Origin of the sequence: Pantoea sp. 9140 (genome assembly GCF_000745295.1) — a bacterium.
Lineage (GTDB): Bacteria > Pseudomonadota > Gammaproteobacteria > Enterobacterales > Enterobacteriaceae > Pantoea > Pantoea vagans.
In genome coordinates, this window is sequence record NZ_JQNO01000001.1 from 228,982 (window position 1) to 286,652 (window position 57,671).

Annotated in this window: 38 protein-coding genes, 1 tRNA gene and 1 pseudogene (2 of these 40 only partly in view); 18 read left to right on the forward strand and 22 right to left on the reverse strand. The window is 52.7% G+C overall.

All coding sequences use genetic code 11. From position 1 onward, the window contains the following. The 4 genes from FA92_RS01020 to FA92_RS01035 all read left to right on the forward strand — a co-directional run. A protein-coding gene (locus FA92_RS01020) for a YsnF/AvaK domain-containing protein (protein ID WP_033781732.1) crosses the window boundary here: on the forward strand, positions 1-279 show its final stretch. It extends 705 nt beyond the left edge of the window; the window shows 279 of its 984 coding nt (coding positions 706-984); its start codon lies off the left edge, out of view; the stop codon is at positions 277-279. A gap of 215 nt (positions 280-494) precedes the next feature. Then, positions 495-1,526: a DUF1176 domain-containing protein gene (locus FA92_RS01025; protein ID WP_033781733.1), complete on the forward strand. Its 1,032-nt coding sequence runs from the start codon at positions 495-497 to the stop codon at positions 1,524-1,526. Between the two features lie 211 nt (positions 1,527-1,737). Beyond that, a tRNA-Leu gene (locus FA92_RS01030) sits at positions 1,738-1,822 on the forward strand. A 373-nt stretch (positions 1,823-2,195) separates the two neighbouring features. After that, the gene (locus tag FA92_RS01035; protein WP_033781735.1) at positions 2,196-4,523 is read left to right on the forward strand and encodes a DUF262 domain-containing HNH endonuclease family protein; all 2,328 of its coding nucleotides are present in this window, start codon (positions 2,196-2,198) and stop codon (positions 4,521-4,523) included. Positions 4,524-4,552: 29 nt separating this feature from the next. Here the strand turns inward: FA92_RS01035 and FA92_RS01040 are convergent, their stop codons facing one another. The 3 genes from FA92_RS01040 to FA92_RS01050 are packed head-to-tail and all read right to left on the reverse strand — an operon-like array spanning position 4,553 to position 9,638. Beyond that, the gene (locus FA92_RS01040; RefSeq protein ID WP_033781737.1) at positions 4,553-5,389 is read right to left on the reverse strand and encodes a phosphoadenosine phosphosulfate reductase family protein; all 837 of its coding nucleotides are present in this window, start codon (positions 5,387-5,389) and stop codon (positions 4,553-4,555) included. 2 nt (positions 5,390-5,391) lie between these two features. Beyond that, positions 5,392-8,691, reverse strand: a complete 3,300-nt coding sequence (locus FA92_RS01045) for an ATP-binding protein (RefSeq protein ID WP_239780510.1) — start codon at positions 8,689-8,691, stop codon at positions 5,392-5,394. After that, positions 8,688-9,638, reverse strand: coding sequence for a DUF4007 family protein (locus FA92_RS01050; protein ID WP_051926432.1), 951 nt, complete (start codon positions 9,636-9,638; stop codon positions 8,688-8,690). The genes FA92_RS01045 and FA92_RS01050 overlap by 4 nt, the downstream gene beginning before the upstream one ends. Positions 9,639-10,683: 1,045 nt before the next feature. Between FA92_RS01050 and FA92_RS01055 the strand changes: the two are divergent. The 6 genes and pseudogenes from FA92_RS01055 (at position 10,684) to FA92_RS01080 (ending at position 13,850) form a co-directional block, all read left to right on the forward strand. After that, positions 10,684-11,384: pseudogene (locus FA92_RS01055) on the forward strand (hypothetical protein). Then, positions 11,381-11,806, forward strand: coding sequence for a hypothetical protein (locus FA92_RS01060; RefSeq protein WP_033781739.1), 426 nt, complete (start codon positions 11,381-11,383; stop codon positions 11,804-11,806). The pseudogene FA92_RS01055 and the gene FA92_RS01060 overlap by 4 nt, the downstream one beginning before the upstream one ends. 18 nt (positions 11,807-11,824) lie before the next feature. Beyond that, on the forward strand, positions 11,825-12,127 hold the full coding sequence (locus FA92_RS01065) for a contact-dependent growth inhibition system immunity protein (protein ID WP_033781741.1): 303 nt from the start codon (positions 11,825-11,827) through the stop codon (positions 12,125-12,127). A 73-nt stretch (positions 12,128-12,200) separates the two neighbouring features. Next, entirely contained in the window at positions 12,201-13,019 is an 819-nt protein-coding gene (locus FA92_RS01070; RefSeq protein ID WP_197061478.1) for a CDP-diacylglycerol diphosphatase, read from the forward strand. 303 nt (positions 13,020-13,322) lie between these two features. Next, on the forward strand, positions 13,323-13,571 hold the full coding sequence (locus tag FA92_RS01075) for a ribbon-helix-helix domain-containing protein (RefSeq protein WP_033781742.1): 249 nt from the start codon (positions 13,323-13,325) through the stop codon (positions 13,569-13,571). A gap of 3 nt (positions 13,572-13,574) precedes the next feature. Continuing rightward, the gene (locus FA92_RS01080) at positions 13,575-13,850 is read left to right on the forward strand and encodes a type II toxin-antitoxin system RelE/ParE family toxin (RefSeq protein WP_033781743.1); all 276 of its coding nucleotides are present in this window, start codon (positions 13,575-13,577) and stop codon (positions 13,848-13,850) included. A 129-nt stretch (positions 13,851-13,979) separates the two neighbouring features. On the opposite strand, the gene FA92_RS01085 is transcribed toward FA92_RS01080, so the two are convergent. The 9 genes from FA92_RS01085 to FA92_RS01125 form a co-directional block, all read right to left on the reverse strand. Further along, complete coding sequence (locus FA92_RS01085) at positions 13,980-14,840, reverse strand: ketose-bisphosphate aldolase (protein WP_033781745.1); 861 nt, start codon at positions 14,838-14,840, stop codon at positions 13,980-13,982. Positions 14,841-14,845: 5 nt separating this feature from the next. After that, the gene (locus FA92_RS01090; RefSeq protein ID WP_033781747.1) at positions 14,846-16,270 is read right to left on the reverse strand and encodes a fructose-specific PTS transporter subunit EIIC; all 1,425 of its coding nucleotides are present in this window, start codon (positions 16,268-16,270) and stop codon (positions 14,846-14,848) included. 107 nt (positions 16,271-16,377) lie between these two features. Next, positions 16,378-16,851: a PTS sugar transporter subunit IIA gene (locus FA92_RS01095; RefSeq protein ID WP_013359990.1), complete on the reverse strand. Its 474-nt coding sequence runs from the start codon at positions 16,849-16,851 to the stop codon at positions 16,378-16,380. A 15-nt stretch (positions 16,852-16,866) separates the two neighbouring features. Beyond that, on the reverse strand, positions 16,867-18,384 hold the full coding sequence (locus FA92_RS01100) for a transcription antiterminator (protein ID WP_239780511.1): 1,518 nt from the start codon (positions 18,382-18,384) through the stop codon (positions 16,867-16,869). A 254-nt stretch (positions 18,385-18,638) separates the two neighbouring features. Further along, entirely contained in the window at positions 18,639-19,820 is a 1,182-nt protein-coding gene (locus tag FA92_RS01105; protein WP_033781749.1) for an HlyD family efflux transporter periplasmic adaptor subunit, read from the reverse strand. Then, positions 19,817-22,024 (reverse strand): type I secretion system permease/ATPase, encoded by a 2,208-nt coding sequence (locus tag FA92_RS01110; RefSeq protein WP_051926433.1) that lies wholly within the window; start codon positions 22,022-22,024, stop codon positions 19,817-19,819. The genes FA92_RS01105 and FA92_RS01110 overlap by 4 nt, the downstream gene beginning before the upstream one ends. 28 nt (positions 22,025-22,052) lie before the next feature. Next, positions 22,053-23,525 (reverse strand): TolC family outer membrane protein, encoded by a 1,473-nt coding sequence (locus tag FA92_RS01115; RefSeq protein ID WP_033781753.1) that lies wholly within the window; start codon positions 23,523-23,525, stop codon positions 22,053-22,055. A 106-nt stretch (positions 23,526-23,631) separates the two neighbouring features. After that, entirely contained in the window at positions 23,632-35,682 is a 12,051-nt protein-coding gene (locus FA92_RS01120; protein ID WP_239780512.1) for a BapA/Bap/LapF family large adhesin, read from the reverse strand. A 1,347-nt stretch (positions 35,683-37,029) separates the two neighbouring features. Beyond that, the gene (locus FA92_RS01125) at positions 37,030-37,698 is read right to left on the reverse strand and encodes a YecA family protein (protein ID WP_033781757.1); all 669 of its coding nucleotides are present in this window, start codon (positions 37,696-37,698) and stop codon (positions 37,030-37,032) included. A gap of 235 nt (positions 37,699-37,933) precedes the next feature. Between FA92_RS01125 and FA92_RS01130 the strand changes: the two genes are divergently transcribed. Both FA92_RS01130 and FA92_RS01135 read left to right on the forward strand, forming a co-directional pair. After that, a complete protein-coding gene (locus tag FA92_RS01130; RefSeq protein WP_033781759.1) occupies positions 37,934-39,181 on the forward strand; it encodes a serine hydrolase domain-containing protein in 1,248 nt (415 codons plus the stop codon). Positions 39,182-39,306: 125 nt separating this feature from the next. Then, positions 39,307-39,822: an RcnB family protein gene (locus FA92_RS01135; protein WP_013356658.1), complete on the forward strand. Its 516-nt coding sequence runs from the start codon at positions 39,307-39,309 to the stop codon at positions 39,820-39,822. Positions 39,823-39,869: 47 nt separating this feature from the next. On the opposite strand, the gene FA92_RS01140 is transcribed toward FA92_RS01135, so the two are convergent. The 4 genes from FA92_RS01140 to FA92_RS01155 form a co-directional block, all read right to left on the reverse strand. Further along, complete coding sequence (locus FA92_RS01140) at positions 39,870-40,982, reverse strand: FAD-binding oxidoreductase (protein ID WP_033781760.1); 1,113 nt, start codon at positions 40,980-40,982, stop codon at positions 39,870-39,872. A gap of 19 nt (positions 40,983-41,001) precedes the next feature. Then, positions 41,002-41,754, reverse strand: a complete 753-nt coding sequence (locus FA92_RS01145) for an amino acid ABC transporter ATP-binding protein (RefSeq protein WP_033781761.1) — start codon at positions 41,752-41,754, stop codon at positions 41,002-41,004. Further along, positions 41,747-42,553 carry an amino acid ABC transporter permease gene (locus FA92_RS01150; RefSeq protein ID WP_033781763.1) on the reverse strand — a complete coding sequence of 269 codons (807 nt, stop codon included), beginning with the start codon at positions 42,551-42,553 and terminating at the stop codon, positions 41,747-41,749. The genes FA92_RS01145 and FA92_RS01150 overlap by 8 nt, the downstream gene beginning before the upstream one ends. Before the next feature lie 61 nt (positions 42,554-42,614). After that, a complete protein-coding gene (locus FA92_RS01155) occupies positions 42,615-43,427 on the reverse strand; it encodes an ABC transporter substrate-binding protein (RefSeq protein WP_051926435.1) in 813 nt (270 codons plus the stop codon). A gap of 193 nt (positions 43,428-43,620) precedes the next feature. Between FA92_RS01155 and FA92_RS01160 the strand changes: the two genes are divergently transcribed. Beyond that, entirely contained in the window at positions 43,621-44,706 is a 1,086-nt protein-coding gene (locus FA92_RS01160) for a LacI family DNA-binding transcriptional regulator (RefSeq protein WP_033781765.1), read from the forward strand. 5 nt (positions 44,707-44,711) lie between these two features. Here FA92_RS01160 and FA92_RS01165 read toward each other — a convergent pair whose 3' ends face one another. Then, the gene (locus tag FA92_RS01165; protein WP_033781767.1) at positions 44,712-46,160 is read right to left on the reverse strand and encodes a PLP-dependent aminotransferase family protein; all 1,449 of its coding nucleotides are present in this window, start codon (positions 46,158-46,160) and stop codon (positions 44,712-44,714) included. Between the two features lie 100 nt (positions 46,161-46,260). Here FA92_RS01165 and FA92_RS01170 point away from each other — a divergent pair, with 100 nt between their 5' ends. Then, a complete protein-coding gene (locus FA92_RS01170) occupies positions 46,261-46,974 on the forward strand; it encodes a GNAT family protein (RefSeq protein WP_013356665.1) in 714 nt (237 codons plus the stop codon). 13 nt (positions 46,975-46,987) lie between these two features. Here FA92_RS01170 and FA92_RS01175 read toward each other — a convergent pair whose 3' ends face one another. From FA92_RS01175 to FA92_RS01185, 3 genes are all read right to left on the reverse strand, one after another. Continuing rightward, positions 46,988-47,704 carry a hypothetical protein gene (locus FA92_RS01175; protein WP_033781769.1) on the reverse strand — a complete coding sequence of 239 codons (717 nt, stop codon included), beginning with the start codon at positions 47,702-47,704 and terminating at the stop codon, positions 46,988-46,990. A gap of 217 nt (positions 47,705-47,921) precedes the next feature. Continuing rightward, positions 47,922-50,213: a phosphatidylglycerol--membrane-oligosaccharide glycerophosphotransferase gene (opgB, locus tag FA92_RS01180; protein WP_033781771.1), complete on the reverse strand. Its 2,292-nt coding sequence runs from the start codon at positions 50,211-50,213 to the stop codon at positions 47,922-47,924. 210 nt (positions 50,214-50,423) lie between these two features. Continuing rightward, the gene (locus FA92_RS01185; RefSeq protein ID WP_013356669.1) at positions 50,424-50,813 is read right to left on the reverse strand and encodes a tautomerase family protein; all 390 of its coding nucleotides are present in this window, start codon (positions 50,811-50,813) and stop codon (positions 50,424-50,426) included. Between the two features lie 102 nt (positions 50,814-50,915). Between FA92_RS01185 and FA92_RS01190 the strand changes: the two genes are divergently transcribed. Beyond that, positions 50,916-51,833 carry a LysR family transcriptional regulator gene (locus FA92_RS01190; RefSeq protein WP_013356670.1) on the forward strand — a complete coding sequence of 306 codons (918 nt, stop codon included), beginning with the start codon at positions 50,916-50,918 and terminating at the stop codon, positions 51,831-51,833. Here the strand turns inward: FA92_RS01190 and FA92_RS01195 are convergent. Beyond that, positions 51,810-52,823, reverse strand: a complete 1,014-nt coding sequence (locus FA92_RS01195) for a capsular polysaccharide synthesis protein (protein WP_013356671.1) — start codon at positions 52,821-52,823, stop codon at positions 51,810-51,812. The two genes, FA92_RS01190 and FA92_RS01195, sit on opposite strands and share 24 nt — an antisense overlap. Positions 52,824-53,327: 504 nt before the next feature. Between FA92_RS01195 and FA92_RS01200 the strand changes: the two genes are divergently transcribed. Next, positions 53,328-54,293: a hypothetical protein gene (locus tag FA92_RS01200; RefSeq protein ID WP_013356672.1), complete on the forward strand. Its 966-nt coding sequence runs from the start codon at positions 53,328-53,330 to the stop codon at positions 54,291-54,293. Here FA92_RS01200 and FA92_RS01205 read toward each other — a convergent pair. Continuing rightward, the gene (locus tag FA92_RS01205; protein WP_033781772.1) at positions 54,275-54,829 is read right to left on the reverse strand and encodes a histidine phosphatase family protein; all 555 of its coding nucleotides are present in this window, start codon (positions 54,827-54,829) and stop codon (positions 54,275-54,277) included. The two genes, FA92_RS01200 and FA92_RS01205, sit on opposite strands and share 19 nt — an antisense overlap. 580 nt (positions 54,830-55,409) lie before the next feature. Here FA92_RS01205 and FA92_RS01210 point away from each other — a divergent pair. Both FA92_RS01210 and FA92_RS01215 read left to right on the forward strand, forming a co-directional pair. Continuing rightward, positions 55,410-56,798, forward strand: coding sequence for an MFS transporter (locus FA92_RS01210; RefSeq protein WP_013356675.1), 1,389 nt, complete (start codon positions 55,410-55,412; stop codon positions 56,796-56,798). A gap of 87 nt (positions 56,799-56,885) precedes the next feature. After that, positions 56,886-57,671 carry the 5' portion of a LacI family DNA-binding transcriptional regulator gene (locus FA92_RS01215; RefSeq protein ID WP_033784490.1) on the forward strand. The gene runs 237 nt beyond the window's last position, so 786 of the gene's 1,023 nt are visible here — the first part of the coding sequence; its start codon is at positions 56,886-56,888; its stop codon lies beyond the right edge, outside the window.

Below are 57,671 nucleotides of genomic sequence, written 5' to 3' on the forward strand. Positions count from 1 at the left end.
CACGTGAAAGAAGAAGTGGTGGTGCGTAGAGACGGCAGCGATCGTACTGAGACCATTAATGACACGGTGCGTCGTCAGGAAGTGGACATCGACCATGCACGAGGTGGTCTGGAGAGCGAACTGCCGGGTACAACTGCAGGGGTGAAACCTGCCGCCGCTTCGCAGTCACCAGCAGCGCATAACCGCGACCACAAAGAGAGCCTGACTGAGAAAGTGAAGGACAAAGCTGGCGAAGTGAAAGATAAGGTAGAGCATAAGCTGCATGATCATTCGCATTGAGGCGCTTATCCTGACAACAACAGGCGCTGATGGGTATCGCTGATACCCGATGCTGAAGATGCAAGAAAGAGCCAACCGCGAGGTTGGCTCTTTTGCGTTGTGTGGAAGGGAGAAAAAACGGATAACGACGTCAAATTCTCTTCGATATAATCAGGCGCTACCTGTGCAGGCCGGACAGAAATAAAACCTGAGGGATTAAAGTGAACTGTAAACCGATGCTTTTCGTGCTGGCGGCGCTTTCCCTGCCGGCTCAGGCCGCCCAGAGCGGAAAAACGCTTGAGCATAAAGACTGGGAAGTTGTCTGTGATAACACTCGGACCTGCCGCATTGCGGGTTATGCCAAAGAAGAGGATCCCTCCGGCTCCATCCTGCTCACCCGTGCCGCTGGACCGGGAATGGAGACAGTGGGCGAAGTGACGCTGGGCGACACCGAAGATGACAGTGAACCGGCGGAAAAGCTGACGCTGTGGATCGATGGGAAATCCGCTGGCGATCTGGTGGCGGCTGATGACAACTGGCGAATGTCGGCCAGTCAGACCTCTGCGGTAATCAGCGCCGTGAAAGGCAGCGGTAAAGTCGAGTTCAAAGGCGGTACCAAGCCATTCCAGCTTTCCGGCGAAGGCGCGTATGCCGTGCTGCTGAAAGCGGACGACGTGCAGGGCCGTATCGGCACGCCAGGTGCGCTCACCAAAAAGGGCAATAAGCCGGAAAGCAGCGTGGTTAAAGCTGTGCCCGCACCGGTTATTCAGGCGGCTAAAACCCTCGGCGGCGAACCCCGTTTGCTGACCGCTTCGGAAAGCGACGCACTGAAAACCCGCCTGCTTGCAACAGTCAATCATAATGACGATGACACGTGCGATAGCCTGTATTCACCTGCAGAAAACAGCGATCCGGAAACCGACGGACTCACGCTTACACCACTGGATGACACACACGCATTGCTTTCGGCGCTCTGCTGGCGAGCCGCTTATAACGAAGGATATGGCTACTGGGTCATCGATAACCAGCTCAAAGGCAAGCCTGAGCTGGTGACCATTTCCGGGTCAGATTACGACAAGGGCGAGATCACCAGTGTGCAGAAAGGCCGCGGCATCGGTGACTGCATGAGCCAGGAAAGCTGGGTATGGGACGGCAAGGCCTTCCGCAAAAGCTATGACGGTGGGACTGGCATGTGCCGTTATATCCATGCGGGCGGCACCTGGGATCTGCCGACGCTGGTAACGGATGTGAAGGCTGTATCGGGTTAGAGCTTTTGTTATGCCAGTGAAACTTGATGGGTGACGTGAGTGCTTTGCAGCGGTCGATGGTGAGTGAAGAATTTCTGACAATGGTGTCATACAGTGTCCCTGAGAACCCAAAAGACGCTTTTTTCAGCAGTTGCACCTTCACCTGCGGATAAGGGTTGCGGAAACAGGGGGTAACGGTATAATCCTCAACGTTTTCCGCATACCCTTCAGTGCCGAAGTGGCGAAATCGGTAGACGCAGTTGATTCAAAATCAACCGCCGCGAGGCGTGCCGGTTCGATTCCGGCCTTCGGCACCAGATATGCAAATTAAAGTCGCTTAAGGGCGGCTTTTTTTGTGCCTTTTGTTTAAGGAGCACAAAGAACTTCATTTTTATCATTCAATCTGTTTTAACCCATTAATTTATCATATATAAGTGATTTAAAGGCTTTTATGTGATATTTCAATGTCAGAATTATTACTGGAGCGTAGTGGCAGAATTTAAAATTATTAAACATAATACTTTATGGTAAAAATTAGTCTAGTAATCATAAAAGCGCTATAAATCATATTGTAATTAATAAGATTTCATTTTAAGTCTGTTAATGTGTTGATTTGATTTACAACTAGTATGTATATTGTGCTATTATATTGATCTGCTAATAATAAACATATAAATTTCAAGGTGTTAAATGGAAATTAAAGACGTCTTTGGAGCCCAACCGAAAAGTGTTTGGGAGTATCTATGTGAGAATGGTCAAGGGTTGTATGTTCCTGCATATCAACGACAATACTCTTGGGATAAATCTAAGATCACTCGTCTTATAGAAGACATATGTCATGGATTTACGATGCTAACAAACAGAGAAGATGCAATAACTTTTTTAGGGACTATTATTGCAATACACGATACAAATCTCGTAACAGTTGATCCTATTGTTAAAGGTGATGTTCCATCTAGAGTGATGACAATTATTGATGGTCAGCAAAGATTAACTACGTTATTATTAGTTAATACAGTTCTACATGAAGAAATAAAAATCAGATCAATAAAACAAAGCACTAAAAATAGCGATGCCGATATATGGCTTTTTGAAGAATGCATGAAAGTAACGGGTAGGTTAGCAAAGACGTTTGAAGAAAATAAAGATTATGGAGATGGTGATTTTCAATTTTATCCACGAATGATAAGAGCATATGATGATTCTTGGTCTCGAAAAAAAGATAAGGCAAGCTATAAATCTGCTATTGGCCATTATTTACACATGTATGGAAAGTATGGAAGGGACGAAACTAAGAAAAATTTTAGATATGAAATTCCAGAAAGTGAATCAGATAATGGCAGTAAATATAAACCTTTATCAGAAGGTCGTAAAGTAGTTTATTCCCTAGTGAAAAATATTTGTCAATATGATAAAAAAGATAATTCTGAGTTAGAATTACCAGATATTGATACGATATTAGAAGAATTAAAGTTCCAGAATATTCTTCTCAAATCTGAGCTTCCTGAATTTGTCAAAGATAAACTTTCTTCTAAAGTTGATTCACAATTTGAAGAACTTACTCGCCTCATTTTATTCGCAAACTTTGTTCTCGATCGTGTAGCTATCACTATCGTTACTGCCAGAAATGAGGACTATGCTTTTGATATGTTTGAATCATTAAATACTACGGGGGAACCTTTAACTGCATTCGAAACATTCAAACCAAAAATAATTAATGTTGAAAAGCTTTGCGGTTATGAACGCTCAAAGTCTCATCAATATGTTCAAGTAATAGAAGATTATTTAGAAAGCACTGGTAAGTCTAATGAAAAACAAGAAGCAACCAGTAGATTAATAGTATCATTTGCTTTGGCAGAAAAAGGAGAAAAACTTTCTAAACGTCTAAGTGAACAAAGAAGATTTTTAAAGGATAATTTCGAAAAATTATCCGGCCTAGAACAACAACAAGAGTTTGTCAGACACCTTTCCCACGCAGCTTTATTTGTAAAATATTCTTGGCCTGACAATAAGTCGACCACAACAACCATCAATTCCGCCGAAGAAGCTGAAACAGATGAAGTAATATTATGTATAGATCTGCTGCGTAAATTCAATCACACAATAACTATAGGGCTATTAGTTCGATTCTATTCTGAAATTAGAAGAGCATCGGCAGAAAACAGGCTTCACGCTATCAATAGCTTCATTGAATCCGTAAAAGCTATCACTGCATTTTCAGTTCTATGGCGTTCATCACGTCGTACAACTGAAAACTTAGATGCTCATTACAGAAAGTTAATGGTTACTGGGTATCCTGAAGTTGGCTTAAAAGCTTTGGCAAGAGCAATTGATGAGCCAGACCCTGGATCTATATTAGATGTCAATCTATTGAAGAAGGCTTTTTTACAAATACTTGATGGAGAGGGCGATGTAGGAAATAAAGAAAAGTGGGTTAAAGCTGTATCAAAAATTCCTGCTTATTCAAATCAAAAGGAAATAACTCGTTTTATATTACTTGCTGCTGCTCATGATAGCGTTGAGGATAAAACTATACCGGGCCTAACTACAGCAGGAAGGGCGGGGGTCCTTCCAATGTTAGATATTAAGAATTGGAAAGGTGATCAGTCTCAAACTATTGAACATATTGCACCGCAGGAGAGGTCATCAGAAGGATGGTCTGAAAAAATCTATGAAGACCAAGAATTAATAGACCGTTTAGGGAATCTTACTCTATTACCTTCTCGAGAAAATTCGTCCCTAAAAAATGGTTCATGGGCACGAAAAAAATTATTTTATAAAATTCTTTCTGCAGATACAGCAGATGAACTTGAACCTTTAATCGCTCAAGCTGGGCAACAGGGTCTTTCACTCTCTCAATCTACTAGCGATCTACTAGCTGAATCAAGATATCTGCCGCTCGTTAAAGCTGTAGCTACAGTTGAAGGCGACTGGACGAATGACTTGATTGAAAAAAGAACTGTAAGAATAGCTGAATTAGCATGGGACCGCATTCACTCTTGGCTTGAAGTAAAATGAATTAGCCCCCTGTATCAGGGGGCTCACTTCTACTTATGACAAATATTACATGAGCCATTACCTTCATCATCCCCATATATATCGTCAATATCTTCAATTTCAATAGGGCGTAGTGGGTTTATTGGCTTTTTAGCCAATATACGAGCCTTTCTTTGCTCATAGTCATTAAAGATTTGAATGATCCTTTCAGGCATTTCAAGCTGGGAAAGTGATTCACCTTGGGTCCATGTAAAAGGAGAACCGTGTTCCATTGCATTTTTTTCATAGGCTTTCGCCTCCTCGAATGCATCAGGATGATATTGCTTCAATCGAGCCCATTCTATTTTTTGCTGAAAAAAACAAAATGTACAACCTGACCTACTTCTCCATTTATAATATTTAGGCCAACCAACACCTGAAGCTTCTAATATCTCCCCTACTGCAGCTTTATCAATGCCATTTTCTCTGAACGGAAGTGTGATTTTTAAATTTTTGTTTTTAGAAGAATATCCTTCACGATATTCTTCATCTGCTCGAATAGCTACATAGCTGTTAACTGTATCACCAGCTGCAAGCATTGGTTTAACCCAAAGCTCGAACGGTCTCAATTTTAACTGCCTTGTACACCATCTTGTCTGCGGTGAAGGCAGAAAGTTATTGTATTCTTTCAACCAAAAATCAAAATCTCTATCCGGGTTTAAATACTCAATTTTTTTACCAAGAAAACCTTCTAGTTTCCCTAGAAACTCATAGACTTCAGGGAGTTCTTTACCTGTATCAGTAAAGAAGTACTCAATATTCAGTTGAGGGTAATGCTGCCGCATATATATTGCTAATGCAGCACTATCCTTTCCTCCTGAAATACCTAAAACATGACGTTCAGCCATAATTAGTCATCCTCACTATTTATGATCGACAAACTTGCTTTAGCCAGTGCAGCAAGTAAAACACCTTTTTCTACACTATTAATTTTAAGTTGCTCAAGAAGCTTACTAGTAATGGCTTGTATTTTTTTCTCATCAGAAGATTTAATGTTATAAGAAGCTTGGACTGTTTGCTCTCCTTTTTTATCATAAATAAATGCGAAAGCCTCTCTTGTAGGTGTACGATTTTTTATAGCAGACAAAACCTCCATTTGTTTGAATTTTTGTGCCCACGTTGCAATTTCAAGAAGAGCTGTATCTATATCATTGTCAGACCATAATCTAGGTGGTTTATTAGCCGCAAGACTCAATATGCTTTCTACACTTTCATTATTATTATTAAGGTCTTTGAGTCGTGCAGAAAATGCATCGAATCTGAAATCACCCGATATACCAGAGACAACATTAGCTCGCAGCGTTAATTCGTCAAGATTGCCATTGGAAGCATCTAAAACTGTAAGTAGTTTACTGCGAATACTATGCAGCAACATGGAGTATGAATTTAAGAGCTCTTTTATAGGTGACTCTATTTTTGATAAAAGTTCATCTTCATTTTCAGAAGGAAATGTAAAAGGCAAATCAATAAATAGTAGTTTATTAGGATCTGATGCACGAAGGAGTAAATCTCTTAATTTCTTTGCATCATCGGATAATGTAGATGTACGTTTAGACCACTCAGAAAGGCTGTAAACCATTCCGACAAGAGCTCGGGCTATTTCAAGAGGTTCTGCTCCTGTTGAAGCTAAACCTAATCTATCGAACATTTCACTAAAGCCTATTAACATTTTGTTTTTATTTTTATCTATAAAAACCTTCTTAACGTGAAAACGCGAAGGATCTTGTAATAACTCATCAAGATCACTATCTGTTATTTTAGAAAGAAAATATTTATCTTTATATAGAGCCATTGTGTCTTTATTTGCCAAAATATGGACTAAAAATAAGACTGGATGGATACCTTTTTTTACACCAAATGGCGGCTTTTCCCATAACGAGAATAATTCGTCAACTGATATAAGCTTACTTTCCTCAGATAATATTTTGTCAGTAAATTTAAACAAAGGGGAAAGAATTGCTTTGTCAGCTTTAGCAGGGATATGCATCCCGTATTCGTTGTTGAAACTTACATGAATGCCGGGGATCGCAAGTAATGTCTCATGGAGCCCTCTTTCTGCTGGCCATCCCACTAAGCCTAAATTCTGCTCCTTTTCAGCATATAGCATTCTATGAAGCAAATCTTTTCTAGCTTTTACTGCATTGGGGGATAGGTTATTCCTATTGACAAGTTCGCTTTTTAAACAAGGCGTATTATAAAAAATCTCATCCGCAATTGTGGATGCAAGTGATGAATAATTATCAATGTTTTTCCATGAATCATCAATTAACCAAGAAGAGAAACGCAGTATCTCTTTAAGGTGTTCCTCAAGAGAGTTTTTTAAAATATTTGTTCTAGCAGTTAGTTCTCTTCTGGCAACGGAGTCTCCAACAATTTCATGATTATTATCTGCTATGTTGTAAAGTGCCATAAGCTCTAAACCGCATTCAATTATTTTCTCTGCCTGTAATGGCACGCCAGGGATTATGTTTTCAGGTATTTTACCTTTTAATTTTTTTAGTTCCTTTTTTAATAAATCACAGCTCAAACCTCTTTCAGGCATAAGAATACACAACTCACCGAATCTATCTGAAGAAACATTAAATTTATTTTTTATTTTTTTATTAAATTCTTCTAATGTACATATGGATATATCCATCCAGCGTAATGAGCCTGTATGGTGATAATGTTTTTTCGCAACTATCGGACGTATACCAGTTAAATTAGATAGCATATTAAAATCTAATGATGAAATATTTTTAATTTCATTCTTTAATGCTTCATCAATGTCAAAATCACTGCCCTCGAAAATTGACCAAGATTCAATATATTTTCGATAGATTATTATGCGTGATTTTTTTAATTCATTAACCGCTTTATCTATTTTTTCATGAAGGTCAACATTATAAAGACTGGTAAGAACATAGTTAGATGCAGGAAGTCCCGTATTATTTCTAAAGAAATCCAAGATAGCTATATTTTTGATGAGACTAATCTTGATTCTATCTGAGCTTGCTTCCACACGCTCAACTGCTTCAACGCATTGAGCCCACCGGTGTCCATCTGGTGAAGCAAGAATTGCTGGCTCTAAATTGGCACGTAAAAAATCCCAGTATTTCTCAGGAGTGTAGCTTTTAGCATCTTCTATGCTCGTTGATTTTAAAAAGTCTTGGAATGCATTAGGCTCCGATGAACTGATAAAACCAAATATACTTCTTTCATTTTGACCAAAATGTCGCCTTGAAGCTGGGCCTAAAATAACTGCCATCGCAGGATGTAATGGCCAGCAATTTTTCAGGGAGCATTCAATTTGTGAACTTATTGATGGGCGCTTTTTTTTAATTACTTCTGATATTATTTTTGCACTGCCATCATCTTTTAGCATTTCATAAGAATCATCAACTTTGATAGCTTTAGACAATAACTCTACAGTTTCATCACTTGATGAAATTAAGGGAATGTCAACATATCTTCCCTGAACTTTAGCCCAGTCGTTTTGAGCCTCACTTCCCAGCTTTGAAGAGTATTGCCTAAACGCTTGATGAAGAATACCAAAGACAATTATCTTACCGTTACTCCTCGATGCTGTTTCAGCCAGATCTTGGAGGAAATGAATGTCTTCACCATTTTGTGCTGAATGTTCCAGATACTTTCCCATTTCATCAATCATGATAATAAGACCATCATGATCGGCTGAAGTGCTATATTCCTTCAATTGTTCAATGAGTTTGTGACCTAATACTTCATTTTTTTCAAAAATTTCAAGTTGGGTTGTTTTTTTTAAACAATCATATAGTTCTTTTACAATGTTCGCACGTTTGCCTGTAATGGCTAAAATGCTCCATCCTTTGTCAATAGGAAAAGCCTTGTTGAATAGTGGGGTTATTTTTTTATCCAATCTTGAATAGGCTTTATCTCTAATTTTTTTGTCTTGCATTAATGCTGAAAGAAAAGTTATAGCCAGAGATGACTTTCCACTTCCATAAGGACCGGTTAATGTGAAAGCTCTTTGCTCTGTATTGATGACTTGATTTGCTATATTCTCGAATACAGTTTGCGCTGACTTATTGCAAATATAACCATCGAGTGAGTCATAACGTCCCAAGTCTGTATCAACTCGAACGGAGCGAAGATATTGTTGAGTAACCTTAACTTTTTCCAATAACATCATAAGTCACCATATGCCATAATAATCAAATCTTTCTTAAGTTTCTCAAGAATTTGCTCACTAACACGTGATACCACAACTTGCCTAACTCCAGATGAGTCTGACCATTTCAAAACTCCTCCGGTTCTTTCTTCAAGATTAATTAGTCTTTCTGCTACGGAATCTTCATCAAGTTTGAATGCTCTTCCAGGGGAAGATGGGCCATAAGCTATGGTTTCAAATGATAGTGTATTAGCTTCTGAATATAAGAATCTCCAAAACTCAATTAAAGTAAAGTCAAAAAAATAGTCACTAAGTGAGAATTTAGGTCCTCTTCTAAAGGAAAAAAGCCCTTTATTTTCTTCTTGTATTAAACCCAGCTCTGCCAATAATGGTTCTGCATTTTCTTCAACATTACTATCAGATTTAGGGCAATATGAACGGATACATGCTTCAATATCACGTTTTAATGTAGAATCTGATATTTTTATATTTTTTTCTGCTGCAAAGATCTTTAAACGTTCGGCCAGATTTTCTCTTGAAAAAGTTGGCGAAGTAATATTATTAAAAAGATACCACCATGTTGTAGAGCGGTGTTTTGTTTGATAAGCAGGCAGGCCTGCTAGACGCCAGTGTGCCAGCCAGATGGTAGTAGCATTTTCGCAATAAGGATCTAGCCCCTTGTCATCTAATATCAAGTCCCAAATTTTTGCTATTTCAAACGTTGCTTTATTAACATTAGATTCTTCTAAAAGGCCGCAAGCAAGTGCCCAATGTTTTATGGAAGAAACCATATTTTTACCTACACCAAAAATGCCTATTGATTCGTCTTCGGTAAAGACTCGCTTGTCAATAGAATTGTCATTTTTTTTCTGATCATAAGCTTTTTTTAACCACATTTGCTTCAGGGGGAAGGTTTCGTGTCCTGAAAAGTGAGCCACATAGTCTGGTTTTTCTAAAAGGTTTTCCATTTTCTTTCTTCAACTGGATGTTTTTACCAGTGAGCATAGCATGCCACTGGAGCTTATATCCAGTGACAAGCTGTAAATGGCTGTTCAAAAAAACAGTGTTTTGATTATGCTTATGATTTTAATGTGTTTTTTTAGATTTTGTGTGTCATTATTCTAAGGCTTTGGACAAAACTTCTGATGCGATATAAAGTTGAGGTAAGCTATGACATCAAATTCTAATATTTTTTTGATGAAAGTTATAAAATCAGTTGACTTTTACTTTGGCATATCCCTTGCCAAGAAGGCGTTCCTGATAGCCATCAACGTGTACTGATAATTTTTCTGAATTGGTTTTTTATTATGGTTTTCGATGGAATTGTTTTAAGTTAATTTAAATTTAAATTTTTGAGGTCATCTACCTTTTGATGTGCTTATATTATTTATTTAAGAAGCTTTTCACCTGTTTTAATATCCCATGATTTTCATATAATATCGCATTGAACAGGAGCAAAATGAAGTGGTATTATACACTAATGAATCATCGCGTTTAACTTGTCTTGTAACGTTTTATACTTGGAAAATAAGAGCCAGTAAATGGACATTTACTATGTGATTTTAGTTTTATATGAGGTGGGGAGCAGTAGCTAAATTTTCAACTAAAAAAGATACAAAAATCAGCAATTTTACTCAGCTTCCCCACCACCAACCCCTTTACCGATACAGCCCCGCTTTCCCCACCGAACTAAACAGCGCTATCTTCGCCATGACCACTCTACTGGCTGCCTCAATCGGTCGAACAAACAGAGCATTAGGCTCGAGTCTCCTGGCTTGATCTTCTGCTCCAGCACCACGAAAAAGGCTTTCTTCTAGTCGCTGGAGATAATGACTTTCCTTACGCCATAACGGATTGACTCCACGGCCCAGTATCTTTGTTGCCTGAACCGCCCTGCAGCAAATGTGGAGTATGAATCAATGGGAAGCAGGCTAATGAAATCAGCTTCTTGTCTGGACTGCCTGAAAAATCAGCTATACCATTCTCGGGCGAACTACATAAGGAGATGTAAGTATGAGCACAAGAAGAGAAATTAAGGATGGAGCATCATTTGACGTACTCGACAGAGGCATTGTCTATACCGAGGTGTTGGGCTGGATTGACATGGGCCATGCTCGTGGCAATGATGTTGCTGCCCTGAGGCGTCAATTCGTTGAGGGCGAGCGTAGCGGCAAGCCATCTTATTCAGTCATGTATCGGCAGGATAAGGCGTTTTTAAGTTCAAATCGCGGTTTGGCGTCGGGAAATTTTCTCACTGGGAAATCAAGCGAGGCCGGAGCACCGATGAGATAAACAGAATCATGCTGGCTATGATGATGAACACCGCATCCAGATTTGAAGGCCTGCAAAGTCTGCGGTCATTCTCATGGTATACAGATAGTGGCTTCAGTGGTGAGGATTTGGTGTCTGATCTGTTCGGGTTTTATCGGGCTATCATACCGGGTCGATATAGCTATCGTCTCAAGCCAGTCAGCTATGATTCAGCTGTTCGGCGCTGGGACTACTACGGGGCTATCGGCTCCCATAAAAATCATGGATTCCGCCCGATTCTTTTTCCTGACCCGGATGACAAATGCGTCCGACATCAGCCATATAAGCTAAATCTTCCGCATTTTATGACCTGGCTCAGGCCATGGAACGATTTCACTTCTGGAATCGTTAAGGTCGTTACCAATGATGGGACATCACTCTCATTCATAAGGACGAAGCAATGAAAAACCTGTTTAAGTGGCCCGCACTTGTGGCTGCCACCCTCCTTATTCTCATTGGCTTGTTTGTCTGGTTTGTTGCATCGGGCTCTGATGAGGCGACTGTTTATAAAGAAAATGATTTCTTTAACTACCACATGCTGACAGATCCGGATATTGAAAATGCCCCGCGTATAACGGACAACTACTACTTTGAATCGCATCCTGGTGACGGTTATTCCCCTTCAAATAGCATCGTATTTAAAGGAGCTTCCGATACTGCATCGCTGCGCACTTATCTCGAAAAGCTGGGATACGAGAAGCAAAAGCGTAGTCTGGGTGAGAAGGAGATATGGGCAAAGCCTGATCAGCTGGATGGGGATCTGTTTTATCTGTACGTTAACCCTACTACCCGTGAGATTGAGCTGACTAAGATTCTGAATAAATGAGGTTCCCTGGCTACAATTATGAAAAACATTAACATAGCCGGACTGGATAGTCTTATTGCCATCTATTTTGGACAGGATTATGACCTGTTCGGTAGTAGTGAAAGTGTTGATGCCCAAATCAACGCCTGGCTTGCTGATTCCACTCCTGCTTCCCGACATGGCTTGATTGGTGATATTGAGCAGTTTATTAGGGAATGTGAAAACCTGGATGAGGATTTCGAAAGCCGCTATGGCGCGGAATTTTCTACAGACTTATGGGAAACTACGCCTGCAGAATTCCTGAATCTTTTGAGGCAAAAGGTTAGTGTATCTCTATCTTAAGGCTAAATGCTGATTTGCCATTCGGATAAACGCTCCCCCGATATGAACCCTTGCTGAGGAGGTTGTACCTGCATTGAGCCGCCTGACCGGACGCAATCCACCGAACGGGAAATTATTGTGGCCATGCCGGTCTCTGCCGCTGGTCATCGCGCTGCTGCTCACAGGATGCGCCCGCTCTGACGCGCTGTGGACGGTCACGCATGACCTCTGCATGAATAACTATCACTATCGTCGCGATCCGGCACCCTGCCAGCAAATCTATCTGCCGCAGGACAGCACACAGGGCTACAGCATCATCCAGAATCCTCGCCATAAGCTGCACTTTATTCTGGTACCCACGGTGGCGATGTCCGGCATTGAGAGCATTACGCTGTCGCGTCCCGGACGTCCCGATTATTTCGGCGACGCCTGGTTAATGCGTTATCGTCTGATGGCGGCCTATGGTGCTGAAGTGCCTGAGGATCGTCTCGGCATGGCGCTGAATTCCGCTTATGGCCGCAGCCAGAATCAACTACATATTCATCTGACCTGCCTGCGGGAAGATGTCTATCGCCAGCTTCAGGCCGAGCGCCCCTTTATTCATAATGACTGGCGACCCTTGCCTGACCGTTTGCTGAACCACACCTACTATGCCCGTCGCGTTATGCAACCGACGGCGATGGGGATTTATCCTGTTTCCTCCGTGGCGCGCCATTTCCATCTGTCGCCGCCGCAGCTGGCAGAGTCTGGGGTGGCGCTTATCCCGACGACTTTCTCGGGAGAAAAAGGGTTTATCCTGCTAACCACCCGGCGCGGCTGGGATAAGGGTAACCGGGCGTCTGTTGAGTCGCTACTGGATAAACGCTGCGCTATTCTTTCAGCGCCGCCAGCTGACGTTTCAGCCGCGGAGTAACTAAACCTCATCCCCCGGAATCCTCTTCCGACCCAGCCACTCTGGTGTAATCAAACCCTCTGATAGCACGAACCTGCTGACGAAGACGATCGCCCGAGCATCGGTTTCGTAAACAATGAATCAGATTCGTATCTGCCGGTATAGTAAGGTCTTGTAGTGGTTTGTCAGACCCGTCAATAGGTGACTTTAGGGGCAAAACCAACCTCAGGATGCTGCCCATAAAATGCGATCCGATGTTTTTATAAACAAACGCATGCTAAACTTAATAGAAGTTATTAACTGTTATTAATCGAGGTGTTCCCTATGGGTTCTCTTACAAAACAGACCATTAGCGCACAGATACCTGTCGAGTTGGCTAATGCTTTAGAAAATCTGGCTGTTGAGCTGGATCGTTCTAAAAGCTGGCTCATCAAGGAAGCGTTGACCACTATGCTGGCTGAAAGGGAACGGCGTCATCAGAGCATTCAGGCTGGCCTTGCCGATGTGGATGCCGGGCGTGTAGTAAGTCACTCGGACCTTGTTGAATTTGGTAATCGTTTAAAGAAAAGCTGATAAATGGAAATTTACTGGACGCTTAAAGCTCAGGATGACCTGGAACGCATCTACCATTTTGCTCTTCAGTACAGCCGCCAGCATGCTAATGATGTCTTAGACCGCCTGATAACCGGCAGTGCTGGCCTTAAGGCGCACCCAGCAATCGGCATTAAGCAGGTTCGATATGAACCTCGGGAAGTTCGAAAGGTGATACTGGATGACTACGAGATTCACTACGAACTCCGTGATAACGCCATCTATATTGTGGATTTCTGGCATACAAAAGAAGAGCGATGAGCACGTTGATAGCTGTTGCCGACTCGCCTGAAACGTATTTTAAAGCTCATCTATTAAATCCAAAAAAGACACCGTTTCATCAGTGCCTTTCCCAATCTCAACTCGCAGCCCATCGACAACCAAAACCCCTTACCGATACAGCGCCGCTTTCCCCACCGAACTAAACAGCGCCATCTTCGCCGCGACCACTTCACTTGCCGCCTGCATCGGTTTAACAAACAGAGCATTAGGCTCGTGTCCGCCCTGTTTCAGCTCCTGTTCCAGCGCCACAAAGAACGCCTTCTTCATGTCGCTGGAGATATTGATTTTACCGACGCCATAGCGGATCGACTCTGCGACTTCGCTGTCTTTATTGCCCGAACCGCCATGCAGCACCAGCGGGATATCAACCACCTTACGGATCTGCTGCAGACGCTCGATATCCAGCTTCGGCTGCTTCCCTTTGGGGTAGAGACCATGCGAGGTGCCGATGGCGACCGCCAGCGTATCGGTGCCGGTCTCGCGGACAAAGGTCGCGGCCTGCTGTGGATCGGTATAGAGAATCTCGTTACTGCCGCCTTCGCCGCTGCCTTCTGCCACACCGATGGTGCCCAGCTCGGCTTCCACAGAGACATTAATCGTGTGCGCTATCTCGACAATCTTCTTCGTCAGCGCAATATTCTGCTCGAAAGGATGAGAGGAGGCATCAATCATCACCGAGGTAAAACCGGCGTAGATCGCCTTCATCACCTCTTCCAACGAGCGGCCATGGTCCAGATGGATCACCACCGGCACACGCGCCTGAATCGCCAGCGTCCGCAGATAGCCGATAAATTCCGGGCCGGTAAACGCCATCTCTTCAGGATGGATCTCCAGAATCAGCGGGGAATCCAGTCGCTCGGCAGTCTCAACCACCACGCGGCCAAACTCCGCACTGGCGATGTTAAACGCGCCCACACCAAACTGATGACGCTGGGCAACGCTGAGCAGATCTTTCATGTTGTAAAGCATAGGTTTTATCCTTGTTTTGCAGGAACGGAGATATCTTTTTTCAGAAACAGCAGGATCAGCGCTGTCAGCAGACTGCCTGCAGCAATCGCAAACAGATAAGCCATGACATGGCTGATCACGTTAGGAATGAAGATGACGAAAATGCCGCCGTGCGGCGCGCGGGAAGCACAGCCCAGCATCATTGACAGGGCGCCCGCTAAACCGGAACCCGCCACAATGGCCGGGATGACGCGCAGCGGATCGGCGACCGCAAAAGGGATAGCGCCTTCGGTAATGAAGGAGAGGCCGAGGATGTAGGTGACTTTGCCAGTCTCACGCTCCTGCTCGGTAAATTTGCGGCGGAAGAGGGTGGTCGCCAGCGCGATGCCCAGCGGCGGCACCATGCCCGCCGCCATACAGGCCGCAATCGGTCCATAAATGCCGCTCGACATCAGGCCGATCGCAAACATGCAGACGGTTTTATTCAGCGGGCCGCCCATATCAAAGGCCACCATCATGCCGAACAGCAGGCCGAGGATGGCTGCGTTGGTGTTACCCAGTGAACTGAGGAAGGCGGTCAGCCAGCCGAGCAGCATTTTGATGGGCTCACCAATCAGCAGCACCATCAGTGCGCCGGTCAGCAGCACGCTCAGCAGCGGCACGATTAAAATAGGTTTTAACCCGGCGACCGCTTTGGGCAGATGAATATGGTTGGTGATGAGTAGCGTGATATATCCGGCCAGAAAGCCGGCAATTAGCGCGCCAAGGAAGCCGGAGCCGGTGTGGATCGCCATCATTCCGCCCACCGCGCCTGCCACGATGCCCGCTTTGCCGCTGATGGACTGGCTGATCCCCAGCGCAAGAATCGGCAGCATCAGGGCAAAGGCCGAACCGCCGCCGATGTCAGAGAGCATCTTCGCTATCGGGCTGAAATTAGCGTCCCCTGGTGTGGCCGCCGTAATCCCGAATGAAAAGCTCAGGGCGATCAGAATGCCGCCAGCCACTACAAACGGGATCATCAGGTTCACACCGGTGATCAGGTGCACATAAAACTCTGAGATCCAGGAACGGGAACCTGACGCCTCGCGCGCGCTGTTAGCCGGTTCAGACGTATTGTTCTGAGGGGCGGAATCGACCAGCCTGGGCGCCAGTTCTCCGTTCACAATGGCGCTGAGTAATCCTTCAGCGTCTTTCGCGGCACGGGTGACGGGAACCTCGATCACGTTTTTGTGCTGGAAGCGCGCCATCTCAACTTTCTTATCTGCGGCGATTAACACCACGTCGGCCTGATGAATATCGTCGTCGCTGAAAATATATTCGCTCTCAATCGCGCCCTGGGTTTCAACTAATACATTCAGGCCCAGTTTTTTAGCCGCTTTTTTTAAATTACTTTCGGCAAGGTAGGTGTGGGCGACACCTGTAGGACAGGCGGTAATGGCAATGATATTCATAAACGTTCTCCAGTGAAAATTTTATATTTATGTTTTTCGGTCTGAAGGGATGGCTACAACCTGGAATACCTCCTTTATCTTTTATTTCATAAATAGCTTCGGTTTATTCAGGCCCCCGATCGGGATAGCAGTAAATGAAACATCTCTTCGCGGTGTTCCACATTCAGTAATTGTTCGACCACATCTTCATCACCTAGCGCGATGGATATTCTGGCGAGCATTTTGATATGTCCGACATCTTTATCAGACTCTTTCACTGCGAAAAGAATAACCAGCCGGACTTTGGTACCGTCAATAGTCTCCCAGGGAATATCCTGGCGTAAACGCCCGACGGCAATCCGGGTTTTGGCCACGGCAGCAGATTTGCCATGCGGAATAGCAATGTGATTTTCAAAACCTGTTGAGCCTAATTCCTCACGCAGATACACATCGTTCAGAAACGCAGCTTTATCAGTGACCGCGCCGCTCTGGCAGAGCAGGTCAGTCAGCTGAGAAATAATCTGTTCTTTTGTCTGGCAGTCGACATCGAGAATAATACATTCTTCTTTCAGGACTTCATTAATAGCTACAGCTGTCGTCATGTTGCTTCTCCATTATTAATTAATCGAATTCGATACCAGACACTCCGTTACTCTTGCGATATCTTTCGCTGAAAACAGGGCCGAGACATAGACCACCGGTTTTTCCAGCGGCTCCAGCCGGATGGTGGAGATCACCACGTCACACTCATGTCGTTTCAGGGAATCCGCGATGTTTTTCCCTGGCACGATGTCGATAATCTTCCAGTCGGGAAAGGCGCGGATAATCCGCCCGTAAAGCAGCTGTGAGGTGCCCAGACCGCTGGAGCAGACCAGCAATACCCGCTTGACCTTGATGCTGTTTTCGATGGCGGCCTGAATATGCACGGTCAGGTACGCCACCTCATCGTCACTGATCTCATCCAGGCTGAACTCCTCCGTCAGCTGGCTGATGACCGCTTTGACGGCGGCGAAGACCGTTCCCAGCTCGGTCCGGATATCATGCAGCAGCGGATTTTTAATCCGGATGTGATATCGGAGGCGGTTCAGCATCGGCTTGATATGCGAGGACAGCGAAGCCTGCAGGTTCTGGTCAGTGGTGATTTCGATGTTGATGCGCTGCGCTACGCGGGCAATCAGCGCCTCAGCAAAGCGGGTTTCACGTTCGGATATCAGCGAGTCATCATGCTGTGGCATCTCGCCGCCCGCCTTACCGGAGGAGACCAGATACTGATAGATAGAGTGAGACTCTTCAGCTACCAGTACCGTGTTGTAAGCGGTTTCGATGCGTTCTATCACTGCCAGCGAAACCTGCCAGGCGTGATGGTCGCTGACCCGGCTCATGGTCACCGCGCGGGCATCCGTCCTGTGCATCGGCGAATGACTCCGGTGAATCAGCACCAGGATATGGGTAAACAAATTAATGTAGTAAGGATCGCTAATCGTATACTGCAGTTGCTGTTCAATAAAATTAATTAATTGAAGGGTAAAGTGGACAGCCTGCTGACCAAATTTTTCTGAAAGCTCCTGCAACGTGCTTTCATCCAGACGGCTTTCCATCATGTCCTGACGGTTATAAATCGATTTTAATACCAGCGCTTTCATCGCCATGCGAATATTATGGTCACTGCCTTTTATGCTGGTGCCGACCCGACTTTTTAATAAGGTTAAATCAAACTGATGTAACCAGGCTTCTAATGTTTTTAAATCATTTACTATCGAAGCCCGGCTGATAAAATATTTGTCTGCCAGTTCACTGATCGATGAACTTCTGGGTGACAGCATTAACAGGTTTGACGCTATTTTCAGCATCCTGAAGTTGCTGCTGAAATCATCCGCTTCTGTTGAGAAAATCCGGCGTGCGGCTATTTCTGACTGTGCGTCAGCAAATTTAATTGTGATGCCTCTCCCACTTTTACCGCTGAGGCTGATCCCATGTTCAGACAGCTTTTCATTTATATCGGCAATGTCGCGGCGTAACGTCCGGGTGGTGATGGCTGTTTTTTCTGAAATAGCGTGCAGGCTCACATAACTGTTATGAGAAATAAGCTGTCGCATAATCGTCAGTTGTCGCTCAGTCAGCGCCTTCATCATCATCAGGGTCCGCTTAATCAGTTATTCACCTTGTCAGTTATCATCTAAGCAAAGGGACTATGCCATGTAAATATTAAAACATGGCCACAACCCGACGGTCAGGCTGACCACCTGAAAGTGAATTTTCGAAATATTTTGAGAGGAGGTTAAAGAATATCAGAACAGGGAAGTGGAAGATGAGTGGGTGCCTGATGGGCGGGGCAGGGCATGAAATCCGGTGTTAGCTGCCCCACCAGCAGGGGCAGCAAATCTTATGTTTACCTCTCCCGCAGCGCTTCTTTCGCCCGGTTCAGCGGTTTCATCAGATACTCCATGATGGTTTTACTGCCGGTATGGATCTCACCCATTGCGATCATCCCCGGATAAACCGGAAACTTTTTGCCCTTTTTATTGACCAGATAATCCTTATCGGTACGGATGTAGACGCGATAATAGTACTGGTCGCGATGCACTTCATCCTGAATGGTGTCGGGTGAAATAGAGGCCACTTTGCCCTCCAGACCGCCATAGATGTTGTAGTCATACGCGGTCAGCTTCACCACTGCACGCTGGCCGGGCGTGATAAAGGCGACATCGCGCGGGGCGATCTGCGCCTCAATCATCAGTTGCTCATCCAGCGGTACAATTTCCATCAGATTGCCGCGCTGCGGGATCACGCCGCCAACGGTGTTCACCTCGATATCTTTAACGATCCCTCTGACCGGCGTGACAACGACTGTGCGCTTCAGTGAGTCCGCTCGCCCGATGATAATGGAGCGTTGAGATGCCGCTTCGGCGTTGGCTTTCGCCAGCTCTTCACGGGCCTGCACAATATAGTTATTTTCCGCGTCGTTGAGCTTACTTTGCAGGTCGTTAGCCTGACGTTTCAGGCGCAGTACTTCCACGTTACTGGCCGCGCCTTTTGCCACCAGTGATGAGGTCAGCTGTAGTTCGCGGTTAATCAGACTCAGCGCTTCGGTCAGACCGCTGATGGTTTTGCTGTAGTTCTCACGACGCGAGTGGTAAAGCGCAGTCTCAGCAGCCACCAGTGGCGGATCCGCTAATACTTCCGGCGGAAAGGTCAGCGGCGTGCCTGCGGTCTCAGCCTGTAAGCGGGCCGCCGTCGCCAGCGCAGCACGTAAACGCGACGTGCTCTCCTGCACACCCGAGTCAATCTGGGTGGGATCCAGCAATGCCAGCACCTGACCCGCCTCAACCACATCGCCTTCGTGAACCTTCAGCTCTTTGAGGATCCCGCCCTCCAGTGACTGGATGATCTGCTCGTGTGAGCTGGGTACCACTTTCCCGACACCAACGGTGACTTCATCCAGTTCGAAGTTAGAAGCCCAGACAAAGAACAGCAGCAGCATGACCAGCACCGACATGATGATCAGACCGCCGGAAGAGACGCGCTGACGGGAACGCTGATGCTTCTTTTTACGGAATAAGGAGAAAATCATGCCTGTGCTCCCTGCGGTTTAACATTGACTTTGCCCTGATGAGGCGCGGCACTGGCTTCGGGCCGGGTAACCAGCATCTCTGCTTTTGAGCCATCCCGCGCGATCCTGCCTTTATCGATCAGCATGATGCGGTCAACCAGCTGCAATACCGCCGGGCGATGCGTGGCGATAATTAATGTGCGGTTGCCCATCCACGTCATCAGTCGTTCAATCAGATGTTTTTCAGCGGCATCATCCAGCCAGGCGGTCGGTTCATCCAGCAACAGCACGCTGGGCTGGCGGAGCAGGGTGCGTGCCAGCAGCAGCTGCTGGCGTTGTCCGCCAGACAAGCCTTTGCCGCCTTCCTGTAACAGATAATCCATGCCTTCCGGCAGGCGCTGAATAAAGTCGAGTGCGCCGCTGATCTCCAGGGCCTGAAGCATCTCCTCTTCCGTCGCCAGTGGCATGCCCAGGCGTAAGTTCTCGCGGATCGTGCCGTAGAACAGGGATGCGTTCTGGGTCAGCAGCCCGACGTCACGCCTTACATCCAGCGGGTCAATGGAGGAAAGCCGCACGCCATCCAGCAGCAGGGCACCTTCGCCCGGCTGCAACAGACCTGCCATCAGTTGCAACAGCGTTGATTTACCGGATCCGTTACGCCCCAACAGCGCCACTTTCTCACCCGCTTTAATGGTCAGCTTTTTCACCGTCAGCACCGGTTCAGGGGAGTTCGGGTCGTAGCGATAGATGACGTCAGAGAGAGCATATTCGCCGTTAATGCGCGGGCGATGAATGCGGATGCTGCGTTCTGGCTGATCGACCTCGCTGTTAAGCAGGTTCTCCAGTCCTTCACGCGCCACTTTGGCCTGCTGCCAGCGGCCAAATATCATCGCCAGCTGGCCCAGCGGTGCCATCATGCGTGACGCCAGCATCGAGCAGCCAATTAACACGCCGGTAGAGAGGTCACCGCTCATGGCAAAAAAGGCACCCACCAGCACCACGCTGACATAGGCAACGGTCTGGACTTCACTGGTCCAGCTCATCAGCAGGCCGCTGACAAAACGCTGCTTCTGTGAAGATTTACTGATCACCTCATTCAGGTGATTCCACTGGTTCTGAAAGTAGGGCTCTGCGCGCAGCAGCTTGATGTCATCCATGCCCTGTACGGTCTCAACCAGCATAGCGCTGCGCACTGCGGACTCGCGCATGGTCGCTTTGGAGAGCTTCGCCAGCGAACCCTGCGCCAGCAGGCCCGGAATAACAATCAGCGGAATCGCCGCCAGCGGAACCAGTACCAGCCATCCACCCAGTAGCCAGAGGATAAAAAGGAAGATGATTAAAAAAGGCAGATCGGCAATTGCTGAAATGGTGGTCGAGGTAATCAGCTCACGGATCTGTTCCAGCTCGCGGATCTGAGCAATAAACGATCCGGTCGATTTGGGACGCTGATCGTTACGGATCCGCAGCGCGTGACCAAAGACGCGATCGGAGATGCGCAGATCCGCGCTTTTACCGGCTGCATCAGAGATATGTGTGCGGATAATGCGCATCACAAACACGCAGGTCAGGGCAATCATGACGCCGCCAAACAGCACCCAGAGAGAGGGCACGGACTGGGAAGGGATTACCCGGTCATACACCTGCATGGTGAAGAGCATCGCTGAGAGGCCCAGCACGTTGGAGATCAGCGACGCAAACATCACGTTCACATAGGCTGGCCACTCACGAAGAATGGTCTGCCACAGCCAGTCAGCACGATGCGGCTTAATATAGTCATCCACCCGCGCATCCGGCACGGAAGACTCCGGCTTCGCCAGCAGTACGCGCTGTGCATGCTGCGAAAGATCTTCAATACTCAGCGTGGTCTGCAGCTGTTTTTCACCGCTCAGCATCACGCTGACCTGACCCTCTTCGCCCACCGTGGTGATGACGCCGACGCCGCGAGGACCGAAATCGACGATCAACGGCATGCGCCACGGATCGAGCTGATCCGGGTCAAACGCGTCAAAAATTACCAGCAGGCCGAGCTGGCGCGCCATATTTTCAATCAGGACATCCTGTGAAAGGTGCTGCATGTGCCATTCCGCTTCGCCTTTCACCCGCTCAGGTGAACCATCAAGGCGGTAATGTTTCGCCACCAGCAGCAGCGCGTCGAGCCAGGGGGTATAAGCCTTTTTAGCCTCAGGCTGTGCTGATGCATTTTCGCTGTCAGATATCGTGTTCATTATCATCTACTCTTAATTGCTGACAGAATTACGGCGCAATGCGCAGTCCCTGAATGACCTTATTATTTAAATCAAACGCTTCGCGTGCCATACCGGTTACTACCAGATAATTAACGGATGAGGCCCACAGGTCGCAGCGGGCATTAATTAAATCCTGCTGAGCACGGCTTATTTCCTGTTCGGCGTTAAGTAAGTCGAGTACGTTTCGGTTACCCAGTGATAAATATTGCTCACGATAAAGGGAGCGCGTCTCCATAATCGTTTTCATACGACGCGTCAGCAGGCTGATATTTTTTTGTAATCCCTTTACGCTCTGGAAATAATTCCGTTGCTGATCGCTGATCTCCAGTTTTTTACTGGCTATGGTGGTTCTGGCCGCTTCCAGCGCTCTGGCACTAGCGCTTTCCTGCGCCACTAATGCGCCGCCCTGATAAAGCGTACTGTTAACAGACAGATAAACGTTCTGGTACTGGCTATGGCGCTGATAATCCGCAATATCGCCGATATATTTATTAGTATTGGCTTCAAGCGATAAAGTGGGATAGCGCTGCGCTTTGTAATTACGTAACTCAGCCAGTGCCACGGCGGCATCGGCCTGGGCGACTAAAATAGTCGGGTTACGGTTTAAATCGATCCGGGCATTCTGACGCTCAATCAGCGGCAGCAGCGAGATCGGTGCGGATATTTTCTTTTCGGCAACCGGCTGTCCCAGCAATGATTGCAGATGGTATTTCTGCTGCTGGAGTTTGATTTCCAGATCCAGTTGCTCTGCCTGGGCGGCTTCAACGCGCGCCTGCGCCTGAACCGGATCCACCCGTGTGCTGGCACCGGCATCGGCACGCATTTGCGTCAGCGCCAGGATATCCTGCAGGGCTTTCACCTCTTTCCTGGAGTTATCAAGCAGCTGTGTCGAGCGATAAACGTCATTCAGTGCCAGTGCGGTTTGTTCGATAATGGTGTCGATTTGCATCAGAACAGTGGCCTGCTGGCGCAGATATTTCGCGCTGGCCTGATCGACCGCGCTGCCGGTTTTACCAAAGTCGTAAAGCATCTGAGAGAGGCCGACGGTGGCGATATGGCCGCTGCCTTCATCCTGCTGTCGACCGGTTGTGATACCCGCTTTTATAGAGGGCAGATAGCCCGCTTTTGCAGCATCAATGGTGAACCCTGATGACTCCAGCGTCGCAATGCTGCTGCTGATGGAGGGATGATGATTCACCGCCAGTTGGATAGCTGCCTGCCAGTCAGCCGGAAAGCTTTCAGCTCCGTTCGACGCCGCAGGCTGCATTTCAATTTCTGCCGGATTAATTTGTAATTTGTCTGCCAGCGCAGAGCCGCCTGCAGGTAAGGTTCCGGAATCCGGCGTTTTAGAAAATACGCCCCAGAAACCTGCCGGTGCTTCATTAATGGCTGGCTCGCTGCCTGAAAAAAGTTTTTGATCGGCAGCAAAAGAATATTGGGTAATAAGAATGCAGTGCAAAATGATAATAATTTTTTTCATGATGTTTAGATAATTAAATATATCTCCGTCATAAAAGGTGGCTTAAAACGCGGGGAAGTAGCAGGCTGGTATAAATAACCCAGCCTGCTTTTAATGCGGATATTAATTATCCGATGGTGATATCGTCTTCAATATATAACTGTACCACGGAGCCATCGGCTGCAGAACTGGTGTAATGGTTATAGTTAACCCCATTTGCCACTATTCCGTCTGCCTGCTCCCAGTTACCATTCAGCGTCACCGTGTCGCCATTTTCCCCTCTGACATATAACGTATTATCGTTATCAGTGACCTTCAGCAGACTTTCTGCACTTACGACCAGATTGTCTTTTCCGGCATCCGTCATCAGGTCGATGGTTTCGATATTGTTGACCCTGGCCGAGATATTACTGAGGTTCAGCGTTCCTGTGCCATGCCAGGCCAGCGTATCGTTACCCTCTGCACCGTTGATAGAGGTGAAATCGGTGTCATAGACTTCGAAAACATCTCCACCGCGGGTACCGGTGAAGGTGATCTCGCCGCCCGCACTGCCATCAACATCAACGCCCAGGTTAAAGCTCAGAGAAGCATTGCTGCCGTCTGACAGGGCATAGGTGAAGGTGTCAGTGTTGCCGCTGTGTGCATACGCATCATCCACCACGTAGCTGTAGTGACCCGCTTCATCGATAACCAGCGTGCCGTAGGCACCTTTGACACTCACCGCATCGTCAGTGATCGCGGTGGTTTCACCGTTCTGGCTCACCGATACCACGGTCAAATCGGCGGAGACATCCTCGATGGAACCAGCAAGATGCTCTGTCACTTCGTTGAATTGCAGACCCTGCTGAACATAGAGTTTGATTGCCGTGCCATCCAGCGCCGTGCTGGTGTAGAGGGTGTAGGTGATGTTATTCAGCGTTTCCACGCCGTTAACGGTCCACACGCCCTGCAGTGAAAGGGAGTCATTGCTGCCACCCCTGACATACAGCACATTGCTGGCATCCGTGATTTTCTCAATATCATCTGCACCAATCAGCAGCGCCGTTGCCTGGGCGTTATCCTGCAGATCGATGATTTCGATATTGTTCACTTTGTCCGCAATCTCACTGACATTCAGCTCGCCTGTGCCATTCCAGACCAGCGTATCCTGACCCGACTTCCCGTCCACCGAGGTGAACTGAGTGTCGTGAACGGTGAAGCTGTCATCGCCAACGGTACCGGCAAAGATCAGCGCGCCACCTTCAGAGCCATCCACGGAGACACCCAGCGTGATCACCAGATTTTTGGTGCTTCCATCCGCGAGAACATAGGTGAATGAATCTTCGCTGCCGGTCAGTTTGATTACCGAGTCGCTATTCAGTGTGTAGCTATAGCTGCCATCGTTCTTAATCGTCAGCGTGCCGTAAGTACCCGCGATAGTGGTTCCTGCAGCGGCAACCAACGTATAGCTTGCGGCACCGGTCACAATACCCGCCGTTATCGACGTCACTACCAGCGAACTGTCACTGGTGCTGTCGCTGGTAAAGACCGAACCATTGACGCTGGAACTGGTGCTGACTTTATAGTCGGTGGTGCTGACGATGTTCACTGCCACTTTCACGGTGAGCGCGTCATAGCTGGTAGACCACAGGAAGCCAGGATGTCCGGACTGCGTGCTGTCGACCACGATGCGGTAGGTTCCCGCATTCTGACCCGCCAGCGAAACATTCAGCGGACTACCGCTGGTGATCGCCTGTGTGCCGGTGGTCACGTTGTCCCAGCGCAGCGTCTGCTCGTTGTAAACCTGCAACGACCAGTTCACCGAAACGGTATTGCTGGCATTGATCGACGCCCCGGTCACGCTGACGTTAATCTCCTGCAGATCGCTGATGCTGTTAACCGTGAAGCTTTCACTGGTAAAGCTGCTGGTTGCGGTGTTCATCGTGGTGCTTTGCGCCACGCTGTCGCTGAGCAGGGCAACATCGCCCGTTACGTCGGCCGCATTGTTTTCAGACGCGGTTTCGGTGCTGCTCAGTTTCATGTCGCGATCAACATAGAGATTCACCGTCTGACCATCAGCGGTGGTACCCACGTAATGAACATAATCCACATTGTTGACCACTTCACTGCCTGACAGCGTCCAGCTACCAGAGAGCGTCAGTGTGTCTGTGATGGCACCTTTAACAAACAACGTGTTATCAGCATCGGTGATGTCCGCCACGTTTTGCGCGGTGACAACCAGATTATTCACTGCACTGTCATTCACCAGCTCGATCTCTTCGATGTTACTGATTTTGGACTGCAGATCGCTGAGTGTGAGTGTGCCCGTACCGCTCCACACCAGGGTATCCAGACCTTCACCGCCATCAATATGGGTAAAGTTGGTATCGCTCACGTTAAAGATATCGTCGCTTGCTGTACCGGTTACATCCTGCGCAGCGGTAACGGTATATTCCGTCCCATTCTGGCTATCCGTATAGGTGGCTGAAGAGAGATTAACCCCCTGCTGCACGTAGATATCGACCAGGGTACCGGCAGCAGTGGTGCTGGTGTAGTGCGTGTAAGGGATGCTGTCGACAATCACCGTACCACTGTTGATCCAGGTGCCTTCCAGCGTCACGCTGTCGCCAGCGATTCCCTTGATATAGAGAGCATTACTTTCGCTGGTGACATCTTCCACGCTCTGCGCATCCAGTACCAGGTTGTCACTGCTTGTGGTTGAGGTCAGCATGATTGATTCGATATTGCTGACTTTCGCCGCGACGTCGCTCAAGACCAGCTGGCCATTGCCATGCCATGCCAGTGTATCGTCGCCAGCCGCGCCATCTACCGAGGCGAAGCTGGTGTCATACACATCAAACACATCATTGACTTCAGTGCCGTGGAACACCAGCGCACCGCCATTGCTGCCGTTGACTTCAACACCCAGATGGATCGTAACGGTAGCATTAACCACTTCACCATTGGCCCCTTTCAGCGCATAGGTGAAGACGTCTTCAGAGCCGGCTGGCAGTGTAGTCGTGGCAGGGGTGTAGGTATAAGCACCGTTGTTATAGATCACCAGGGTGCCATACTGACCCGCTATGGAGACGCCACTTTCGGTGACCCAGGTATAACTGTCATCGACCGTTACATCGCTGGTGCTGTCACCGGCCTTGGCATACATCCGTGTATAAATAGAGCTGAGCTTATCAACTGCACCGTCTGTGCCTTCGTCGGTCAGCACGTTGCCGGTTGCGACCTCATTCGCGGTGATAACGTACTCGGTGGGGCTGACTGTCTGAACTGACATATCCAGTTTCACCACGTTTGTTGCGCCAGTTGTTGAAATCGCCACGCGGTAGGTCCCCTCACCCAGGCCGTCCAGCAGCGACGACATCTCCAGGTTCTGGATAACTTCTTCATTGTGCTGTCCGGCTGCTACGACGGCAGTCTGCGTTTTCACCGTGGTCCATGTGCCATCACTATTCTGCATTTGCACGGCATAAGTGATGTTCAATGGTGAGTCAAAGTTGTTGCCAAATAATCCCCACTCGGTGGTTAGCGTCAGCGAACCGGTAACCAGGTCGTCATTCCCTGCCAGGGTAAAGGTCGAACTGTAGTTCTCGGTCCCGCCTGCGACCAGCTTAACGTCGGTATTCGTCGCGCTGGATGACTCGTAAGTCACCGTAACGCTGGCATTCGCCTCGTTGCTGGAAGCGATATCCGTAACGGCTGTTGCGGAAGGATCGGTAGCATCCCAGCTCAGATCCAGCGCTTCGTTTGTTGTACCAATCTGTACGTGAATCTGGGCTGATGAGCTCAGACCCGTCGCAGAGTCAGTAATGGTATAGGTAAACGAATCCACCTTACCGATGCTGTCCATGGATGAGATCGGGGTATAGACATAGCTGCCATCAGCGTTGATGACCAGCGTGCCATACTGACCGACCAGCGTGGCGGTTTTGGTGGTTGCATCCAGCGTGACAGAGGTCACGGTGCCATCACTGTTGGTCACGCTCGCCGCGCTCACAGAGGTGTAGGCACTGTGCGGAATACCATCTGCACCATAAACGCTGTCAACGTCTGTTATCACATTGCCGGTTGCGGTGGTGTAGTCGGTCGGTGTGCCCTGTTCCGCCAGCGTATAGACGGTTTTAGAGGCGTCCAGGTTAAAGCTTACGCCGACGTTAATACCGCTGGTGGTGTAAACCAGCTGATACTGGCCGGCAGTCAGCCCGGTTAGCGTGATGGTGGAAGTCGATGCGCCCAGTCCAAACATGCCAAACAGGTTTCCGCTGTTCTCTTCAGACACGGTGATCCAGGTGCTGGTTGACGAGTCATACTTCTGCAACACCAGTGTCGAGTTACTGGCGACGTTAACGAAGGCAGAAGAAGTCGCGGTTACATCAAGATCGATAATGGTGCCGTCTGCGACCACAATCGGATCACTGACGATCTTATTGTTGAACGCGATTAACCCGCCGTCCTGCAGGATGGTTCCCAGATCCTCACTGACATCAACCGGATAGGTAAAGCCTACCGCGGCACCTGAGCTGACATTGTCGGAGGCCGTCAGCGTAATGGCCTGCACATTCAGATCCAGCGTGCCGGATGGATCGCTGCTGTTGCCTGCCGCGTCTGTGACAGTAAAGGTCACTTCATGGCTGCCATCATACAATCCGTCAGTGGCGGTGAAAGTCCAACTGCCATCTTCGGCGACGGTGGTTTCACCGACAACCTGGCCTTTGTCGTACATCGTGACAGTGGTACCCGGCTCAAGATCGCTGCCGCTGAAGGTGAGTTTGCTGTCGCTCTGGATTTCTGCTGTATCGATAGCCGCACCCACTTCATCCGTGATGATCACGTTAGTAATGTCCACGCCTTCAGGTGCAACAGAGTCCACGACATAGCTGACAGCCTCAGATTCACCGCTGCTGTTACCTGCAGCGTCGACTGCCTCAAACGTAAAGCTGTGATCACCATCAGTCAGCGCTTCAGACGGCGTGAATGACCAGTTGCCGTCATCTGCAACCTGCGCTTCACCCAATACCACATCATTATCGCGAACGATAACGGTGGTGCCTGCTTCCAGTCCTGAGGCACTGAAGGTCGGCGTGGTGTCACTGATCGCGCTGCCAGCAGCTAACGCATTGCCAGCATCATCAGAGACGACCACTGCGGCCAGATCAATGATCTCTGGCGCAACGGTGTCGACCACGACGTTAACGGTGTCTGTACGGGTATTTCCTTCCGCATCTGTTACGGTCACGATTAATGCATGGTTACCGTCAGCCAGCGCTGTATCAGGCCTAAAGCTCCAGCTTCCGTCCTTAGCAACCACGACACTGCCCAGCACAGTTTCACCATCGGCGATGGTGACTGTTACGCCTGGCGTCTGATCCTGGCCGCTAAAGGTCGGTGTGCTGTCGTTAATGGCTTCACCATTCACAATTACATTGCCGGCATCATCGGTAACCACAACACCTGTGTTGATACCTTTAGTTGCGGAGATTGACAGGTCCAGCGCTTTAGATACGCCACTGCTGTTACCGACTGCATCGGTGACTTCGAATGTGAACTGATGTTCACCATCGTCAAGCGAGGTTGAAGGCGTAAAGGACCAGCTGCCATCTTCGCTGACTGTAGTTTCACCCAATACGGTTTCACCATCGCGAATAATCACGGTCGCGCCCGGCTCCAGCGCTGTACCACTGAAGGTTGGCGTGTTATCTGCTGTGATACCGGCTGCGGTGATGGTGGCACCGTCGTTATCGACCATCGTGACCGTAGAGATATCAACCCCTTCCGGCGGTGTGGTATCGACAGTGACGTTGAAGACGCCGCTGGCACTGACGCCCTGTGGATCGGTAACGGTGACCTCGATGGCATGCGCACCGTCAATCAATCCAGCGGTTGGTGTGAAGGTCCAGTTGCCATCTGCGCCTACAGTCACAGTAGTCAGCGTGGTATCGCCGTCTGCGATGACAATCGTGGTTCCAGGTTCAAAGTTTTTACCATTGAACGTTGGCGTACTGTCACTGATGGTGTCGCCATCCAGAATAGCGGTCCCTTTATCATCAACGATTTCCATAGACGGCGCGGTTTGCACCACGACATTAATGGTGTCATTGACATGATTACCGTTGGCATCTGTACCGTCGACAACCAGGGTCTGCTCGCCGTCGGCCAGCGCGGTATCCGGTGTAAAGGTCCAGTTACCGTCGGCGTCGACAGTGGCGGTGCCGAGTTCGGCGTCGCCATCCGAGACGGTCACGGTGGAGCCCGGCTCCATGCCGCCGCCGCTGAGGGTCGGGGTGCTGTCGCTGGTGGTCGCACCGTCAGCGACCGGATTACCGGCGTCGTCGGTCAGGCCCGGTACGGTGGCGCTGGTGTCGACGGTCACGTTCACGGTGCCGTTCATGACATTACCGTTAGCGTCGGTACCGTCAACGACCAGGGCGTGCTCGCCGTCTGCCAGCGGTGCGTCCGGCGTGAAGGTCCAGTTGCCGTCCGCATCGACGGTAGCGGTGCCGATTTCAGCGTCGCCGTCCGAGACGGTCACGGTGGAACCCGGCTGCATGCCGCCGCCGCTGAGGGTCGGGGTGCTGTCGCTGGTAATGCTGCCGTCGGCGACCGGATTACCGGCGTCGTCGGTCAGGCCCGGTACGGTGGCGCTGGTGTCAACGGTGATATTCACGGTGTCGTTTACCGCATTACCGTTCGCATCGGTGCCGTCGATCACAAGCGCGTGTTCTCCGTCGGCCAGTGCGCTATCCGGCGTAAAGGTCCAGTTGCCGTCCTCGCCCACGGTGGCGGTGCCGAGCTCGGTGTCGCCGTCGGAGACGGTCACGGTGGAGCCCGGCTCCATGCCGCCGCCGCTGAGGGTCGGGGTGCTGTCGCTGGTGGTCGCACCGTCGGCGACCGGATTACCGGCGTCGTCGGTCAGGCCCGGCGCGGTGGCGCTGGTGTCGACGGTCACGTTCACGGTGTCGTTTACCGCGTTACCGTTCGCGTCGGTACCGTCAACGACCAGGGCGTGCTCGCCGTCGGCCAGCGGGGCGTCCGGGGTGAAGCTCCAGCTGCCGTCCTCGCCCACGGTGGCGGTGCCGAGCTCGGTGTCGCCGTCGGAGACGGTTACGGTGGAGCCGGGCTGCATGCCGCCGCCGTTAATGGTCGGGGTGCTGTCGCTGGTGGTCGCACCGTCGGCGACCGGGTTGCCGGCGTCGTCGGTCAGGCCCGGCGCGGTGGCGCTGGTGTCGATGATGACCTCTACAGAATTGCTGACGTTGTTGCCGTTGGCATCGATACCACCAGTGATAAGCGTGTGTTCGCCATCGTCCAGCGCAGTATCTGGCGTAAACGTCCAGTTGCCGTCGGCGTCCACGGTAGCTTCGCCGATTGGCGTGCTGCCGTCGGTAATGACCACGGTGGAGCCGGGCTGCATGCCGCCGCCGCTGAGGGTCGGGGTGCTGTCGCTGGTGGTCGCACCGTCGGCGACCGGGTTACCGGCGTCGTCGGTCAGGCCCGGTACGGTGGCGCTGGTGTCAACGGTGATATTCACGGTGTCGTTTACCGCATTACCGTTCGCATCGGTGCCGTCGATCACAAGCGCGTGCTCGCCGTCGGCCAGCGGTGCATCCGGTGTGAAGGTCCAGTTGCCGTCCGCGTCAACGGTGGCGGTGCCGATTTCAGCATCGCCGTCAGAGACGGTCACGGTAGAGCCGGGCTGCATGCCGCCGCCGCCAATCGTTGGCGTGCTGTCGCTGGTGGTGCTGCCGTCGGCGACCGGGTTACCGGCGTCGTCGGTCATGCCGGGCACGGTTTCGCTGGTATCGATGATGACGTCGACGGTGCTGCTGCTGGCGTTGCCGTTTGCATCGGTGCCGTCAACGACCAGCGCGTGCTCGCCGTCGGCCAGCGGTGCGTCCGGCGTAAAGGTCCAGCTGCCGTCCTCGCCGACGGTGGCGGTGCCGAGTTCGCTGTTGCCGTCGGAGATCACCACGGTAGAGCCCGGCTGCATGCCGCCCCCGCCAATCGTTGGCGTGCTGTCGCTGGTGGTCGCGCCGTCAGCCACCGGATTACCGGCGTCGTCGGTCAGGCCCGGCACGGTTTCGCTGGTGTCGATGATTACGTCGACGGTGCTGCTGCTGGCGTTGCCGTTTGCATCGGTGCCGTCGATGACGAGGGCGTGCTCGCCGTCGTCCAGCGGCGCGTCCGGCGTGAAGGTCCAGCTGCCGTCCGCATCGACGGTGGCGGTGCCGAGTTCGCTGTTGCCGTCGGAGATCACCACGGTAGAGCCGGGCTGCATGCCGCCGCCGTTAATGGTAGGGGTGCTGTCGCTGGTGCTTGCGCCGTCGGCGACCGGGTTACCGGCATCGTCGGTCAGGCCCGGCACGGTGGCGCTGGTGTCGACGGTCACGTTCACGGTGTCGTTCACCGCGTTACCGTTCGCATCGGTGCCGTCGATCACAAGAGCGTGCTCGCCGTCGTCCAGCGGGGCATCCGGCGTAAAGGTCCAGCTGCCGTCCTCGCCCACGGTGGCGGTGCCGAGTTCGCTGTCGCCGTCAGAGACGGTCACGGTTGAGCCCGGCTCCATGCCGCCGCCGCTGATCGTCGGGGTGCTGTCGCTGGTGGTCGCACCGTCGGCGACCGGGTTACCGGCGTCGTCGGTCAGGCCCGGCGCGGTGGCGCTGGTGTCGACGGTGACGTTCACGGTGTCGTTCACCGCGTTGCCGTTCGCGTCGGTGCCGTCAATGACCAGAGCATGCTCGCCGTCGTCCAGCGGCGCATCGGGCGTGAAGGTCCAGCTGCCGTCCTCGCCGACGGTGGCGGTGCCGAGTTCGCTGTTGCCGTCGGAGATCACCACGGTGGAGCCGGGCTGCATGCCATCACCGCCAATCGTTGGTGTGCTGTCGCTGGTGGTGCTGCCGTCGGCGACCGGATTACCGGTGTCGTCGGTCATGCCCGGGACGGTCTCGCTGGTGTCGACAGTGACGTCGACGGTGCTGCTGCTGGCGTTGCCGTTTGCGTCGGTGCCGTCGATGACGAGGGCGTGCTCGCCGTCGTCCAGCGGCGCGTCCGGGGTGAAGCTCCAGCTGCCGTCCGCATCGACGGTGGCGGTGCCGAGTTCGCTGTTGCCGTCGGAGATCACCACAGTAGAGCCGGGCTGCATGCCGCCGCCGTTAATGGTAGGGGTGCTGTCGCTGGTGCTTGCGCCGTCGGCGACCGGGTTACCGGCATCGTCGGTCAGGCCCGGCACGGTGGCGCTGGTGTCGACGGTCACGTTCACGGTGTCGTTCACCGCGTTGCCGTTCGCGTCGGTGCCGTCAACGACCAGGGCGTGCTCGCCGTCAGCAAGCGGGGCGTCAGGTGTGAAGGTCCAGTTGCCGTCCGCGTCCACGGTGGCGGTGCCGATTTCAGCATCGCCGTCAGAGACGGTCACGGTAGAGCCGGGCTGCATGCCGCCGCCGCCAATCGTTGGCGTGCTGTCGCTGGTGGTGCTGCCGTCGGCGACCGGGTTACCGGCGTCGTCGGTCATGCCGGGCACGGTTTCGCTGGTATCGATGATGACGTCGACGGTGCTGCTGCTGGCGTTGCCGTTTGCATCGGTGCCGTCAACGACCAGCGCGTGCTCGCCGTCGTCCAGCGGGGCGTCCGGCGTGAAGGTCCAGCTGCCGTCGGCGTCCACGGTGGCGGTGCCAAGGTCGGTGTCGCCGTCGGAGATCACCACGGTAGAGCCGGGCTGCATGCCGCCGCCGCTGAGGGTCGGCGTGCTGTCGCTGGTGCTGCTGCCGTCGGCGACCGGGTTACCGGCGTCGTCGGTCAGGCCCGGCGCGGTGGCGCTGGTGTCGACGTTCACGTTCACGGTGTCGTTCACCGCATTGCCGTCCGCATCGGTGCCGTCGATCACAAGAGCGTGCTCGCCGTCGTCCAGCGGAGCATCCGGGGTGAAGGTCCAGCTGCCGTCCGCATCGACGGTGGCGGTGCCGAGTTCGCTGTCGCCGTCAGAGACGGTCACGGTGGATCCGGGCTGCATGCCGCCGCCGCCAATCGTTGGCGTGCTGTCGCTGGTGGTACTGCCATCGGCCACTGCGTTACCGGCGTCGTCGGTCAGGCCGGGCGCGGTGGCGCTGGTGTCGACGTTCACGTTCACGGTGTCGTTCATGACATTACCGTTAGCGTCGGTACCGTCAACGACCAGGGCGTGCTCGCTGTCTGCCAGCGGTGTGTCCGGCGTGAAGGTCCAGTTGCCGTCCGCATCGACGGTGGCGGTGCCGAGGTCGGTGTCGCCGTCCGAGACGGTCACGGTGGAACCCGGCTCCATGCCGCCGCCGTTAATGGTCGGGGTGCTGTCGCTGGTGCTGCTGCCGTCGGCGACCGGATTACCGGCGTCGTCGGTCAGACCCGGTACGGTGGCGCTGGTGTCAACGGTCACGTTCACGGTGTCGTTCACCGCGTTGCCGTTCGCGTCGGTGCCGTCAACGACCAGCGCGTGCTCGCCGTCGTCCAGCGGAGCATCCGGCGTAAAGGTCCAGTTACCGTCCGCGTCCACGGTGGCGGTGCCGATTTCAGCATCGCCGTCAGAGACGGTCACGGTAGAGCCGGGCTGCATGCCGCCGCCGCCAATCGTTGGCGTGCTGTCGCTGGTGGTGCTGCCGTCGGCGACCGGGTTACCGGCGTCGTCGGTCATGCCGGGCACGGTTTCGCTGGTATCGATGATGACGTCGACGGTGCTGCTGCTGGCGTTGCCGTTTGCATCGGTGCCGTCAACGACCAGCGCGTGCTCGCCGTCGGCCAGCGGTGCGTCCGGCGTAAAGGTCCAGCTGCCGTCCTCGCCGACGGTGGCGGTGCCGAGTTCGCTGTTGCCGTCGGAGACGGTCACGGTGGAGCCGGGCTGCATGCCATCACCGCCAATCGTTGGTGTGCTGTCGCTGGTGGTCGCACCGTCGGCGACCGGGTTACCGGCGTCGTCGGTCAGGCCCGGCGCGGTGGCGCTGGTGTCGACGGTGACGTTCACGGTGTCGTTCACCGCATTACCGTTCGCGTCGGTGCCGTCAATGACGAGGGCGTGCTCGCCGTCGTCCAGCGGGGCGTCCGGCGTGAAGGTCCAGCTGCCGTCGGCGTCCACGGTGGCGGTGCCGAGCTCGGTGTCTCCGTCGGAGACGGTTACGGTGGAACCCGGCTCCATGCCGCCGCCGTTAATGGTCGGGGTGCTGTCGCTGGTGCTGCTGCCGTCGGCGACCGGATTACCGGCGTCGTCGGTCAGACCCGGTACGGTAGCGCTGGTGTCAACGGTCACGTTCACGGTGTCGTTCACCGCGTTGCCGTTCGCGTCGGTGCCGTCAACGACCAGCGCGTGCTCGCCGTCGTCCAGCGGAGCATCCGGCGTAAAGGTCCAGTTGCCGTCCGCGTCCACGGTGGCGGTGCCGATTTCAGCATCGCCGTCAGAGACGGTCACGGTAGAGCCGGGCTGCATGCCGCCGCCGCCAATCGTTGGCGTGCTGTCGCTGGTGTTGCTGCCGTCGGCGACCGGGTTACCAGCGTCGTCGGTCATGCCGGGCACGGTTTCGCTAGTATCGATGATGACGTCGACGGTGCTGCTGCTGGCGTTGCCGTTTGCATCGGTGCCGTCAACGACCAGCGCGTGCTCGCCGTCACCAAGCGGGGCGTCAGGTGTGAAGGTCCAGTTGCCGTCCGCGTCCACGGTGGCGGTGCCGAGGTCGGTGTCGCCGTCGGAGACGGTCACGGTGGAGCCGGGCTCCATGCCGCCGCCGCTGAGGGTCGGCGTGCTGTCGCTGGTGGTCGCACCGCCAGTAACTGGGTTACCGGCGTCGTCGACGAGAGAGGGCGTTGTGGCAGGAATAACGCTGGCAGCACTATTGTCTTCACCGGTTGCTGCAGCATTGTCTTCATTCGCTGCTACAGAGTTGTTATTTCTTGAACCCCCACTGCCACCAGAGTTTGACGCTGCAGCCACACCAATCAATGCAGCCAGACCACCTAAAACACCACCCGCTACATAGACATTGTCCGCTATAAGGGGATCCGTCGAGGTCGAAACAAGTTCATATACGCTATTCGTCGCATCATAGTCATACGCATAGATCACACCGTCCGAACCAGAGGCTGTCATGACTGGCATTTCTTCTGCGCTGACGTTTTGCAGGACGATGTCATACTGCTCACCCGTGACATTATCCACCAGCTTAAATTTCATCTGGCCATTCGCTTTTGACGCAATGATCTTCTGGGGAGGCCGTCCATCAACACTGTGAACTTCATAGGACGCAGCCTGTGGCATGGACTCCAATGCCAGCGACTTTCCAGGTTGTAAAGCATGTTTAGCAATAACATTGCCCTGCGTGTTTTTAATAATTAATTGTATTTTCATTTTTCACCAATAGTGTTGAAATGAATCTGGCGATTAAAAAATAGCCAGATGCTGCTGTGTTATGTTGATAAAAAAATTTAAAACAGTGAGTTAACCTCCAGATGGCAGTAAGTCATGGCCCGATAACGCGGTGTAATAAAAATGACTAAAAATATATTTTTTTATTTTAACGCTTAATAATCAGTGTTATTTGGCACTCTGTTTAATAATGCTGACCGGTCTTTTCTAAGCTCTGTAATAGGGTTGATTATCTATTGTCATGGCAAGGTTTTAACCTGTTTCATGGCTAAACACTTGTCCGAATGGATAGATAAGTGTTTATCACTTTCATCACTTCTGTCTGATAGAGAGGGATGATTTAGTTAGTTCATCAACGTTAATCTGCATTCTTACAAATAAAATGATGAAAGGGAATTTACACACTTTCATCCACATGCTGTAGAGAAGAAAACTAAATTGAGATGATTGGGCAGAATAAAATTAGTTATTATGGATTTTTTATGATTTTAAATTCCGAAAAATAACTAATCAGACATTGCTTGCAGGGATTTTTTGTCAATCTTGTGTAAATGTATTTAATCAGCTGTCATCAGCGAAAAAATGATTTTAGCTAATTTTTTGTTTTTAAAAATAATAAATAATATCAGTTGGTTATGAAGATTTGTTCAGCCTGATTGCCTGTTTTTTTTATAAAATTAAGCGCAGGAGATACCATTGAAGTTAATGTTGCTTTAACAAAAAATAATCGTGCGTTATTATATGGCAATAAATAAAGCTCTTTCATATTTAGCATTAAATGCACTTTTCAAAATCAGCTAATTGATAACAGCAATAGATTGCAATTTTATAACTTTTGTTAAAATAAAGATGTATATCTATCAAAGCTTGTAGTGAGTGTTAAACCCGTGCAGGCTATATCTCATGTGAAGTTAATGATGAGTTTTTAAAGCAAAATTTCACTTTTTTAACTAAGCAGCGTGAAAACCTGTTAACTTTTATTCCTAATCGGGAATGATGCTTATTAAAGACGGTAAAAATCGCGCTTACCTCAGTGATAAGTCTGTTGTTGCTCAGGGCATGCACTGCCTAATCGGGGAAAGTAACGGATAGATAATCTGGCGAGACCTGCCGGGCGGTAGTAACACCCGGCAGATGATGGGGCTAATCAGTCAATCAATGCAGACAGCACTGCTTATATTTTTTGCCGCTGCCGCACGGGCAGGGATCGTTGCGACCAGGCAGTTTCTCAGCTGAGACAGGTTTCTGTGGCACGGGGATGGCTTCCGGCTGGGAAATCCAGTGATCGTGCAGCGCCAGCGCAGCAGGGCGAATCGCCTCAATGCTGGCTTCCATCTCGTCCGGCGTCATGGCGTCGATCTTTTCGAGGTTCTCTTCCACACCGTGCAGGGCGATAGCGTCCAGCGCAGGCTGCAGATCGGCAGGCAGGGCAGACCAGTCGGTCAGCGCGACACCGCGCATGTAACCGAAGCACCACTCTTCCACCACGGTAAATTCCAGACCTTCCATCTCGCGGATGCCAAACAGCGGTTCGAACTGCTCCGGGAATTCAGATAAGCGATCAGCCACATCATTCATATGCTGGAAGCAGAGCGACATAAAGCGCGTCATTTCACGCTCGTTGCTCCATTTTGGAATCTGCTTCTCGCCACCCCACAGCGCCACCAGCCACTGGCTGGGTTCGACGGTGACAGGGCCGGAGAGGACAGCAGTCAGCAGGCCATCCAGTTCGGAGACATCAATAATCGACGCTTCGCTGCCATATTTTTCCAGCATATCTTCCAGCCATTGCAGCTCTTTTTCGGACAGTGGGCCTTCTTTCATGCAGTTGCCTCCCGGGCATATCAAATTTCAGCGCGGCGTTAAGCCTCAAAACCGCAGCAGTGTACACCCTTGTGGGCTGCAACACAGCTAACCAGGGCAGTACGCAGTGGCTAAACCGTGTTTAACACCACTTTAACCCCGTTATGCACGCGATAGCCCGCAGCACTTTATGGTACATTTTTGCGCTATAGCTGGTCTGCTGCGTATCAAAGAAAATTAACCTGATGATTATTAAATGAAAAATGGATTTTCCGGCAGGCAGGCTGTGGCCGTACACCTCACACGGATGGCTTCTGCCAGCCGGTGGATGAGCAGATTAACAACGCGATGCATACCCGCCGCAATCTTCCTGCTGGCGGGCTGTGGAACCCTGTCGCAAACCTCCGCGCCGGTGGGCGACCGTGTTTATCTGACGCACGCTACCTTTCGCCAAAATGTCGATGACATCGTGCAGCACTACATGCAGCAGAAGCAGGTTCCCGGTATCAGCATTGCGGTGATTCATCACGGCGGTCCGACACGTTATTACCCGTTTGGCGTCACCGATCGGGTGCATCGCTACCCGATCACGCCCGATACCCTGTTTGCGCTGGGATCGCTGAGTAAAGGCGTGACGGCAGAAGTGATCATCCAGCTGGTTGATCAGGGTAAGCTGCGCTGGAGCGATACTCTGGCCGATCTTTTGCCACAGGACGTTCACCTCAGCGCTGACGCGCGGCGCATCACGCTGCTGCAGCTGGTGACGCACACCTCCGGTCTGCCGCGTCAGGATATGGATCTGCCGATGCTGCTGCAGTTCGTTCGTTATCTGGACACGGGGGAGAACTTCTATGGCAATCTCGACAGCGACAAACTGCTGAGTTATCTGGCGCATTTCTCAGTACCTGCGGTACGCATGCCGCACTACTCCAATCTCGGCTATGCGCTGCTCGGCTTTATCGTGCGCACCCGTTTTCATCAGGACATTCAGACGCTCGCGTCACAGCTCATCTTCACGCCGTTAAAGATGAACCAGAGCAGCTTTGTGCCGGAGCGGCTGACGGGCTATCCGCTGCGTGCGCTGGGTCATGCCGGCGATCAGCCGAAATTTATCCGCCGTGGTACGCTGACGCCCGACTGGCATTTTCACGGCAATATGGTGGCAGCGGCCAGTCTTTACAGTAATGCGCGCGATCTGAGTGCTTATCTGCGCGCGCATCTTGATGCGACCGGTGATACGGCACGGGATCGGGCTTTTGCGGCGGTGAACCGGCCGTGGTATCAGCAGGGGGCGCAGGCGCAGAATATCGCCTGGGTTACCGACACCATCGAAGGGCAGCAAATCACTTATCAGGTGGGCTATATTGGCGGCTACGCCAGTTTTATCGGCTACGATAAACGTCACGGCAATGCGATCGTGGTGCTACAGAACGGCTTTAACTGGAGCAACTATTTAGGCATTGCGTTGTTGGTCGATCTGGCAACTCAGGATAAAGTGGTCTGATCCGTTACCTGGCCTGTGTGCAGTAAAGCGAACCGCGCTGTTTTCCCTGCACATAGCATCAGCACAATGGAACTAAAGTGCGATAAACTTTAGCCTGACTGTCAAAATTCAACGTGGAAATCATTATGCGCAGGACTCAACGTGTACTTTTATCAATGGGATTACTGGTTGGCTCGCTGAGCCTGATCCCCGCTGTACAGGCTGCTGGCGAAGCAACGGACACCGTTCCGCCACCGCCGCAGATCCAGCCCGCTAATCCTGATGCTCAGCCCGCGACGCCAGATACCGGCACCGCTCAGCCGGATGCCGGTGCGGCGCAAAACCAGGCACCGACCAGCTCACAGTCTAATGATGGTATTACGCCGACTACGCCAAACACGCCGTCAACGGTCAATGGTGCGCGCCCTAATTACGATCTCAGCACCATCATCATTGACTACAAACAGTACAACATCGGTGACATCGTGCCAGAGAAGTACACCGATAAAACTTTCACCATCACCGAGTGGCAAAAGCGTAATCTGCCTGCACCGCAGGAAAATACCCACTGGGCGTATATCAACGCCAACTACATTCTGATTACCAATGACACCGGCAAAATCGTCATGGGTAAATCGGGTGATATCTTCTTCCGTGGCTGATTCCGTGGATAAATAAAAATCAGCCGGTCGTGATGACCGGCTTTTTGTTAGCTGAAACGCTCTGCACCAAAGCCTGCCAGCATCGGATGCTTTTCACCGCTTACGATCTCCTCCGCGAGTAATTCCCCGACAATCAGCGCCAGGGTTGCGCCGGAATGCGTGAACGCGACATAACAGCCCGGCACCTTTTGCAGTTGTCCCAGCACCGGATCGCCATCGCCCGGAATCGGCTTCAGGCCAATCTTCCAGCTCTGAACGCTGAGCGGCTCATCACCCCGTAACAGCCTGCTCGCTTCATCTGCCAGCTTTACCACGACCTGCTCATCAATATGATACTCACCGCCGGGCAGCAGCTGGATATCCTCTTCGTACCAGTCATGATCCAGCGCATAACGGTTACCGGGATTAGGCCGGATGGCGGCGCGGGGCGTGTTCAGCACCGATTTCAACTCATGGCTGCCCGGTTCGGTGATGACCAGCATGGAAACCGGCGATCCGTTGGGGATTGTCACGCCAAGCGGTGCTACTACATCTGGTGTCCAGGGGCCACAGGCGACCACCACCGCATCTGCCCGCAGTTCACCCTGTTCACTGCGGATGCCACAGGCGCGGCCCTGCTCGGTGAGCACGCTGGCTTTGCCGGCATGCTCTATCACTTCACCCCCGCGCGCCCGGAACTGATTCACCAGATAATCGGTCAGGTGCGGCAGGCTGACCCAGCCTTCGCCGGGATTGAATATCGCCTGCGACGGCAGCGCGTCGGGATCGATGGCCGCATCTGCCTGTGCCATGTTGTCAGTCGTCATGAGTTGTGAGTCGTAACCGTGGGCTTTCTCATAGGCATGCCGCGCCTGGGTTCCGGCTGCATCGTCTTTAAACCAGCAGACCCCGCCATCAAAACGCAGCCAGTCGAGGTCAGGATGTTGAGCAAACAGGGTGCGATAGCGATCAATGCCCGCCATGCGCAGCGCGTGGTAGGGCAGGGAGCGCTCACCCGCTGAGTTGAGCCACGACAGTGAACGTCCCGATGCGCCGGAACAGAGCGCCGCTTCGGTCACCAGCGTCACTGCCGCACCCCGTTTGGTCAGCTCCAGCGCCGTCGACACACCGATCACGCCACCACCCAGTACCACGACTTTCATTTCAGATTTTACTGCCATTATCAGGTTCCTTACTCAGTTACAGCACTTCAGAGAGAAAACGTTGCAGTCGCGGCGACTGCGGTGCATCAAAAATGGCGCCCGGCGGTCCGGCTTCAACAATCTCGCCTTCATCCATAAACACCACCTGATCCGCCACCTTGCGTGCAAAACCCATTTCATGGGTCACCACGACCATCGTCATGCCGCGACGGCAGAGATCCGCCATCAGCGTCAGGACACCTTTCACCAGTTCGGGATCGAGCGCGGAGGTCGCCTCGTCAAACAGCATCACCTCGTGATCCATCGCCAGCGCGCGGGCAATCGCGACCCGCTGCTGCTGACCGCCGGAGAGATCGCGTGGCCGGTGATCGGCACGTTGGCCCAGGCCCACCTCTTCCAGCCGCTGACGCGCAATCGCCATCGCCTGCGATTTGGGCAGGCCTTTGACCCGCCACGGGGCCAGCGCCACGTTCTCCAGCGCGCTGTGATCGGGGAAGAGGTTAAAATGCTGAAACACCATGCCAATCCGCAGCCGCAGCGCATCAGGCTTGTCGTGCAGCACCGATCGGTCAGCCAGCAGGACATCCCCGGACTGCGGTTCGTGCAGCCGGTTGATGCCGCGCAGCAGCGTCGATTTACCCGAGCCGGATGGCCCGATAATGCAGGTGGTGCTGCCTGGCGCGACCCGCAGCGAGACGTTACGCAGCACCTCAATCGGGCCATAGGCCAGCGTCAGATCGCGTAGCTCCAGACTGGCGCCGTGCCAGCTCGCGCCGTTCAGGTTATTCATGGGTGCCTCCGATTCGGGGTTGCGTGACCAGTGAAACGCCGGGCGCTCTGACTTCATCCACCTCTTTTAAGCCGCTTTTCGGTGCCGTCAGGCGACGGCGGCCGGTGCGATAGCGCACATCGACATAGTTGACCATGTGCGTCAGCGGCACCGTGATGATCAGATAGAACAGCCCGGCCAGCATCAGGGGCGAGAGGTTGCCGGTGAGCACCGCCGCATCCTGACCCACGCGAAACAGCTCCCGCTGCTGGGTCATCAGGCCCAGCAGGTAGACCAGCGAGGAATCTTTGATGATGGCGATGAACTGGTTAACGATGGCGGGCAGCACGCGGCGAATCCCCTGTGGGATCACTACCAGTCGCATTGCCCGGCCATAGCTCATCCCCAGCGCCCGGCAGGCCTCCATCTGGCCGCGCTCCACGCTCTGAATACCGGCGCGGAAAATCTCGCCCATATAGGCGCTGGCGATCAGGCTGAGGGCGAAGATCCCCAGCGGATAGGGCGTCGGACCGAACAGCTGATAGCTGAAACGCGCCAGGCCCTGACCAATCAGCAGAATGGTCAGAATCGAAGGCAGCCCGCGAAACAGATCGGTATAGAGCCGGGCCGGCAGGCGCAGCCAGCGTGAGGGCGAAATGCCCATCAGCGCCAGCAGCAGCCCAAACAGCGTGCCGAGCAGCGTGGCCGCCAGCGAGATAATCACCGTGTTGACCAGCCCGGTGGTCAGCATCTGCGGCAGCACTTCCATCATTGATGGAAAATCAAAGAAGGTGCGGGAAAGAATTGTGAGCAGGTCCATCGCCGTCTCCATGCAGGGCGGGGGTTCCCCCGGTTAACTCAGGACGCGAACGTCCGCCTCTTTATTGCCCGCCAGGTAGATACTGTTTTGGCATGGGCGATCCGGGGAACCACTTCTCATACAGTCGTTTCCAGGTGCCATCCTGCATGGCGGCTTTGATGGCCTTGTCCAGCGCGGCCTTGAAGGCGGGTTTGCCTTTGGCTATAGCGATTCCGGCCGGTGCATCAAACGACGGGATGTCGGCGGCAGAGACCAGTTTGAAGCGTTCGGCGTAGCTTTTGGCCGCCTCGTAGTCCAGGAAGATGGCGTCGAGCGTGCCGTTGTTGAGCGCGGAGACGGCGCTGTTGTTATCCGGGAAGCGCACCAGGTCCGTCTGTGGGAAGTATTCGACGGCATAGCCCTCCTGCAGCGTACCCTGAACGACGCCGAGCCGGTGTTTTGCCAGGCTGGCGACATCCTTCACGCCGCTGTCAGATCGGGTGAGAACGGTGAGAAATCCAGCCAGGTAACCCGTCGAAAAATCGACCGTCTTTTCCCGCGCAGGCGTGATGCCGATAGCCGCCACCGCCGCGTCATACTGACCGTTAGCCACGGCCGGCATGATCGCCGAGAAGTCCTGACCAATAAAATCGACCTTATCGATCCCGATACGGTGGGCGACATCCCGGAAGAACTCGACGTCAAAGCCGGTGAACTGACCGCTGGCATCCGTGAAGGTGTACGGTTTGGAGTCGCCGACGCTGGCGACGCGAAGCTGACCGGGTTCGATCAGCCTATAAGGATTATTATCGCTGGCAGCCAGCGTACAGAACGAAAGTGAACAGAGTGCGAGGGCGGTGCCGAGCAGTGTGCCCAGGGTGGTTTGCGATTTCATAGCTCATCCGTTTTTGCAGGTTTAAACATCAGAGACTGTTGAGCCAGCAATTATAATTGAGACCGGTCTCAACGCAGGTGGCACCTTAAGACGTGGGCATTGTGAGACCGGTCTCAAGGGGTTACAATGAGTTTAAGCACAGCCTTTTTTCGGCGTCAATATTCCTGTCATCAACCTGTGATTCAAAATAATTATGACGAGTCAGAAACGACAATCGAAAGCGCCTACCGTGGCGGATGTGGCACGTGCAGCAAACGTCTCTAAAGCTCAGGCGGCGCGTGCGCTGGGAGGCTATGGGGCCGTCAGTGATGAGGTGCAGGAGCGGGTCACCAGCGCGGCCTCTGCGCTGGGCTACCGTCCGAATGCCCTGGCCCGTAGCATGAATACCGGGCGTTCTAATACCATCGGTGTGATTGTCGGCGATATCGAAAACCCGCATTTTGGCCTTGCGCTGCGCGGGATGGCCGATGTGGCACGCACGGCGGGTTACCATCTGCTGCTCAGTAACAGCGATGAGAAACTGCAGGCTGAGCAGGATGCAGTGCGGGTGATGCTGGAAAAGCGGGTCGACGGCATTATCGTTGCGCCATGCTGTTCGGAGCACCAGCACAACAGCCATCTGACGCAGGTACTGGAAGAGGGCAGAGCGCTGAAATTATTTGATCGCGCAGTGACTGACCTTGATGTGGAAGCAATCTGCTGCGAATTTACTGACGTCGCTGAACAGGCGACTACCCGATTGCTGGAGGCAGGTCATCGTCATATCGCCTATGTCACCAGCATGGCGCTGGTAACCGACTACAGCACGCCGGGCGATTTTGGCCTGACGCCAGTCGCCCAGCGCGTTGGCGGCATGATGCAGGCCTTTGCTGCCGCGGGCGTGGAATTTGATCCAACGCTGGTGAAAGTGAACGCGCTGGATGAAGCGGAGATTGCCCGTATTGTGGCTGAGCTGTGGCAGCGTCCGCAGCCGCCTACGGCGCTGGTGGCCTCAGACAGCGTGGTCGCGATGTGGCTGCTGCGGGAAGTCACGCAGCGCGGACTGCGCATCCCTGCCGATCTCTCCTTTGTGATGTATGACAATTTTCCGTGGAGTGAGATTGTCACGCCGCCGCTGACGGTGGTAGCGCAACCAGTGTATGAAATGGGCCGGGAAGCCGCACGACGCCTGATTTCGGAGATACGCGGCGAAGCCGTCGGGCCGATGCCGCGCTTTGATGCCCGCCTGATGATTCGTCAGTCGATTGCTGCGCCGGCCAGCTTTGTCAGCGCGGAATGATTAGGTCATCCGGGCCAGCCGAGCAGGCGACTTAGCTGGCGCATAGCTGCGGTAATTTGCGTGTCGCTGCAATTACCATAGCCAATCACCAGCCCCTGCTGCACCGGTTCGCGCAGACAGAAGGTCGAGAGAGCCGTGGGCGCGTAGCCCGCCTGGAGCAGTGTGCGGGTAATAGCGACGTCATCCCGATGAGGATCGAGTGGCAGCACCAGATGCATACCGCTGTTACCACCCAGCAACGGAATCGCCTGACCTGCAGCGCGCTGCAGTTCGGTGCGTAGCCATGCCTGTCGCTGACGATAGAGACGACGCATTTTGCCCAGATGTCGGCGATAATCACCACTGAGAATAAAACGCGCCAGCGCCTGTTGTTCCAGCCGGTTTCCGCCGCGCAGGATCTGATGCAGTGCCGGTCGCAGACGCCTGACCAGTGGCGCGGGCAGCACCATAAAACCGATGCGCAGCGCGGGGAATAGCGTCTTGCTGAATGAGCCGAGATAGATAACCGGAGCATTATCGGTCATGCCCTGCATCGCCATTACAGGTTCGCCGTGGTAATGGAAGTCGCCATCATAATCATCTTCAATAATCCAGGCCTGTTGCTGCTGCGCAGCCGCAATCAGCGCCAGACGCCGGGCCGCGCTCATGACGACGCCGGTGGGATACTGATGGGTAGGCGTGGTATAAATCAGACGGGGTGGAACCTGTTTCCAGTGTTCCGGCTCGGGGGCCATTCCCTGGTCATCGGTGCGGATCGGGACAACGTTAAGTTCTCCGGCCTGCAGAGCCGATTTGGAATTACGATAACCCGGTTCTTCAATCCAGCCATGATCGCCCGGATTACTCAGCAGGGCGACGCACAGCGTTAACGCCTGCTGCACACCTTCAGTAATCACAATCTGTCCGGGGTCACAACGTACACCGCGCGTGATACGCAACTGTTGCGCCAGTACGGCACGCAGTTCTGCTTCACCAAAGGGATCGCCATAGCCGAGCAGCGACGGTGGCGGGTGACTCATTACCTGACTCAGCGCCCGGCGCCAGGCCGCCATCGGAAAATGATTCAGGGCAGGTATGCCGGGTCGCAGCGGCAATGAGCCGGTGTCGATCCACTGGCTTTGGTGAAAAGCCTCAATCCGTTTTGCCAGCGGCCAGCTGGCTAGCGTGTCGTCATCCGCCTGCCCGGCAGGCAAAGCCAGTGAGCTGACGCGGCTGCCCTGTCGATCGCTCATCAGATAGCCCTCAGCCTGCAACTGGGTCCAGACGTTAAGCACGGTATTACGCGATACCTGCAGCTCAACTGCCAGCTGCCGTGTAGCCGGTAACATCGCGCCAGCGGCAAGCTGACCCTGCAAAATGCCCTGTTTTATCCGCTGATAAAGTTGCTGCTGCAGCGTGGTCCCGGCGGCGGGTATCAATGGTGCCAGCAGCAAAGGGGAGATCTCTGGCTTCATAGTCGGGTCCCGTGGATCTATCATTTTTCCTGATTGTGGTACTTTTTAACCCACCATGATAGTGGCAATCTGTGGATATCATCTGCAGCCGGGAGGCGATATGTCACAACACCTGAATCAATTCGGTCAGCCGGTCGGCCAGCCTTTACCAGACTGGCAACCCCGCCCTTTGCCCCAGCATCAGGTTTTCACCGGCGAGTCATGTCGGCTGGAGCCGTTCAGTGCAGCACGGCATGGTGATGCACTGTATGAGGCCTGGTCACTGGCTGAAGATGGGCGTGACTGGACTTACCTGCCTGTTGGGCCCTTTACCGGGCACAATGCGTGGCAGGACCATGCAGCACAACTTGAAGCCAGCCGCGATCCGCTACATTTCGCCGTCATCGATCTGGCTACGGAGCAGGCGGTGGGCAGCCTTTCATTAATGCGCATCCAGCCTGAACATGGCGTAGTGGAAGTCGGGCATGTCACGTTTTCGCCCCGGCTGAAGCAGACCCGCATGGCGACGGAAGCGCATTTTCTGCTGATGCGTTACGCTTTTGAAACGCTGGGCTATCGCCGCTATGAATGGAAATGTGATAGCTGTAATGGGCCTTCCCGTAAGGCCGCGGCCCGTCTCGGTTTCCGTTATGAGGGGGATTTCCGCCAGGCAATCGTTTACAAAGGCCGTTCTCGTGACACCAGCTGGTTCTCGATTATCGATAGCGAATGGCCGCAGGTGAAAAAGGGCTTTCAGCGATGGCTGGCGGAGGATAACTTTACCGCCGACGGTCAGCAGCGAGAGAAGCTGGAAGCACTACGCGACAGACCCTGATTGGGTAGTGGGCTCACAGTAGAATATCTTTCAGGACCGCTGCCAGCAGGGGGGTGGTCATGAGGATAGATAACCGTTTGATCCAGCGCATATCAGTGCTCAGTGTCACAACGTCATTTCTCAGGCTGTCGACAGCGCCCGTTAATCGGAAATTCATTTCACTGAGCATCGCTTCCATCTTATCCACTTTGATTTCCAGGTGATTAAAACGGATGGCCAGCTTGTCGGTTTTTCTTTCAACATGGCAAAGCCGTTCGTCGATCTGATTAACTTTTATGGTGAGATGCCCAAGCCGCTCGTCGATCTGATTAACTTTTATGGTGAGGTGCCCGAGCCGCTCGTCGATCTGATTAACCTTTGTAGTGAGATGCCCGAGCCGCTCGTCAATCTGATCTACTTTCGTCGTAAGCTTGCCGAGTCGATTGTCCATCTGGTCAACTTTCATCGTAAGCTTGCCGAGCCGATCGTCCATCTGGTCGACTTTGGTCGTAAGTTTGCCGAGCCGATCGTCTGTCTGTTCGGCTTTTGTCTGAAGCTGGCCGATCCGGACGTCAATATGTTTGGCTTTGGTCTGAATCTGACCGAGCTGCTTCCCGACCTGTGCGCCTGGCTGCCTCTGCTGCATATCGGTAAACACCTCCACCATCGCCTCCGCTTGCTGATCGTCGATCCCCGCCTGTTGCAGCGCTTTAAAGGCTTTGTGGGTACTCATCATTGTGATGAGTCTCACGACACCTCCCTGTGTACTTCGGCGATAACCGCATTATGACAGGCAAAAAGCGTATCACCACTCAGTCGGTTATATTTTGCGCGCCTTGCCGAAAAAATATCAATTAGTACAACAGGTAACGTGCAGAGGAGTGCGGGTTGGCTCGCAACAGGAAGTCGATGACAGGATGAGGCGCCTCTGCGGTAATCCGCAGAGGCGGGAGAAGAAAAAACGGGTCTTAAGGCTGTGGTACGATTTTAATTTCAACCATGCCGATGCCCAGTTTGCGCGGATCCTGACCTGTGATATTGCCGGTGTTACTCAACTGCGGCTCAGGGGGGGCAATGACCAGTTGATGGCTGGCGCCTGGGTTGTCGAAATGCAGGGTATGCGTCGATACCTCTTCGCCCAGCGACAGCAGTTGCTGCTGATCGCCCACCCGAACCGGGATCGCGCGATGTGCGTTGGGGCCATACGCGCGTGCGGTAATGACCAGATCAAACTTAGCCGGGAGTGCATCGACATAATCGATATGCACTTCTGGCGCGAGATTGGCGTTTGACCAGCGCCCCCAACTCTCTGGCCGTGAGATGCCGCTGAAGCTTTTAATCGTTTCCGGCGCGCCGGGCACATCAAGCCGGAAGCTGTCGGCGCTATAGCGAATGTTATTATCTTCAATGCGGATCTGCGCCAGGTTCTGCTGGTAACGTGCCTCGCTGACAGCGCCGTCCGGGAACTGCACTTTGCCTTTCCACTGCGGTTTGTCGACATGTGTCACGGTTGGCGTGCCGCCGAGCTGCCCCATCGCCACACAGAGATCGCCGGAAAGAGCCAGCGAAGGCTGCCAGAGTCGCGCCATTTTAAAACAGCGATCCACCCAGAGGAATTTATCGGCTGAAGCGAAATCGGCCAGCTGATAGCGCAGCGGGGCCGAATATTCCCCTTCCGGCATCGGCTCAACATGCTTATCGCTGATGCGGAACAGAATCGGCAGTTTAAAGGTGGTGCCTGAGAAGCTGAAGGTATTCTTCGCCTGATCCACCGTGAAGCTGTCTATCTTCTTCGGGAAGTTCCAGAGCTGGATGATGTCGGGTTTCCAGCTCGCCACCTTACTCTTCATATCGTCGAACTGGGTGGAGAGCGAAAGAGAAGAAAGGCTGCTGCGGCCCAGGCCAATCGCGTTATCGCCGCCGAGAATATCCAGCAGCGTCGCGCCATTATCCAGCGTACTGCGCTTCGCCTCCATCAGCTCCGCCTGCGGTTTATCACCCCGGATCACCATGAACAGATTGCGACGTGGCTGTTTGACCAGCCACGGATGCGCCGTGTTGTTCATGGCCAGATGATCGGAGCTCACCACAATCACGGTGTTTTTAAACCACGGCGACGCTTTGATGCGTGTGATCAGCCGCGCCACATGTTCCTGCGAGCAGGCGACCGCGCTGAAGGACTGATTCGGTTTGCCATCAATGCTATAGCTCCTGCGATCGCAACTGCGTGAGATAAACCCGTCCGGGTGATGCGTATCAACGGTCAGCGTAAACAGTGCGAAAGGTTTACCGGCCTGCGAGAGTTCCTGATACTTCTCAAAGACTTCATCCAGCACCGTATCGTCGTAATAACCCCAGTTATTGCGATAAGCAGGATCGGCAACGCGGCTTTTCAGCTCCTGCGAACCATAAAGATTTTTGGGGTCGAAACCGTGCGATTTCAGGAAGACATCTTTACCGGCAAAACGCAGATCGGCACCCTGAATAAACCAGTTCTGGTAGCCGGAGTTTTTCAGGATGTCGCCCAGACAGACGTTTTGCGGATAGAAGCTGGAGAGCGATGCCGACGCATTACCATCAAACGGCGCAAACAGCGGAATGCCGCACTGTGAGGCGACCATGCCTGCAATGGTGTAGTCGGTGCCGGGTAACTGTTCGGTTTCGCTGAAGTCGATACTCTGCTCTTTCTGCCGGCTCAGCTCAGGCGCCAGGCCAGGAAAGGCGATGGGGTCGAAATAGGTGCGCTCTAAGCTTTCACCATAGATGTAAACTACGTTAAGGCGCGGCTGTTCAATGCGATTACGCGGCACTTTATAGAAGTTGTCGAAGTCAGAGTCCGCCATCTGGGTATGCGACACGATGAGCGTCGCGACCTGGCGAAAGGCCGGGGTGGTCTGCACCGAACCGAGCGCGCAGGCGGCAGCCAGCAGTGACCAGCCCATGTGATGGGGACGCTTACGCCGACGCAGAATCCACGACAGCATGCAGAACAGCAGGAACAGCACAATAATCAGCCCAATCGCGGGCACCACATATTTACTGACACCCGCGCCGGTCAGGCTGTTAGTCAGCGTATAGAGCACCGCATCGTTGATGCCGTCACCGGTAAAATAGTTGCTGGCATAAAGGGTGGCGTTCAGGACAACGAAAAGCACCAGCATGATAAGAACAAGAATAAACCAGAATTTGTTACGCCCGGCTTTACAGGAATAGATTGCAATAGCGGCCAGAAACAGCACGACGGAGACCAATTCGGACAACGGTAAATCCTCTCTCTACAGGGTTGCATGAGGCTTCACGCAACCGGCCACCTTCGGGGGATGGTTTTTCGACAATCTATATTGGCTGTCATTCGGCTGCAACATATCCGGCCCGATTTGTGCGGTGGAGAGCAGATTGGTTCAGAAGTGAGGTTTTCAGGCGTGACTGTGGCTGGCGCACCGTCAGCAGAGCAGAAGTCAGGACGTTTTTCAGAGTTTGCCGGTGAGGTATTGCGCTTCTCCGTCGGCAAAACTCCAGTCACCTTTGTCATTGGTGATAAAGCTGATCATTAAATCGTTGCCCTGCACGCCACAGTGCTCACGCAGCTCACGCGCCAGCTCCGCCATAAAATGTTGCTTCTGTTCACGACTGCGTGGGCTGGTATAAACCCGCACCATCACCAGATTATCGCTGCGGCTGAATCCCAGGCCGGTATCCTGAAACACCATCTGATAGCGCTTGTTTTCCTGAACAATCTGATAACGATCCCGTTCAGGCACCTTAAAGGCTGTCAGCACGGCACGGTGCGCCGCATCCAGCAGTGTACGCAGCTCTGATTCTGAACGACCCTGAATAACATCGAATTGCAGCAGTGGCATGGTGAATTCCTCATCGTGATTAATGAGCCTATGGTGACCCCTTTATCCGGCGGGAAAAAGCGCGTAGCCTGAAATGATTATTCACTATAATGAACAATCGCAATGAAAGAGATGAAAACGGATACGCTGTGGGATCATCTTCACTGGCTGACCGTACTGGCTGAGCAGGGCAGCTTTACCCGCGCGGCGGAGCGGCTGGACGTCAGCAAAGCTGCGATGAGTCAGAAAATCAAAGAGCTGGAGCAGATAGCCGGTGTACTGCTGGTACAGCGTACCACGCGCAGCGTACGACTGACATCAGCGGGTGAGAAGCTGGTGGAGGAGTTACGCGAGCCTTTTGCCCGCATCGAACAGAGTTTTTTCAGCGTGCGTGATACCGCCGGGCCAGTGCGTGGTCTGGTGCGTATTACCGCGCCGGTAGCGTTTGCCCGGCAGCAGCTGGTGCCGATTATTGGTGAGTTTCTGCGTGACTATCCGCAACTGCGTCTGCAGCTGGATGTGACCGACCGCATTGTGTCGCTGAGCAGTGAGGGGTTTGATCTGGCCATCCGGCACAGTGACACGCTGCCGGAAACCCATGTGGCGCTGCCGCTGTGTGATACGCAGACAGTGTTGGTGGCCTCACCTGCCTATCTTAATCAACAGGGTATACCGAACACGCCGCAGGATCTGATGCAGCATAACTGCCTTTACTATCCGCGTGGTGTTGAATCACCGCGCTGGCGGTTTGTAACCGCAGCGGATGGTGAAGAGGTGCAGGTGCGGATTCAGGGCTGCTTTGCCACTAACAACAGTGAGTCGATACGTGATGCCGCTCTGCAGGGACTGGGAATCGCGATGCTGCCCGACTTCAGCGCCCGTGAAGCGCTGGCCGCAGGCTCTTTGCAGCAGGTGTTACCTGAGTGGCAGCCGGTGGAGGCCTTTGCCGCCCGCCTGTGGATCGTCCGACCCTGGGCGGCGCAGGTACCCCGCGCGGTCACCACTTTTACGCAGTGGCTACGCGCGCGCTTTGACCGTTGATGGCAATGCCAGCGCAGATGATGGGGTGTGCATCATCTCGCCAATCAGGCTGCTGCGGTTATACAAACCCAGTCGCAGATTGAAGTCGAGATGCAGTCGCTCGTTGCCGGTTAATTTGATAATCGGTGGTGGCGTCTCTGGCCGCTGCTGAAACATCACAGACTGCGCAAACGCGCTGCTGCTGTCGGCATGCAGGCGCTGATAGTACCAGGCGCTGGCTTCACCTTTACGCAGATAAAGATTAGCCCGCCGGTATTCGCGCATCGCGACCTGCTGCGCCAGCGACAGAAGCTGGCGTGACGGATTATCTACATTTTGCACAATCAGCGGAAAATCATCACGCTTCTTAAGCTCATGGAAATAGTTGCGGATACCGACGTTTTTAACCGGTGCCAGCTGTTTCAGCCATTCGCGAATAAAGGCATTCTGCGGCGGCGCGGCAATAAACCAGCTCTCGGTGACCGGCGCAAGCAGGTTCAGCGTTGATTGCTCGCGATAGTAGCCGATGAGATCCATTGGCCGCGCATGGTGAACGCGATGCACCCAGGCAAGATTTTCAAACAGCAGGGTGCTGCAGTCGATGCCAATACCGCCATAGCGGTGAATCAGCTCAAGCCGGATTATTTCACTTTTATGTGCCAGCGTCAGATCGGAAGAGATAAAGCTGAGTTCGGGCAGCCACTGCGACAGAGTGCGCTGCGTGACCAGATAAACCTGGTGGTCGGGGTTGTCCCGCCGGATTTTACTGATATTCAGCGCCATTGACGTCGGCAGCTGATCGTTATGCCAGACCATCCAGACAATCTTTGGAATCTCGGGCAGATCTTTCTGCTGAGCAATCAATACGACATTATCTTCCTGTCCCGGATCATATTCCGGTGCCTGACAGAGGCTCTGCTGTTTCTTATTCCATAACATCTGGCTACTGAACGATATTCTTTTCCAGTTACGCCAGAGTTTATGTGCTGGACGTTGGCGATGTGAAGTCATGGTACACCTGTTATTTTTATTTTCCCGCTATAGTGCAGGCTCTGCCCGTTGTGCCTGAGGCGTGAACGGGCGGCATTGCATACTGAGTGCAATCCCGATGAGTGCGGGAATTAATGAATAGTTTTCCCTGGTGGCGACGCAGTGCGGGAGCGCGCGATAGTTTCCTCACGGCTTTTTAATTGCACTGCACCTTTTTAATAAAACATTATTTACACATTAGCTATGTCTTTTTTTGACTTTAGGATAATACGGAAATAATCCGGTCACCTTAATGGAATAATAATATCGCCACTGTTAATCAGTTATTTAAATGTGGCGGAACGCATAACTAAGGAATGTCTGAATATTATGCTAAGCCTTTGGCTTCTCTCAGGGCCCGGACCTCAGAAACAGTGAATATTGCGCTTAACGTGTGGCGTAAGCCCGGCTCAACAATTTGCGGAATCGGACAGCCGGAAGAGGATTGTCTACGCTTAAGAAGAACTTACTGAGAAAGGAGCGCGCATGCAGAGTGAATCCTATGGTTTACTGGCGGTTGATAAGAAGGGCAATCGCGTCCTGTTTCTTAACCCGGAAACCTTCGCGGTCGAGCGCGAGCTGAACGCTTTTCCACCGCGGCCGCATGAACTCCTGATGCTGGCACCCTGGGGTAAAGCGTATGTGCCTATCTATGGTGACGGTGTTCATGGCAATAACCCGCATCCGGGTCACAAAGTGGCGATCATTGATTTGCAGCGTCGTGAGATCAGCGGCTTTATCGATCTGTCGCCGTTGCGAGCACCACACAGCGGGCAACTGGGCCGCGATGGCAAAGTCTATCTCTGCTGTGAGCAGAGCGCCGCCGTAGCCGTAATCGATCCGCAGACCGACAAAGTGGAAAAGATCATCCCGATTCCTTCTCACAACGCGCATCGCCTGACGCTGTCACCCAGCGGCCGCAAACTGTTCACCGATAACGAAGAGGATGCGACCATCACCGTCGTGGATCTCTGTGAAGCAGAGGGACGGGTAATTGATACGATTCTGCTGCCGGGCCCGATTGCGGGTATCGCCGCCTCACCAAAACACCCTTATCTGGTCGCCAGCGCAGCAGATGCGCCGTTGCTCTATGTGATCGACCGACAGAGCCACCGTATTCGCCAGCGCATTACGCTGCCGGGTCATCAGCAGCCCTGCCAGGTGGTTCGCTTCAGCGCCGATGGCGAACAGCTGGTGGCGATTGGCGATCAAGAACCGCTGGTAACGCTGTTTGACGACCTGCTGAATCCGCTGGGCGATATCAGCGTGGGAAACATGCCGATGGATGGCTGCTTCACGCCAGACAGGCAACAGCTGCTGATTGCGAATCAGGATGACGGCACGCTGAGTGTGATCGATCTGGCGCAGCGTAAAGTGATTGCCACACCGCGTGTCGGAACGGGCTGTGAGGTGCTGGGCTATTTTCCGATGGGTCAGATAAACGGACGATGATAGATCGCAGAACTCCAGTGGCGGCTGCTGGCATGTTTCTCTGCCTGCCAGCCGCGTTTACGTAATTCTCGCGCAATCATCTTGTTCATGATGCCGTGGCCCAGCAGCAGCACCGTGCCACGCCGTGAGTGCTCGATCAGCTTCTCTGCCGCCGCCGAGGCCCGGCTGCGCGCATGTTGCAGCGACTCCGCTTCACCCGCATAACCGCAGAACCACAACAGCCGCAGTAAGGCCAGCCAGCAGATTGTCGGCAGTTGAAAATCCCCCGTTCGCAGCAGCGGTACGGCGACTTCGCTGTAGAGCGCATCAATCTCATGAGGCTGCAGGCCAAGCTGGCTCAGAGAAGATTGCGCGCGGGGCAGGGGACTGCAGACAATAATTGCGGCCTGACGAGCAATCTTAATACTGCGCGGTGGCGGCCCGTCACTGACTCCGGACTGATCGTAAGCTTCGCACCAGTCTGCCAGTGCCTGCACGCTCTGGCGACCCGCTGCCTGGTGGTCAGGTTTACCGTGTCGCATCAGAATAATGGTCATAACACCTCTGTCAGGCTTTTTTTCAGGGTAACGCATTGTCTGCGCTTGCCGCGATTTTTCAGAATAAAGATGAAGTGTCATCTGCAGGTAATCCGGGTGTGCGACAACAGAACCCGATGAAAGGATTTTAGCCCCGCTTATAACGCTTAATGATTAGAGAAAATGCTAACTTACCGCGCAGAGTGATTTTTTATTGTGCGATATAGTGGAGTTAACTGGCTGAATTTGCGCTGAAAATGTGTGATGACGCAATGTGATAGTGAAGTTTTACTAACAATTTGCGCCGGGATCTCTTGATTTATCTACGCGCGTAGATACACTAGGTCCCCAGTGATTGCTCACGGTGCGATGCACAGTAGGCTCCATTGATTGTTAAGTTACATTCGCTCAGTTTAAGCGACCGGTGAAAAATACATCGGCGAAACGGGGCGAAGAACAAGATTCCAACACCAGGGAATCCTTTAACCTTTCATCATGGTTAGTCAACTGAACGTCGCCACCGGGGGAATTCCGCTTTCATCAGGGAATCGACCCATGGACGGGCGTTTATCAATCTGCATACTCATTCAGGGATAGGGTTATGACGGCACACAATTCCGTTAAGCAGCAGGCATCACTGTCTTCCACCTCAGCCGCCGACGAGCGGTTTAACACTTCTTCAGGCCGCAAAGATTTCTGGCGCGCCACTTTCTCATGCTGGCTCGGAACGGCAATGGAGTACGCGGATTTCGCGCTCTACGGTCTGGCTGCCGGTATCATCTTTGGCGACGTATTCTTTCCGGAATCGACTCCCGCAATGGCACTGCTCTCCAGCTTTGCTACCTGGTCAGTCGGCTTTGTTGCCCGGCCTATCGGCGCACTCTTTTTCGGCTGGCTCGGCGACCGCAAAGGCCGAAAGGTCGTGATGATCTCCACCATCATTCTGATGGGCGCTTCCACCACCTTTATCGGCTTAATACCGAGCTATGCCGCGATTGGTGTCTGGGCTCCGGCTTGTCTGGTGCTGCTGCGCTTTACCCAGGGTTTCGGCGCGGGCGCAGAGTTATCGGGCGGCACGGTGATGCTGGGTGAATATGCGCCCGTTAAGCGTCGTGGGCTGGTTTCATCCGTTATTGCTCTGGGGTCTAACAGCGGTACGTTGCTGGCCTCGCTGGTCTGGCTGCTGGTAGTGCAGATGGATCAGCAGAGCCTGCTGGAGTGGGGCTGGCGTATTCCCTTCCTCAGCAGTGCGCTGATTGCCCTTGTTGCGCTGTGGATTCGACGTCACCTGCGTGAAACGCCAGTGTTTGAGCGCAGGAAAGCGGAAATGGAAGCGGAACGTGCAGGCGTACTGGCCGCGCCAGTCGTGGACTCGCGTCCTTTCTTCCAGCGTACCCGCGCTTTCTGGACCATGATAGGTTTGCGCATCGGCGAAAATGGCCCTTCTTATCTGGCTCAGGGCTTCATGGTGGGTTATGTCGCGAAGGTGCTGATGGTGGATAAGTCCGTACCTACGACGGCGGTGTTCCTTGCCTCACTGCTGGGCTTCCTGATTATTCCGTTTGCGGGCTGGCTCTCTGATCGTTTTGGTCGCCGGATCGTTTATCGCGTCTTCTGCCTGTTACTGATGATCTACGCCTGGCCCGCCTTTACGCTGCTGGACACGCGTGAACCGATGCTGGTGATCCCGGTTATCGTGGTCGGTATGGCGCTGGCGTCACTGGGTATTTATGGGGTGCAGGCGGCATGGGGCGTGGAAATGTTCGGCGTTCAACATCGCTACACCAAAATGGCGGTGGCCAAAGAGCTTGGCTCGATTTTATCCGGCGGCACGGCACCGCTTATTGCCGCTGCTATGCTCTCTTATACCGGTCACTGGTGGCCGATTGCGGTCTACTTCTCGGCAATGGCCGCCATTGGATTCTTTACCACTTTTGTCGCTCCTGAGACGCGAGGGCGGAATCTCAATCTGCCTGAAGATGCCATCTAGATTTACCTGAACGTGCCGTCTGCCAGGAGAGAGCGATAAACAGCAGGCCGTGTAAAGCGGCCTGTTTTTTTTATGGAGGAACGTGATGTGCCTAAGTCGTTAACGGGAAAAGTGACCCGCAGTGAAGTTGCGAAAGCGGCAGGCACCTCAGTGGCAGTCGTCAGTTATGTCATCAATAACGGGCCTCGTCCGGTCGCTGAGGCGACCCGTCAGCGGGTACTGGAGGCGATTAAAGCCACCGGTTACCGGCCCAATGCAGCAGCACGCGCGCTGGCCTCCGGCAACACCAAAACGTTTGGGCTGGTGGTACCCAACATCGGCAATCCCTTCGTGGCGTCAATGGCGCACGTGTTGTTGCAGGAGTCGATGAACCACGGTCACGTCATGCTGCTGGGTGATGCAGGTGATGACCGCAAACGCGAACTGGAGTTAATTCAGGGGCTGCTCAATCGGCAGGTCGATGGTCTGTTTTACAATAGCGTCGATCGCCATCCTTACATCGACCTGATTAAAGCCAGCGGAACGCCACTGGTGATGCTGGAGCGGGTTGAGCCTCAGCCGGGCGTGAACATGCTGCGGGTCAATGAGCGTCAGGCCGCGTGGCAGGTGACGGCACATCTGTTGAGTCACGGTTATCAGCAGGTAGGGATCATCAGCGGCCCGGTCGATATGCTCAACGCACAGGATCGTATTCAGGGCTGGCGCGATGCCATGCACGATCGTGGCCTGCCGATTGATGAGTCGCTGATGTTCCCCGCCAGCTACACCCCACAGGGCGGCTACGAGGCGGCACAAACCATGATCGCCCGCGGCTGTGTGCCTCGTGCGTTGTTTACCAGCAATGAAGGTCAGGCGATTGGCGCGCTTCGCGCC

Excerpts from the sequence above, each read along its gene's own strand:
- FA92_RS01100 (WP_239780511.1), bottom strand. The coding sequence starts at position 18,384 with ATGATGATGAAGGCGCTGACTGAGCGACAACTGACGATTATGCGACAG.
- FA92_RS01045 (WP_239780510.1), bottom strand. The coding sequence starts at position 8,691 with ATGATGTTATTGGAAAAAGTTAAGGTTACTCAACAATATCTTCGCTCC.
- FA92_RS01205 (WP_033781772.1), bottom strand. The coding sequence starts at position 54,829 with ATGACCATTATTCTGATGCGACACGGTAAACCTGACCACCAGGCAGCG.
- FA92_RS01085 (WP_033781745.1), bottom strand. The coding sequence starts at position 14,840 with ATGCTTTACAACATGAAAGATCTGCTCAGCGTTGCCCAGCGTCATCAG.
- FA92_RS01080 (WP_033781743.1), top strand. The coding sequence starts at position 13,575 with ATGGAAATTTACTGGACGCTTAAAGCTCAGGATGACCTGGAACGCATC.
- FA92_RS01060 (WP_033781739.1), top strand. The coding sequence starts at position 11,381 with ATGAAAAACCTGTTTAAGTGGCCCGCACTTGTGGCTGCCACCCTCCTT.
- FA92_RS01050 (WP_051926432.1), bottom strand. The coding sequence starts at position 9,638 with ATGGAAAACCTTTTAGAAAAACCAGACTATGTGGCTCACTTTTCAGGA.
- FA92_RS01165 (WP_033781767.1), bottom strand. The coding sequence starts at position 46,160 with ATGAAGCCAGAGATCTCCCCTTTGCTGCTGGCACCATTGATACCCGCC.
- FA92_RS01130 (WP_033781759.1), top strand. The coding sequence starts at position 37,934 with ATGAAAAATGGATTTTCCGGCAGGCAGGCTGTGGCCGTACACCTCACA.
- FA92_RS01025 (WP_033781733.1), top strand. The coding sequence starts at position 495 with ATGCTTTTCGTGCTGGCGGCGCTTTCCCTGCCGGCTCAGGCCGCCCAG.
- FA92_RS01135 (WP_013356658.1), top strand. The coding sequence starts at position 39,307 with ATGCGCAGGACTCAACGTGTACTTTTATCAATGGGATTACTGGTTGGC.
- FA92_RS01160 (WP_033781765.1), top strand. The coding sequence starts at position 43,621 with ATGACGAGTCAGAAACGACAATCGAAAGCGCCTACCGTGGCGGATGTG.
- FA92_RS01185 (WP_013356669.1), bottom strand. The coding sequence starts at position 50,813 with ATGCCACTGCTGCAATTCGATGTTATTCAGGGTCGTTCAGAATCAGAG.
- FA92_RS01075 (WP_033781742.1), top strand. The coding sequence starts at position 13,323 with ATGGGTTCTCTTACAAAACAGACCATTAGCGCACAGATACCTGTCGAG.
- FA92_RS01095 (WP_013359990.1), bottom strand. The coding sequence starts at position 16,851 with ATGACGACAGCTGTAGCTATTAATGAAGTCCTGAAAGAAGAATGTATT.
- FA92_RS01125 (WP_033781757.1), bottom strand. The coding sequence starts at position 37,698 with ATGAAAGAAGGCCCACTGTCCGAAAAAGAGCTGCAATGGCTGGAAGAT.
- FA92_RS01150 (WP_033781763.1), bottom strand. The coding sequence starts at position 42,553 with ATGGACCTGCTCACAATTCTTTCCCGCACCTTCTTTGATTTTCCATCA.
- FA92_RS01210 (WP_013356675.1), top strand. The coding sequence starts at position 55,410 with ATGACGGCACACAATTCCGTTAAGCAGCAGGCATCACTGTCTTCCACC.
- FA92_RS01195 (WP_013356671.1), bottom strand. The coding sequence starts at position 52,823 with ATGACTTCACATCGCCAACGTCCAGCACATAAACTCTGGCGTAACTGG.
- FA92_RS01115 (WP_033781753.1), bottom strand. The coding sequence starts at position 23,525 with ATGAAAAAAATTATTATCATTTTGCACTGCATTCTTATTACCCAATAT.
- FA92_RS01120 (WP_239780512.1), bottom strand. The coding sequence starts at position 35,682 with ATGAAATTTAAGCTGGTGGATAATGTCACGGGTGAGCAGTATGACATC.
- FA92_RS01065 (WP_033781741.1), top strand. The coding sequence starts at position 11,825 with ATGAAAAACATTAACATAGCCGGACTGGATAGTCTTATTGCCATCTAT.
- FA92_RS01040 (WP_033781737.1), bottom strand. The coding sequence starts at position 5,389 with ATGGCTGAACGTCATGTTTTAGGTATTTCAGGAGGAAAGGATAGTGCT.
- FA92_RS01145 (WP_033781761.1), bottom strand. The coding sequence starts at position 41,754 with ATGAATAACCTGAACGGCGCGAGCTGGCACGGCGCCAGTCTGGAGCTA.
- FA92_RS01190 (WP_013356670.1), top strand. The coding sequence starts at position 50,916 with ATGAAAGAGATGAAAACGGATACGCTGTGGGATCATCTTCACTGGCTG.
- FA92_RS01090 (WP_033781747.1), bottom strand. The coding sequence starts at position 16,270 with ATGAATATCATTGCCATTACCGCCTGTCCTACAGGTGTCGCCCACACC.
- FA92_RS01200 (WP_013356672.1), top strand. The coding sequence starts at position 53,328 with ATGCAGAGTGAATCCTATGGTTTACTGGCGGTTGATAAGAAGGGCAAT.
- FA92_RS01110 (WP_051926433.1), bottom strand. The coding sequence starts at position 22,024 with ATGAACACGATATCTGACAGCGAAAATGCATCAGCACAGCCTGAGGCT.
- FA92_RS01155 (WP_051926435.1), bottom strand. The coding sequence starts at position 43,427 with ATGAAATCGCAAACCACCCTGGGCACACTGCTCGGCACCGCCCTCGCA.
- FA92_RS01140 (WP_033781760.1), bottom strand. The coding sequence starts at position 40,982 with ATGGCAGTAAAATCTGAAATGAAAGTCGTGGTACTGGGTGGTGGCGTG.
- FA92_RS01105 (WP_033781749.1), bottom strand. The coding sequence starts at position 19,820 with ATGATTTTCTCCTTATTCCGTAAAAAGAAGCATCAGCGTTCCCGTCAG.
- FA92_RS01035 (WP_033781735.1), top strand. The coding sequence starts at position 2,196 with ATGGAAATTAAAGACGTCTTTGGAGCCCAACCGAAAAGTGTTTGGGAG.
- FA92_RS01170 (WP_013356665.1), top strand. The coding sequence starts at position 46,261 with ATGTCACAACACCTGAATCAATTCGGTCAGCCGGTCGGCCAGCCTTTA.